General features: G+C 57.9%; 36 protein-coding genes, 1 tRNA gene, 2 rRNA genes and 3 pseudogenes (1 of these 42 running past the window's edge). 8 read left to right on the forward strand and 34 right to left on the reverse strand.

What is annotated here, in order from left to right:
• From CUU80_RS07040 to CUU80_RS07085, 8 genes and pseudogenes are all read right to left on the reverse strand, one after another.
• A 23S ribosomal RNA gene (locus CUU80_RS07040) occupies positions 1–392 on the reverse strand; the annotation flags it as partial.
• Between the two features lie 473 nt (positions 393–865).
• Positions 866–2392 (reverse strand): 16S ribosomal RNA (locus tag CUU80_RS07050).
• Positions 2393–3027: 635 nt separating this feature from the next.
• Complete coding sequence (rplA, locus tag CUU80_RS07060) at positions 3028–3720, reverse strand: 50S ribosomal protein L1 (protein ID WP_100496618.1); 693 nt, start codon at positions 3718–3720, stop codon at positions 3028–3030.
• A 15-nt stretch (positions 3721–3735) separates the two neighbouring features.
• Positions 3736–4167 carry a 50S ribosomal protein L11 gene (gene rplK, locus CUU80_RS07065; protein ID WP_003829785.1) on the reverse strand — a complete coding sequence of 144 codons (432 nt, stop codon included), beginning with the start codon at positions 4165–4167 and terminating at the stop codon, positions 3736–3738.
• A 321-nt stretch (positions 4168–4488) separates the two neighbouring features.
• Positions 4489–6504: an ABC transporter ATP-binding protein gene (locus tag CUU80_RS07070; RefSeq protein ID WP_100496619.1), complete on the reverse strand. Its 2016-nt coding sequence runs from the start codon at positions 6502–6504 to the stop codon at positions 4489–4491.
• The gene (locus tag CUU80_RS07075) at positions 6501–8300 is read right to left on the reverse strand and encodes an ABC transporter ATP-binding protein (protein ID WP_243388696.1); all 1800 of its coding nucleotides are present in this window, start codon (positions 8298–8300) and stop codon (positions 6501–6503) included. The genes CUU80_RS07070 and CUU80_RS07075 overlap by 4 nt, the downstream gene beginning before the upstream one ends.
• A gap of 173 nt (positions 8301–8473) precedes the next feature.
• Positions 8474–8920, reverse strand: a pseudogene (locus CUU80_RS07080) (MarR family winged helix-turn-helix transcriptional regulator); the annotation flags it as partial.
• A 204-nt stretch (positions 8921–9124) separates the two neighbouring features.
• Positions 9125–11377 (reverse strand): exo-alpha-(1->6)-L-arabinopyranosidase, encoded by a 2253-nt coding sequence (locus CUU80_RS07085; protein WP_100496622.1) that lies wholly within the window; start codon positions 11375–11377, stop codon positions 9125–9127.
• 239 nt (positions 11378–11616) lie between these two features.
• Here CUU80_RS07085 and CUU80_RS07090 point away from each other — a divergent pair, with 239 nt between their 5' ends.
• Entirely contained in the window at positions 11617–12219 is a 603-nt protein-coding gene (locus tag CUU80_RS07090) for a TetR/AcrR family transcriptional regulator (protein ID WP_100496623.1), read from the forward strand.
• A 118-nt stretch (positions 12220–12337) separates the two neighbouring features.
• Here the strand turns inward: CUU80_RS07090 and CUU80_RS07095 are convergent, their stop codons facing one another.
• The 9 genes from CUU80_RS07095 to CUU80_RS07135 all read right to left on the reverse strand — a co-directional run bounded on the left by CUU80_RS07095 (position 12338) and on the right by CUU80_RS07135 (position 25429).
• Entirely contained in the window at positions 12338–14692 is a 2355-nt protein-coding gene (locus CUU80_RS07095; RefSeq protein WP_100496754.1) for a glycoside hydrolase family 3 N-terminal domain-containing protein, read from the reverse strand.
• A gap of 215 nt (positions 14693–14907) precedes the next feature.
• Positions 14908–15546 carry a TetR/AcrR family transcriptional regulator gene (locus tag CUU80_RS07100; RefSeq protein WP_100496624.1) on the reverse strand — a complete coding sequence of 213 codons (639 nt, stop codon included), beginning with the start codon at positions 15544–15546 and terminating at the stop codon, positions 14908–14910.
• A gap of 162 nt (positions 15547–15708) precedes the next feature.
• Positions 15709–17055 carry a glycoside hydrolase family 30 protein gene (locus CUU80_RS07105; RefSeq protein ID WP_100496625.1) on the reverse strand — a complete coding sequence of 449 codons (1347 nt, stop codon included), beginning with the start codon at positions 17053–17055 and terminating at the stop codon, positions 15709–15711.
• Positions 17056–17307: 252 nt separating this feature from the next.
• The gene (locus tag CUU80_RS07110) at positions 17308–19443 is read right to left on the reverse strand and encodes a beta-galactosidase (protein ID WP_100496626.1); all 2136 of its coding nucleotides are present in this window, start codon (positions 19441–19443) and stop codon (positions 17308–17310) included.
• Positions 19444–19596: 153 nt separating this feature from the next.
• Positions 19597–20925: an MFS transporter gene (locus tag CUU80_RS07115; protein WP_100496627.1), complete on the reverse strand. Its 1329-nt coding sequence runs from the start codon at positions 20923–20925 to the stop codon at positions 19597–19599.
• Positions 20926–21207: 282 nt separating this feature from the next.
• A complete protein-coding gene (locus CUU80_RS07120; RefSeq protein ID WP_439329976.1) occupies positions 21208–21852 on the reverse strand; it encodes a TetR/AcrR family transcriptional regulator in 645 nt (214 codons plus the stop codon).
• Positions 21853–22074: 222 nt separating this feature from the next.
• Complete coding sequence (locus CUU80_RS07125; protein ID WP_100496628.1) at positions 22075–23112, reverse strand: Gfo/Idh/MocA family protein; 1038 nt, start codon at positions 23110–23112, stop codon at positions 22075–22077.
• A gap of 106 nt (positions 23113–23218) precedes the next feature.
• Entirely contained in the window at positions 23219–24526 is a 1308-nt protein-coding gene (locus CUU80_RS07130) for an L-lactate MFS transporter (RefSeq protein WP_100496629.1), read from the reverse strand.
• A 48-nt stretch (positions 24527–24574) separates the two neighbouring features.
• Positions 24575–25429 (reverse strand): SDR family NAD(P)-dependent oxidoreductase, encoded by an 855-nt coding sequence (locus tag CUU80_RS07135; RefSeq protein WP_100496630.1) that lies wholly within the window; start codon positions 25427–25429, stop codon positions 24575–24577.
• A 167-nt stretch (positions 25430–25596) separates the two neighbouring features.
• Here CUU80_RS07135 and CUU80_RS07140 point away from each other — a divergent pair, with 167 nt between their 5' ends.
• Positions 25597–26463, forward strand: coding sequence for a MerR family transcriptional regulator (locus CUU80_RS07140; protein WP_100496631.1), 867 nt, complete (start codon positions 25597–25599; stop codon positions 26461–26463).
• An 11-nt stretch (positions 26464–26474) separates the two neighbouring features.
• On the opposite strand, the gene CUU80_RS07145 is transcribed toward CUU80_RS07140, so the two are convergent.
• From CUU80_RS07145 to nrdD, 5 genes and pseudogenes are all read right to left on the reverse strand, one after another.
• Positions 26475–27752 (reverse strand): glutamate-cysteine ligase family protein, encoded by a 1278-nt coding sequence (locus tag CUU80_RS07145; protein WP_100496632.1) that lies wholly within the window; start codon positions 27750–27752, stop codon positions 26475–26477.
• Positions 27753–28000: 248 nt separating this feature from the next.
• Positions 28001–29365 (reverse strand): annotated as a pseudogene (locus CUU80_RS11250) (activase); the annotation flags it as partial.
• Positions 29366–29466: 101 nt separating this feature from the next.
• Positions 29467–33145 (reverse strand): annotated as a pseudogene (locus CUU80_RS07150) (acyl-CoA dehydratase activase-related protein); the annotation flags it as partial.
• Positions 33146–33590: 445 nt separating this feature from the next.
• Complete coding sequence (gene nrdG / locus CUU80_RS07155; protein ID WP_100496633.1) at positions 33591–34322, reverse strand: anaerobic ribonucleoside-triphosphate reductase activating protein; 732 nt, start codon at positions 34320–34322, stop codon at positions 33591–33593.
• A gap of 156 nt (positions 34323–34478) precedes the next feature.
• On the reverse strand, positions 34479–36872 hold the full coding sequence (nrdD, locus tag CUU80_RS07160; protein ID WP_165775889.1) for an anaerobic ribonucleoside-triphosphate reductase: 2394 nt from the start codon (positions 36870–36872) through the stop codon (positions 34479–34481).
• Between the two features lie 413 nt (positions 36873–37285).
• Between nrdD and CUU80_RS07165 the strand changes: the two genes are divergently transcribed.
• From CUU80_RS07165 to CUU80_RS07175, 3 genes are all read left to right on the forward strand, one after another.
• A tRNA-Asn gene (locus CUU80_RS07165) sits at positions 37286–37361 on the forward strand.
• Between the two features lie 247 nt (positions 37362–37608).
• Positions 37609–38976: an exodeoxyribonuclease VII large subunit gene (gene xseA, locus CUU80_RS07170; RefSeq protein WP_100496635.1), complete on the forward strand. Its 1368-nt coding sequence runs from the start codon at positions 37609–37611 to the stop codon at positions 38974–38976.
• A gap of 48 nt (positions 38977–39024) precedes the next feature.
• Positions 39025–39333, forward strand: coding sequence for an exodeoxyribonuclease VII small subunit (locus tag CUU80_RS07175; protein WP_100496636.1), 309 nt, complete (start codon positions 39025–39027; stop codon positions 39331–39333).
• A gap of 282 nt (positions 39334–39615) precedes the next feature.
• Here the strand turns inward: CUU80_RS07175 and CUU80_RS07180 are convergent, their stop codons facing one another.
• The 7 genes from CUU80_RS07180 to CUU80_RS07215 form a co-directional block, all read right to left on the reverse strand.
• Positions 39616–41472, reverse strand: a complete 1857-nt coding sequence (locus CUU80_RS07180) for an AMP-dependent synthetase/ligase (RefSeq protein WP_100496637.1) — start codon at positions 41470–41472, stop codon at positions 39616–39618.
• A gap of 238 nt (positions 41473–41710) precedes the next feature.
• The gene (gene yicI / locus CUU80_RS07185) at positions 41711–44122 is read right to left on the reverse strand and encodes an alpha-xylosidase (RefSeq protein WP_100496638.1); all 2412 of its coding nucleotides are present in this window, start codon (positions 44120–44122) and stop codon (positions 41711–41713) included.
• Between the two features lie 111 nt (positions 44123–44233).
• A complete protein-coding gene (locus CUU80_RS07190) occupies positions 44234–45097 on the reverse strand; it encodes a carbohydrate ABC transporter permease (protein WP_417852220.1) in 864 nt (287 codons plus the stop codon).
• Between the two features lie 15 nt (positions 45098–45112).
• On the reverse strand, positions 45113–46066 hold the full coding sequence (locus tag CUU80_RS07195) for a carbohydrate ABC transporter permease (protein ID WP_100496640.1): 954 nt from the start codon (positions 46064–46066) through the stop codon (positions 45113–45115).
• A gap of 129 nt (positions 46067–46195) precedes the next feature.
• Entirely contained in the window at positions 46196–47503 is a 1308-nt protein-coding gene (locus tag CUU80_RS07200) for an ABC transporter substrate-binding protein (protein ID WP_100496641.1), read from the reverse strand.
• 496 nt (positions 47504–47999) lie between these two features.
• A complete protein-coding gene (locus tag CUU80_RS07210) occupies positions 48000–49031 on the reverse strand; it encodes a LacI family DNA-binding transcriptional regulator (RefSeq protein ID WP_100496643.1) in 1032 nt (343 codons plus the stop codon).
• Between the two features lie 237 nt (positions 49032–49268).
• Positions 49269–50162, reverse strand: a complete 894-nt coding sequence (locus CUU80_RS07215) for a PHP domain-containing protein (RefSeq protein ID WP_100496644.1) — start codon at positions 50160–50162, stop codon at positions 49269–49271.
• Positions 50163–50292: 130 nt separating this feature from the next.
• Here CUU80_RS07215 and CUU80_RS07220 point away from each other — a divergent pair, with 130 nt between their 5' ends.
• Positions 50293–51009: a vitamin K epoxide reductase family protein gene (locus tag CUU80_RS07220; RefSeq protein WP_165775878.1), complete on the forward strand. Its 717-nt coding sequence runs from the start codon at positions 50293–50295 to the stop codon at positions 51007–51009.
• A gap of 19 nt (positions 51010–51028) precedes the next feature.
• Here the strand turns inward: CUU80_RS07220 and dapF are convergent, their stop codons facing one another.
• Complete coding sequence (dapF, locus tag CUU80_RS07225; protein WP_100496646.1) at positions 51029–51922, reverse strand: diaminopimelate epimerase; 894 nt, start codon at positions 51920–51922, stop codon at positions 51029–51031.
• 74 nt (positions 51923–51996) lie between these two features.
• Here dapF and murI point away from each other — a divergent pair, with 74 nt between their 5' ends.
• Positions 51997–52791: a glutamate racemase gene (gene murI, locus CUU80_RS07230; protein ID WP_100496647.1), complete on the forward strand. Its 795-nt coding sequence runs from the start codon at positions 51997–51999 to the stop codon at positions 52789–52791.
• 159 nt (positions 52792–52950) lie between these two features.
• Positions 52951–53799: a patatin family protein gene (locus CUU80_RS07235; RefSeq protein ID WP_165775879.1), complete on the forward strand. Its 849-nt coding sequence runs from the start codon at positions 52951–52953 to the stop codon at positions 53797–53799.
• A gap of 232 nt (positions 53800–54031) precedes the next feature.
• Here the strand turns inward: CUU80_RS07235 and CUU80_RS07240 are convergent, their stop codons facing one another.
• The 4 genes from CUU80_RS07240 to CUU80_RS07255 form a co-directional block, all read right to left on the reverse strand.
• Complete coding sequence (locus CUU80_RS07240; protein ID WP_100496758.1) at positions 54032–54919, reverse strand: SPFH domain-containing protein; 888 nt, start codon at positions 54917–54919, stop codon at positions 54032–54034.
• A gap of 159 nt (positions 54920–55078) precedes the next feature.
• Positions 55079–56176, reverse strand: a complete 1098-nt coding sequence (locus CUU80_RS07245; RefSeq protein WP_100496648.1) for a methionine ABC transporter ATP-binding protein — start codon at positions 56174–56176, stop codon at positions 55079–55081.
• A 67-nt stretch (positions 56177–56243) separates the two neighbouring features.
• Positions 56244–57350, reverse strand: coding sequence for an iron-containing alcohol dehydrogenase (locus tag CUU80_RS07250; protein WP_100496649.1), 1107 nt, complete (start codon positions 57348–57350; stop codon positions 56244–56246).
• 37 nt (positions 57351–57387) lie between these two features.
• On the reverse strand, positions 57388–57671 hold the end of the coding sequence (locus tag CUU80_RS07255; RefSeq protein ID WP_100496650.1) for an amino acid ABC transporter permease. 436 nt of this gene lie beyond the right edge of the window; only the last 284 of its 720 coding nucleotides appear in the window; its start codon lies beyond the right edge, outside the window — the gene reads right to left on this strand; the stop codon is at positions 57388–57390.

Here is a 57671-nt window from a genome sequence, read left to right on the forward strand (position 1 = left end):
CCATCACCCTCTACGGCCCGGCATCCAATCCGGTTCCCCTGACACACGGCTTTATAACTGCCGGCCGACGCGTCGGCGCCGGCACGCATGCTCCCACAACACCCCACACGCAACCCCCGACGGGTATCGCACGCATGAGGTTTGGCCATCATCCGCTTTCGCTCGCCACTACTCACGGAATATCCTTTCCTGCAGGTACTGAGATGTTTCACTTCCCTGCGTACCCCCCGCCCGAAGGCGGTGCCAACCCATGACGGCTGGCGGGTTCCCCCATTCGGAAATCCTCGGATCAAAGCCCGCTTGGCGGCTCCCCGAGGCCTATCGCGGCCTGCAACGTCCTTCATCGGTCCTGTCTGCCAAGGCATCCACCACACGCCCTTGCAAGCAACACGGCCACACGGCCATATAACCGGCAAGAATCAATATTCAAATCTAGCGAATTCCCAGACGACACATCACAACACATCAAAAATGATCACACTAAACGATCGAACGAACACAAAAACCACAATGATCTTCGAGTTCGAATCGAAATCGACAGCAAAAGGAAGAAACCACAATGGCTCCTCCAATTGCTCGCGTCCACTATCCAGTTCTCAAGCCACCACGCACCCACCGGAAACGACCACGCCGGAACCAAACCGACGGGCCGAACCCATGGGGCATCGAATCGCACCGAGACCACAAGCCTCGGGGTGGCGATCCGGGAGCCCAAAAGCGCATCCGCACCACTCCACGGCCATCCCACGACGGACAAGCCGAAAGCCCATGAAATCTTCCACACCAGCAACCGGAAACCAACCGGGAACCTCCCGGCCGTCCGGCCCACACCGGCTCGCGAACACGAGCCTGAAAAACTCCGTAGAAAGGAGGTGATCCAGCCGCACCTTCCGGTACGGCTACCTTGTTACGACTTAGTCCCAATCACGAGCCTCACCTTAGACGGCTCCCCCCTCCGAAGAGGTTAGGCCACCGGCTTCGGGTGCTGCCCACTTTCATGACTTGACGGGCGGTGTGTACAAGGCCCGGGAACGCATTCACCGCGACGTTGCTGATTCGCGATTACTAGCGACTCCGCCTTCACGCAGTCGAGTTGCAGACTGCGATCCGAACTGAGACCGGTTTTCAGGGATCCGCTCCAAGTCGCCTTGTCGCATCCCGTTGTACCGGCCATTGTAGCATGCGTGAAGCCCTGGACGTAAGGGGCATGATGATCTGACGTCATCCCCACCTTCCTCCGAGTTAACCCCGGCGGTCCCCCGTGAGTTCCCGGCATAATCCGCTGGCAACACGGGGCGAGGGTTGCGCTCGTTGCGGGACTTAACCCAACATCTCACGACACGAGCTGACGACGACCATGCACCACCTGTGAACCCGCCCCGAAGGGAGGTGACATCTCTGCCACTGTCGGGAACATGTCAAGCCCAGGTAAGGTTCTTCGCGTTGCATCGAATTAATCCGCATGCTCCGCCGCTTGTGCGGGCCCCCGTCAATTTCTTTGAGTTTTAGCCTTGCGGCCGTACTCCCCAGGCGGGATGCTTAACGCGTTGGCTCCGACACGGAACACGTGGAACGTGCCCCACATCCAGCATCCACCGTTTACGGCGTGGACTACCAGGGTATCTAATCCTGTTCGCTCCCCACGCTTTCGCTCCTCAGCGTCAGTAACGGCCCAGAGACCTGCCTTCGCCATTGGTGTTCTTCCCGATATCTACACATTCCACCGTTACACCGGGAATTCCAGTCTCCCCTACCGCACTCAAGCCCGCCCGTACCCGGCGCGGATCCACCGTTAAGCGATGGACTTTCACACCGGACGCGACGAACCGCCTACGAGCCCTTTACGCCCAATAATTCCGGATAACGCTTGCACCCTACGTATTACCGCGGCTGCTGGCACGTAGTTAGCCGGTGCTTATTCAACAGGTACACTCACTTAACGCTTGCTCCCTGCTAAAAGAGGTTTACAACCCGAAGGCCTCCATCCCTCACGCGGCGTCGCTGCATCAGGCTTGCGCCCATTGTGCAATATTCCCCACTGCTGCCTCCCGTAGGAGTCTGGGCCGTATCTCAGTCCCAATGTGGCCGGTCGCCCTCTCAGGCCGGCTACCCGTCGAAGCCACGGTGGGCCGTTACCCCGCCGTCAAGCTGATAGGACGCGACCCCATCCCATGCCGCAAAAGCTTTCCCACACCGCCATGCAGCAGTGTGGAGCATCCGGCATTACCACCCGTTTCCAGGAGCTATTCCGGTGCATGGGGCAGGTCGGTCACGCATTACTCACCCGTTCGCCACTCTCACCACCAAGCAAGCTTGATGGATCCCGTTCGACTTGCATGTGTTAAGCACGCCGCCAGCGTTCATCCTGAGCCAGAATCGAACCCTCCACAAAAAACTTAGCGAAGAGAACCATAGATGACTCTCAAAATTAAGAAAAAGACGAGCAATCCTTTTAAGGAAAAGGACACACTCACAAAAACCTCGTCCCGTTTCAACCAACCAAGGACCCGACCACGAAACAGGCCGGGCACGAGACAAGCTGGCAATCATTGACTATAAAGAAGTAGTACAAACACGCTCTTGAGTTCTCAAACCACCACCACACCAGCAGACAGGACCCCGAACCATCAGGGGCAGAAGCCCGCCGTGCCGAGCGGCAACAGATGAATAACTTACACGCAAAACCACGAACACGCAAACCAAGGCACACGAAAACACGCCAAAACGTTGCAACGCCGGCGTTCCCTCGGCGTGTCGAAATTTGATGAACCCACGCCTTGATCGCTACATTACGCCTGTTTCCCACGCCAACAGGAACCGACACCGAATATCCGACGGCGTGTCATAACAATTCACGCCACGTTCAACTCCATTGTTCTTCCATGAATGCCACAAATGTATTCCGCACCGACTTTCCCGCTCCGGTAAGTAACTCTGGCCATGCAAGCAACTGTGCACAATACAAAAAGGGACCTTCCCAATTGGGAAGATCCCTTAATAGCTTTCAGCTTATTCAGCTAGCCTCGCTCAGGCCAGGATGCTCGGATCAACCGGCACGCCCGGGTTCATCGTGGAGGTGATGGTCGCCTTAGTCAGGTAACGGCCCTTCACGGTGGACGGCTTGAGACGCTTGACTTCGTCAGCCACAGCCTTGAAGTTCTCGTCCAGAGCAGCCTCATCGAAGCTCAGCTTGCCGATCAGGAAGCTCAGGTTGCCGTTCTTGTCGACACGGAACTCGATCTTGCCGCCCTTGATGTCCTTGACAGCCTTGGTGACATCCATGGTCACGGTGCCGGTCTTCGGGTTCGGCATCAGGCCACGCGGACCGAGCACACGACCCAGACGGCCAACCTTGCCCATCATGTCCGGGGTGGCAACCACGGCATCGAAGTCGAGGAAGCCGCCCTGAACCTTGGCGATCAGGTCGTCATCACCGACGATATCGGCACCGGCCTCGGTAGCTTCGGTGGCCTTCGGGCCACGAGCGAACACGAGGACCTTAGCGGTCTTACCAGTGCCGTGAGGCAGGTTGACGGTACCACGCACGAGCTGGTCAGCCTTGCGCGGATCAACGTTCAGACGGAACACAGCTTCGACGGTCTGGTCGAAGTTGTAGGAGGGCATGCTCTTCAGGAGAGCGATGGCCTCGTTGGCGGTGTAGAGGTTGTTGCGATCGACGCGCTCAGCGGCTTCGCGGTACTTCTTGGAACGCTTTACCATCTGTCTATCTCCTTATCAGTCCGTAACCGTGATGCCCATCGAGCGAGCGGTGCCCTCGATGATCTTCATGCCGGCCTCGATGTCGCGAGCAGACAGATCTTCCATCTTGGTCTCAGCGATTTCGCGAACCTGCGCCTTGGTGACCGAGCCGACCTTGTGGGTCAGCGGGTTCTCGGTGCCCTTCTCGATGCCAGCAGCCTTCTTCAGCAGGGCTGCGGCCGGCGGGGTCTTGAGAACGAAGGTGAAGGAACGATCCTCGTAAACGGTGATCTCGACAGGGATGACCTGACCCATCTTGTCCTGTGTCTGGGCATTGTAAGCCTTGCAGAAGTCCATGATGTTCACGCCATGGGAGCCGAGGGCCGGACCCAGCGGCGGGGCCGGGTTGGCCTTGCCTGCCTGAATCTGCAGCTTGATCAGCGCTGAGACTTTCTTCTTGGGAGCCATAATATGGTTCTTCTTTCTATAACGCGGTTCAAATGGTCGCCACCAGCAACCTCTTGCCTACGCATATGCGGTCTTGACTCGTTATTTATCCGCACATATGTAAGGTTCGAAGCCACGAGTGGTCTCCTCCCGCAACTTATATTGCTGTGCTGTGCTAGCGGGTCTTCCCTCCAGACACAAGCTTTCCTATTATGCGGAGATGAGTGGACAATATTGGTCACGCAAAAATGTCAAAAGCTCTCCCCGTCAATCCGGTTGACCGAGGAGAGCCTCAGCATATTCTTACGACAAGATCAGCTTGACCTAGCCAAGCAGTCCGTATTACTCCAGTTCCACCGCACCTGTGTACAGCTGGTAATACTCGCCCTTCTGCGCGATCAGCTCATCATGCGAGCCGCGCTCGATGATGTTGCCGTGGTCGAGCACCATGATCACGTCGGAGTTGCGCACGGTGGACAGACGGTGGGCGATCACGAAAACCGTACGGCCCTTCATCAGCGCATCCATACCAGCTTGCACCACTTCCTCGGTGCGAGTGTCGATCGAGGAGGTTGCCTCATCGAGAATCAGGGCCGGGGAATCGGCCACTGCGGCGCGTGCGATGGAGATCAGCTGGCGCTGGCCTTGGGACAGACCTGAACCATCACCTTCGAGCACGGTCTGATAGCCCTGCGGCAGCATGCGAATGAAGCCGTCCGCGTTCACCAGTTTTGCCGCCTCGATGCATTCCTCATCGGTGGCGTTCAGACGGCCATAACGAATGTTGTCCATCACGGTGCCGGTGAACAGGTTCACGTCCTGCAGCACGATGCCGAGCGAACGGCGCAGATCAGGTTTACGAATGTTCTTCACATCGATGCCGTCGTACAGAATCTGACCTTCCTGAATATCGTAGAAACGATTGATCAGGTTAGTCACCGTGGTCTTGCCGGCACCGGTGGCACCGACGAGCGCCATCTTCTGGCCGGGTTTGGCGAACCAAGTGATGTCGTGCAGTACAGGCTTGTCCGGATTGTAGCCGAACGTCACGTTGGTGAAGCGTACATCGCCCTGCAGCAGCGTCAAGCGGCCGTCCGGTGAGGTAATCGCCTGTTCCTTGGCTTTCAGCGCCACTTCACGGGCGGCCCCGTGCAGCTTTTCGGCGGCCTTCAACGAACGGGTACCGTCGTCACCGGCTTCACGCTTCCACGCCCAATGACCAGTCTCATGATCGACTTCCGTCATCGTACGACCGTCTTCGCCAAGCTCCACGTTGACCAAAGTCACCGTGCCATTATCGGACTCGACGGTCTCATCCATCAGCGCGAAGATGCGGGAGGCACCGGCGAGCGCCATCATCACCATGTTGAGCTGCATGGACACCTGACCGAGCGGGTTGATGAACGAACGGGACAGGGTCAACAGGGAGATCAGCGTACCGAGGGTCAGCTGACCAAAGCCGTTCAATCCCACGTTGCCCACGCCGGCGAGCGCCATGGCACCGCCCACGATGGCGAGCAGGATGTAAAGCATGTAGCCCATGTTGCCCACCACTGGCATCGTGACGTTGCCCCAGGTGTTGGCTTCGGCGGAAGCCGCGAACAGTTCCTCGTTCTTCTCGTCGAAGGTCTTCTGCGTGGCGTCTTCATGGTTGAAGACCTTGATGACCTTCTGCCCGTTCACGGATTCCTCCACGAACGCGTTCACATCACCCAGCCACTGCTGCTGCTTGACGAAGAAGCGACCCGCGCGACCGACAATCGCCTTGACCACGAAGAACAGGCCCACGGTGAACAACAGCACGAACACGGTGATCGGAATGGAGAGCCACAGCATCGAAATCACAGCGGCGATCGCGGAGATGGCGGAGGCGAACATCTGCGGGAAGGACTGGGAGATGGCCTGGCGCAGCGTATCCGTATCGTTGGTGTAGCGGCTCATGATGTCGCCGTGTTCGTTGGTGTCGAAATAACGGATCGGCAGATGCTGCTGGTGGGCGAACATGTCGTCACGAATCTTCTTCAGCGTGCCCTGCTCGACGGTGACGATCAACCATTGCCACAGCCAGCTGGCCACAATGCCGGCCACATACAGGCAGCCCATCAGAGTAATCGCTTGCAGCAGCGGACCCCAGTCCGGATTCTCGGCCCCTACCATCGGCAGAATGTAGGTATCAATCAGTGATTGGAGGAACAGCGCGGAGCCGGCTTGGGCGGCGGCACCGACGAGGATGCACACCACAATGGCCACCACACGCCACTTGTATTGCATGATGTAGCCGAAGATGCGCTTGGTGGTGCCGGGGGCCGGCTTGCCCATGGCGGGCTTGCGGTTCTTGAAACTTTGCTTGTCGCTCATCGTGTCTCTCCTTCCTCTGCTGCGTTCTTGATGTTCTCGGCTTCCTTGGCTGCGGCCTGTTCGAGCTCGGACTGGCCCGCCGCCGTGTTCTTGGTTTGCGATTCGTAGATGGAACGGTATTCGTCGCAGGTCTTGAGCAGTTCGTCATGCGTGCCGCGGGCCATGATGCGGCCTTCGTCCATGACCAGAATCATGTCGGATTCCTGCACCGAGGCCACACGCTGGGCGATGATGATCTTGGTGGTGTCCGGAATCTCATGGTGGAAGGCTTCACGAATCAGCTTGTCGGTTTTGGTGTCGACCGCGGACGTGGAGTCATCCAGAATCAGGATCTTCGGCTTCTTGAGCAGCGCACGCGCGATGCACAGGCGCTGGCGCTGGCCGCCGGAGACGTTGGTGCCGCCCTGCTCGATGTAGGTGTCGTACTTGTCCGGGAATTCCTGGATGAAGCCGTCGGCCTGCGCGAGCTGGCATGCGTGGCGAATCTCCTCATCGGTGGCGTCCGGGTTACCCCAGCGCAGGTTCTCTGCGATGGTGCCGGAGAACAGTACGTTCTTCTGCAGTACCATGGCCACCTGGTCACGCAGAACTTCGAGATCGTACTCGCGCACGTCGCGACCACCGACCTTGAGCGAGCCAACGGAGACATCGTAAAGTCTGGGGACCAGCTGCACCAGCGAGGACTTTGCGGAACCGGTGCCGCCGACGATGCCCACCGTTGCGCCGGAGGGGATGGTCAGGTTGATGTCGTCAAGCACCGGCTTTTCGGAACTGTCGGAATAGCGGAAGGTGACATCGTCGAATTCGATGGAACCATCGGCCACGTTCTTGACCGGGTTCTCCGGATCAACCACCGTGCTCTTTTCCTGCAGCACCTGGCAGATTCGTTCGGCGGAAGCCTGGGAGATGATGAACATGACGAAGATCATCGACAACATCATCATGGCCATCAGAATCTGCATGGCGTAAGTCACCAGTGCGGTCAGATCACCGGTGGTGAGTCCCAGTGCGGCATTGTTGCCGGAGGCTACGATCTGCTGGGCTCCCATCCAGGAGATCAGGATCATCGAGGCGTAGATGCAGAACATCATGATCGGGCTGTTGAAGCTCATGATGCGCTCGGCGAGCGTGAAGTCCTTGAAGATGTGCTTGGAGATGCGATCGAACTTGTGGATTTCGAAGGATTCGCGGTTGTAGGACTTCACCACGCGGATGCCTTGCAGGTTCTCATCCACCACGTTGTTCAACGCGTCGTAGGTGTGGAACACACGCTCGAATACCGGGTGCACCAGCACCGCGAGTCCACACAGGCCGATGGCCAAGATCGGGATGCAGGCGAGGAACACCATCGAAATCGACGGGCTGATGCGGAAAGAGAAGATCCACGCCACGATCACCATGATCGGGGCGCGTACGCCCATACGCACCATCATGCCGTAGGCCATCTGCAGGTTGGTCACGTCAGTGGTTAAACGGGTGATGATGGAGCCGGTGGAGAAGCGGTCGATGTTGGTGAAGCTGAATCGCTGCACCTGTTCGAACTGGTCTCGGCGCAGGTTCTTGGCAAAGCCTGCCGCTGCGATGGCGGCGTACTTTCCGGCCAGGAAGCCGCAAGCTAGAGAGACAAGGGAACAGACCAAGAGAATCAGGCCGAATTTGATGATGGCGGGCATGCTGCCGCCGGTAATGCCCTGATCAATCAGGGTGGCCATCACCGTAGGAATCACGATTTCCAGAATGGCTTCGATGAACACAAACAACGGAGCCAGCAGACTTTCCCTGGTGTATTCGCGCATCGATCCGGCCAGTGTGCGGATGATGTGCTTGGGGCGCTCCGGCTCGACGGCTTTGCGCGAACGTTCGATGGCCGCCTCGGTGGCGGCTGCGCTGTCTTCCGCCGTCACATTGCCGGCTGCGGCATTGCGCTTGGCTGCGGTATCGCTCATTTATTCTCCTCCTTCATATCGCGTTCGTATTCTCGTTGTGCGGCATCGATGTTCGCTCGCATGCGTCTGACGCAATCGCGTAAAGCTGCTTGCTCTTCCGAGGACAGCCCTTCGACCAACAAACGTTCCACACGCTCGCCGTTGGCTTTGAGGTCGGCCACGATGGAATCGGCCTTGCTGGTGAGCACGATGCGTTTGAGTCTGGCATCATGGGCCACCGGCTCGCGCACGATCAGGCCTTTCTTCTCCATCAGCGTCAATACGCGGGACGCTGTAGAGCGGGTGATGCAGAATTTCTGTTCGATGGTGTGCTGATAGACGTCCCGTCCACGGTTGCGTGCCAGGAAGATGATGATATGGGCGTTGCCGCCGGTGGCCATACGGGCTGACTCCGGCATGCTTTCGCCTAGATATCGATCTACGGCTTTGCTCAGTGAACGCATTTCGATACTGAGGGCATGATGATCCACGGCTCTCCCCCATTTCGCTTGCTTACTGCTGTTTCTGCCCGACAGTTGCGTCGCATCTGCAACTGTTGTATATGCAACGAAACAGTGTAATACGTACCACATACAACAGTTGCACATGCAACAATCAGCGTGTCGCGCATCACAGCACATCGCAAAAGGCTCCCCTCTACCGATTCATAGAGGGGAGCCAAATCGTACGTTCTTTTACTTGTTCAGTTCGGCGTAACCATCGAGCAGGAACTTGGTGACGTCCTTGCCGGCTTCGCCCATCAGCGTGGGCAGCGAATTGATCGGCATGGAGTTCAGGAACATACGCATCATGGCGTTATCGGTGAGTTTCGGCAATTCACCCCTCTCGCCGGCCGCAACCAGATCGTCGACTATTTTGGAGCCCACCGGATCAGCGGACCATTCGCCGAACGTGGACCATTCGGTCAGCGGCTGTGTTTTGCCGTCGCCGTCGAGCTCCACGCTCACCGTTGCGGCAATGTCACGAGAGCTCACACCGACTTCAATGTCGTATTCGCCGGCCTCCACATGCCAGTCGTTGAACTTCTCGGACCAGTAGGCGAACGCACGCTCGCCAAGGTCGACGGTCACGGTCTTGGACTCGCCGGCTTTCAGGAACACCTTCTCGAAGCCCTTGAGCTCGTGTACCGGGCGAGCCACGTCCGCCTTGCCCGGAGCCACGTAGATCTGCACGGTTTCGGCGGCGTCCACTGCAGAGGTGTTGGTGACGGTGGCGGTCACGGACGCGGTGTTGGCGCCGGTCTTGGCGGCAGAGACATTGGAGACCTCGAACGTGGCATAGCTTAGACCGTAGCCGAACGGGTAATCGACGGCCTTGTTGTAGGTGTCGTAGTAGCGGTAGCCGACGAACACGCCTTCACCGTAGTCCACATGGCCTTCCTCGCCCGGCCAGTTAAGCATGCTCGGGTCATCGTTGATATCCAGCGGAATGGACTGGGCGAGCTTGCCGGAAGGACTCACCTTGCCGAAGATCACGTCGGCGAGCGCCGGGCCACCAGCCTGCCCAAGCAGCCAGGATTCCAGAATGCCCTTGGCGTACTTGGCCCACGGATGTACGGAGACCACGGAACCGTTGGAAAGCACCACGGCCACGTTCGGATTCACGTCGGCAACCTTACGAAGCAGTTCGATCTGCTTGGCCGGCATGTCGAGGTTTTCGCGATCGAAGCCTTCGGATTCGGCGGCTTCCGGGAGTCCCAGGAACATGAGCACCTTGTCGGCCGTCTTGGCGGCCTCAATGGCCTCGGCTTCCAGAGCTGGGTCGGCAGGCTCAAGATCGAGCGTGAAACCGGGGGCGAAGCTGGCCTCGACGCCGCGCTCGGCGAGGGTGTCGAGGAAGCTGGTCATCTTGGTGGGGGTGATGTGCGAGGAGCCGCCGCCCTGATAACGCGGGGTGCGGGCAAATTCGCCGATGACGGCGATCTTCTCGTGAGCGTTCGGATCAAGAGGCAGGATTGACTCATCGTTCTTGAGCAGCACCATGGATTCCACGGCGGCCTGATGGGCCACCTCATCGTGCGCATCCACGTCGAAACGGTAGCCGTCGATGCTCATGGCGGCACGGGCCTTGTTCGTCAGGTCGATCATGCCCTGGGCCATGCGGTCGAGCTGGGCCGGGGCGATGCGGCCGTCACGGGCGGCGTACACCACCTGATCGTCGGTGTAGCTCGGCGGCATTTCGAGGTTCAAACCGGCGTTCAGGGAAGCCACGCGGTCGTGGTCGGCACCCCAGTCGGACATGACGATGCCTTCAAAGCCCCATTCGTCGCGCAGCACGTCGGTCAGCAGCCAATGGTTCTGGGCGGAGTGGACGCCGTTGATGCGGTTGTAGGAGCACATGATGGTCCATGGCTGGGCGGTTTTGACGATGTGCTCGAAGGCCGGGAAGTAGATTTCACGCAGGGCTCGCTGGCTGATGCGTGCGTCAACGCGCAGACGGTCGGTTTCCTGATTGTTGGCGGCGAAGTGCTTCAGGGAGGTGCCCACGCCCTTGGACTGCACGCCGGCAACGATGCCGACCGCTTCATGACCGGCCAGATACGGGTCTTCGGACCAGTATTCGAAGCAGCGACCGCCGAGCGGGTTGCGCTTGATGTTGACGCCGGGGCCCAAGATCACGGCCACCTTCTCCTGAACGCATTCCTCGGCCATGGCTTCGCCGACCTGGTGGATGAGCTCCGGATTCCACGAGCTGGAGAGTCCTGCTGCCGGCGGGAAGCAGGTGGCCGGCACGGAGTCGTCCAGATCGGTTTCGCCGGTGCTGGAGGCCAGGGATTTACGAAGACCGTGAGGTCCATCGGTGATCATGTAGCCGGGAATGCCTTTGGACTCGACGCCCTGCAGATGCCAAGCGTCACCGCCGGAGGTGAGGGACGCTTTCTCTTCGACGGTCAGGTCTTTGACGGAAGGGTAAGTCTGTTCGCTCATGGGAACCTCTTTCTTCGAGTATGTACGTCAGCGACTGTGTTTGCGGTTCGGCAACGGGAGTTAACGATTTGAGATATCGAACGTTATGGAATGCCGGACTTCTCGCTCGATGAAATTCTTCCGCGAATTCCAAACCGTTTTCCCTTGACTAACCGATCGGTAGGTAGATTATCAAATCTAAAATCACAACACGCCAGAATCATTTGAAAACACTACTAACCGACCGTAAGGTTGCCTTCATGAGCAGCACCTCCCCCAATACGCAAAGCGATGATCGCCGCAATGCCATCATCGAAGCCACCGTCGAATCCTTCGGCAAGCTCGGCTACTACGGCACTTCATTGCAGCGCATCGCCACCGAAGTGGGACTCACCAAAGCTGGCGTACTGCACTATGTAGGCAGTAAGGAAGGCCTGCTCGAACTGGTGCTAAGCGAGGTATACGACCGCGAGACCATCGACGTCATGGCTGCGATGATCGGCGAAGACCGTCCGCTCATCGCCGATATGTGGCGCAGAATCGTACAGATCAACGCCAAACGCCCAGCACTGGTACATATGTTCTCCACGCTGAGCGCCGAGGCCTTGGATCCCGAACATCCCGCACATGCCTACTTTGTCGACCGCGAGCGTCAAACCGTCGCCAATGCGCTGAACATCAACTGGTGCGTACCGGGCGGCGTGAACGTGGAACATGTGCTGCAAGCTGGATTTTCGATGATGGACGGCATTCAGCTGCGCTGGCTGCGCACACCCGGACAAAATCTTATGGACATGTGGGACGATTGTGAAAACGTACTTATGCCATTGCCCACGTGGGACGGATACCGACGCAACCATTAAGACAACGTCCGAACCATTGGACCGCGGGAATAAACCGTCCTGCTTCTGCAATAAAAGAAATGTTCCCGCCTCATATGGAGACGGGAACAAGAGATATCGGACCGGATAACCGCGAGACTTATGCCACAGTGAAGGTGGTGCGCTTCAGGTCTTCGCGGCGAGACGAATGACCGATGAGCAGTTCGAATTCGCCGGGCTCCACGATGCGGTTGGCTTCGGAATCCACGATGGTGCAGTCGGCCACCGGGATATCGAAGGCAACGGTCTTGGTTTCACCGGGGTCGAGCGTCACGCGCTGGAAGGCCTTCAGTTCGCGGTCGGTCCAGCTGTAGGAGGTCACGACGTCGCCGATGTAGGCCTGTACGACCTCGGTGCCAGCACGATCGCCTGTATTGGTCAGGGTGATTTCGGCGTGCACGGTGTCGGATTCGGCGAAAGTGCCGTCGGTGTTTGTCGCACCGCCGGTGATAACCGGTTCACCATACTCGAACGTGGTATAGCTCAGCCCCTCGCCGAAGGCAAATGCCGGATCCTGGGTGAGGTCAGCGTAGCGGTCACCGTGCTGGCCGCGCACCTGGTTGTAGTAGACCGGCAACTGGCCGGCATGACGCGGGAAGGTGACGGGCAGACGACCGGACGGGTTGGTCAGGCCAAAGATGATTTCGGCGACGGCCTGGCCGCCCTTCATGCCCGGGTTGGCGGCCCACAGAATGGAGCCGGTGCCAGTTTCGGGGTCGCTCACGCGCTTGGCGAATACGCCGTTCTCCCCCACGATGGAGGCGGGCAGAATCTGCGGCTTGGAGCTTATCAGCACAGTGACCATCGGCTTGCCGGTTTCCTTGGCCACGGCTGCGAGTGCGTCGAGCAGCGCGTTCTGACCGCCGAGCAATTCGAGGGTGGCGGTGGAGCAGGTTTCACCGGTGAGCTGGACGGTATCGCCCACTACGGCCACGATCAGGTCGGACTGGCGAGCGTTGGACACGGCTTCGTCGAGCATCGCCTGGTCGACGGCGGCAGAAACACCGATCTTCGGACGAGGCTGGCCATCCGGATAGAGTTCGCCGGCCGGATCGGTGACAAGGTCCACGATGTTGGCACCACGCGAATACACAACCTCAGTGCCATCTGCGGCAAAGTGCTTGATGCCGTCGAGCACGGTGGTGATCATCTCACGCGGCTGGCCATCCGGCATCCAGGAAACCTGTCCGGAGTTGCCGGTCCAGTCGCCGAGCTGGTTCTGCGCATCGTCAGCCAGCGGACCGACCACGGCGATGCGCTTGGCCTTGCTCGCCGCGAACGGCAGGCTACCGTCGTTGCGCAGCAGCGCCACGGCTTCGCGGGCAAGCTCCAGGTTGATCTGTTGATGCGCTTCGGAGCCGATGACGGTCTTGATGCGTTCAGCATCCGGCAGACGCGGGTCCTCGAACAGACCGAGACGGAACTTCAGCGCCAGAATGCGTGCGACAGCCTCATCGATCAGGGACTCGTCCAAGAGGCCGGTCTTCACGGCTTCGATGGCACCCTCATAGAACTGCGGGGTGGTCATGACCAAGTCGTTGCCGGCCTTGACTGCATCCGCAGCGGCATGCACATAATCCGGCTTGACCTTCTGCTCCCATACAGAGCGGCCCACATTATCCCAGTCGGTGATCAGCGTGCCGTTGTACTTCCATGCGCCGCGCAGCTTGTCAGTCAGCAGCCACTTGTTGAAGGTGACCGGCACACCGTCGATGGATTCGTAGCCGAGCATGAAGGTACCGCAGCCTTCCTTGGCCACGCGCTCGAACGGCGGCAGGAACCAGGATTCAAGCTTGCGATGAGACAGGTCCGCCTCGGAGGCGTCGCGTCCGCCTTGGGTTTCGGAGTAGCCGGCGAAGTGCTTGGCACAGGCCAGAATGGCGTCCTTCGGCAGCTCCTCACCGGCCTTGGCACCGCCCTGATAGCCCTTGACCATGGCGGAGGCGAGTTCGCCGATCAGCATCGGGTCCTCACCGAAGGTTTCATCCACACGGCCCCAGCGGGTGTCGCGCGCGATGCACAGCACTGGGGAGAAGGTCCAGTGCACGCCGGTGCAGGAGACCTCTTCAGCGGTGGCACGGCCCGCTTGACGCACCTTTTCGGCATCCCAGCTCAATGCCATGCCAAGCTGCGAGGGAAAGATCGTGGCACCAGGCCAGAAAGAGTAGCCGTGGATGCAGTCGTCGCCGATGACCAGCGGAATACCGAGGCGGGTTTTCTCGTTGACGGTCTTCACGGCACGTGGCAGGTCTTCCGGGCTGGTGTGCAGGATGGAGCCGACGTGCTTGTTGACAATCAGGTCATCCAAGTCTCCACCTCGGGCGTCGAGCTGCATCATCTGGCCGACCTTCTCCTCCAGCGTCATACGAGAGAGCAGGTCGGCAATGCGCTCGGAGGCGGACAGGTCAGGGTTCTTGTAGGGCAGGGTTGCTACGGTTGCGGTGGTTTCAGCCATGGCGGTTTCGCTTTCCTCGATGAAATCGAACATCTTTAATTACCAATTGGTAGTTTAACGCGACATACGGCGCAACACGCGGAAAACACAACATAAAGCGTCATGGAATTTCAGCAAACAGTTACTCAGTATGCGCCATAACACAGCACCCGCATACTTAGAGCCGGTTGAGCACCTTCCAACAGTCCGCAAAGCCTTGAGTTCCGACCCTTACCTCAACGGTAGCCGTCCCACAGTGGCGCGGGGAACAACAGCGGCTCGAATTCGGCCCATTCTTCGTTCAAGTCGATGGCGGGTTCGCGCAGCCAACGCAACTGGATGCCATCCATGACCTCCAATGCCTTGCGCACGGTGGGGCGAACCTCATCGAATGAGGAGAATGAAGGCGGGATACGCCAATCAAAGCCGGCATAGTATCGCCAAATCGAATCCTGACGATCGGCGAACACATCATGTAGCGGGTGATCAGGATTGAACGTTTCTACCTGCAGTACGGAAAAAAGCTGAACCAGCATACGACGCTGCGAATTGTATCGCACCAAATACCGGAAGTACGCAGGCAGCCTAAGGTCATCGGCCATGGAGCCTGGCAAACCGGACGCACAGAACTCGGCCACATTGCCGCCTACGTTGTATTTTTCGAGGTACACCATGCCCAGCAGATTATCTTTGCTGCCGATATACCTCAGTACGCCCTGTTTGGTGACACCCACGGCATCCGCGACATCTTGCACAGACGTACCGTTGTACCCTCGCTCGGAGATCAGCCTCACTGCGGCATCGAGGATTTCGCGCTTGCGCTCCAGCGGCGTCTTACGGACTCGTTTGCGATCGGAAGTGGTTTCTGCGGCCATAGACGCCTAGTGTATCCCACTTCATTACCAAGCGGTAACAAACGGTTTCTACTGCGCGTCACAACAAAACCATGGTTTTGTCAGCAGTCCACGAACTAACGAAATTAAGAAAGACTCTCCTCACTGGAGCAATGAGGAGAGTCTTAAGACGACCAACAACAATCAGTCGAGTATGAAGGTGTTGAAGGAGCGCGGGGCGAGCGTGACCTTGAGGCCGCGGGAGGCGTTTGCCGGGTCGGCGAACTCGAACGGCATCTCGTTCTCCAGTGCGTTCTGGGCCACGACGACCACAGTGCCGTCCGGGTTGCGGAAGGCGATGGCCATGGAGTTGAAGTGTCCGACAGTGCCGAGCAGCACCGCGCCGGGGCGTACGTACTTGGAGAAGTGGCGCATCACGTAGTACTCGGGGTTGCGGCGCACCTCATGGGTGTCGGCGGTGATGGTGAACAGAGAGTTCTGCCACCAGCCCCACGTGGAATCCTGATCGTCCAGAATCATATTCCAGTAGGTGTATGCGGTGGCGCCGTTGCGGAAGTAGTGGTTGATCAGATGGAACACGTATTCCGCGTACTCCCAGGTGTTCTGGCCGTCGCCGCATTCGGATTCGGACTGGATGAGCTCGATCTCGGGCCAGGATTCGTGGGTGCGGGCGATGCAGTTCTGGCCGGCCCACTGGTAGGCGATGCCCTTGATGTAGTGGCGGGCGCCATCGTCGAAGAGGATGTTGTCCACGAAACGGTTGTAGTTGTTGAGGGCCATGCCGTAGCCGCCGCCGGTCCACTTCATGTCTTCCGGTCCGTTCAGGGTGCCCAGCCAGATGTCGGTGTCGAGACCGGCTTCGTCGAAGGCGGGGCCGAGGTAGTCGCGGATGAAGACCTTCAGAGCCTCGGCGTCCCACAGGGCGCTCGGGAACTTCTGGTCGGCGAACACCTCGTTCTGCACATGCAGCTGGTTCACGGTGATGCCATGCTCGGCGTAGGCCTGAATGTACTTGACCAGGTACTTGGCGTAGGCCTTGAGGTTTTCCGGGGTCTGGATGAGACGGCCGTAGTTGTAGGCCTTCGGGCGCTTCATCCAGGTCGGCGGGGACCACGGGCTGGAGAACAGGCGCATATCCGGCTGCCATTCCTGAGCACGGTGGATGTACGGGATCAAGGTCTCCTCGTCGCGCTCGACGGAGAAGTGCTCCATATCGTAGTCGCCTTCGACCTCGTCGTAGCTGTACCAGTGGTCGGCGAAATCGTTGGCGGCCACGGGCGCGCGATTGAACGTGAAGTTCATCTCTTCAGGATCGAAGAGCTCCTTGATGATCTGGTCGCGCTCGGCTTCGGCCACGGTCTGCAGCGGCAACCAGCCGAGTTCGTTGAAGCACCCGCCGAAACCGCGCAGCGCCTGGTATTCGTTGCCGTCGAGCTGCAGGTCCGGGGCGGCGGTCGCACCGGTGGCCGCAACTTCGGCCGAACGGTCCACGAGCTTGGCGTCCGGGGTGGTGGCGATCCATGTGGTCATGATGGATTTCCTTTCTTTCGGTGATTGTTGCGCGGGCCCGCGGCTCAGGCGACCCGTGCGGCTCTTCGTTGAGTTATGTCTTTTCGCTGTCAGTTGACTTCTTTATCTAACGGCTACTAGATAAATGATAACGCAAAGTATTCATTAAGATTTACCGGCGTGTCTTACCGCTCTCCACGGATAGTAAAGGAGGTATCTACCTTTCGATAGATACCTCCTTGATCACATAGATGCCGCAGCGTTGGAAGCCACTCAGCCAGCGATGACAGCGAGGTTCCAGCGTGGGATGGTCAACTCGTCGCCGACCGCGACCGGCATGCCGGGACGCACGGAGAGCGAGGCGGACGAGACCTCGTCGATCAGACCGTCGGAGCCCACGATCTGCGGGGCCACGACTACAGATCCAGTCACGGGGCTGGCGAACGAGACCGGCTCGGCCGAGTAGTTGAGCAGATAAGTCACGGTTTCACCGGCCTGGTTCGACCCCTGACGCACGACGACCTTGCCCGCGAGCGCCAGTCCGGCCGGTTCGATGCCGGCGTGGGCTACGGCCTCGCGCATCACGGCCTTCATGGTCTCGGCGTCGAGCAGGGTACCGATCCATTCGGCGCTGCCCTTGCCGAATACATGGCGGGTCACGGCCGCATAGGAGTCCCAGGCGTAGTGGCCGTAGCGGGCAAGCACTTCGGTGCCGGCCGCCGCATCCGCCTTGAGCAGTTCGATAAGCGCTTCGGCCGGAGCCTCAGGCGCACCGGCGAGCGCGGAGTCGTCCGCGAACACCACCGGCACGCGGCCCTTCGGGCGGGTGAACTGATTGTAGGTCAAGCCGAACACGTCCGTGAGTCCATGCGGCGCGCGGTCATGCCAGACGGTCACCTCGTCGTCGGCAACAAACGAACGCATCACAGAAACCAAGTGTCCGCCACCGGCCACGAAGCCGCGCAGCCGGGCGATGGTTTCCTCCGGCGTGCAGTAGAGCGCTGGGGTCACGATCATGGCGTACTGGGCGAGGCGTTCGGTGGGCGCGTCCACAGGCAGGAAGTCGCACTCCACGTTGAGCTGGAAGAGCGCGTCGTACACACGGCGCACGATGTCGTTGTAGTTGACGCCGACACCATCCGGAAAACCGGTCTCCACGCGGAACCATTCAAGCGCGGACAAAGCCTCGTTGGAGACCATGATGGCCACCTTGTTGCACTTCTTCAGATGGATCAGACGCTCGCCCACGGCCGGGTCGGCCACCTCGCGGCCGAACACGCCAGCCTCCTCATAGGTGGGGTTCGACTCCATGTCGTGGCTCAGGAGGCCCTTCCAGTACGTCTCAAAGGAGTTGTGGATGGAGTGCCAATGCCAGTACTCCACCATGTCCGCACCGGAAGCCAAGTGCGAGTAAGCCTGCAAACGCAGCTGACCGGGGAACGGCACCCAGCCGTGCTGGCCCTGCGCCTCGGTTTCGAGCACCAGATAGTTGGCCCCGTTCTTGGTGGAGCGGGTCATGTCGCCGCCGAACGCAATTTCGGTGCCGGTCAGCTCGTCCTCGGTGGGGTGATAGATGTCCACGCCGGTGATGTCCACGGCGGCCGCGGCCTTGAAGTGATCCACAGCCGGTTGCACGCCGTAGGAGTAGCCGCGCCATTCGAAGTCGAAGTTCTGGGTCACGAACTGGTCATCGCGGGCGTACTCGCGCACGATGTCCGCCTGCCATGCGAGGAATTCGGCCACCTGCGCACGGCGGAAGCGGTCGAACTCGCCACGCAGCGACTGGTTGATGGTGTTGGTCACGTCCGGGAAGTCCTCCCACGCATCCACTCGGTTGGACCAGTAGTCGAGGCCGAAGTGGGCGTTGAGCTGGTCGAGGTCGTCGTTGAACTTGGCGCGCAGGTGTTTGACGAACAGCGCCTGCATGTCGGGGCTCACGGAATCGTAGTACTTGGTCTCGTTGTCCACCTGATAGCCGATGACGGACGGGTGGTTCGCCACATGCTTGATGAGTTCGCGGATCACGCGCTCGCCATAGTAACGGTAGGCGGGGTTGACGATGTCCATGATCTGGCGCGGTCCATACTTGCCGGGTCCGTTTGGGGTTACGGCAAGCACGTCCGGGTGCATACGCACAAGCCATGCGGACACGGCGTATGTGGGCGTGCCCACGATCACAGAGATATTGTGGCGCTGTGCGGCATCCAGCGCGCGGTCCACGTGGCTGAAGTCGAAGACGCCTGGCTGCGGTTCGCAGGTGCTCCAGGTCGATTCGGCGATGCGGATCACGTTGATGCCGGCCGCGTCCATCATCTTCATGTCGGTTTCGATGCGGTCCTCGCCGGCAGGCATGTATTCGTCGTAGTAGGCGGCGCCGAACAGAATACGGTCTACGCTGTGCTTGCTCATCGTCAGGTCACTCCCCTGCCTTATGTCTGGGTTTGATTGGTTGTTTTCGGTTGGATGGATTACCGGCTTTGCGTATGCGAACGGCCGGCCCACTGAAGTTATTCGAGCGGACCGGCCGCAGCCGTAGGTTGATTTTGCACCTGAGCGCGAGACTTACTTGACGCCCTTGATCATCATGATGAATACGCAGCCGAGCAACGCGAACACGATGGAAATCGGGAAAGCGGCGGCGTAGCCGAGGGTCATGGTGATCACGGACATGAGCACCGGGCCGAGCATTTGCCCCAGGGTGGTGGCAAGGTTCAGCACACCAAGATCCTTACCAGCTTCTTCCTTGTTGGGCAGTACGTCCACGTTCAGTGCCTGGTCCACGGAGGAATAGACGCCATAGCCGAGACCTGCGATGCCGGCGTAGAGGAACATGCCCAGCGTGGTCGGCATGATCCACGGCATGGCCATACCGATGGCGAACAGCACGGAGGCGGCGATGACGGGCAGCTTGCGACGGCCGATGACGTCGGAGATCGGACCGGCGACCACGGAGCCGCCGAGGGAGACGACCATGGTGATCACGGACATGGTGGCCATGGCGGCACCGGCAGCCTTGTCGTCAAGGCCGATGTACTTCTGGAAAATGAGCAGCTGGTAGACAGTGATCATCTGGTAGCTCAGCAACATGCACAGACGACCGGCGAAAGCTTTGTAGAAGTCGTGAGCGGTGGAGAACTTCGGAGGAATGAAGCTCTTAAGCACATCAGAGGCCTTGCCCTCGTCCTTAGGCAGGAAGTCGGCGGAGGATTCCTTCGGCACGATGAGCACGGCGACGATACCGCCGAGGAACATGAGGATACCGGCGAGGATGAAGCCCGGGAACGGGTTGAGAATAAAGGCGGAGCCGATGAGGGTGCCGATCGGAGCGCCGCAAGTCTGGCCAGCGCCGAAGAAGGCGGACATGGTGCCGCGCACGTTCATCGGGATACGATCGGAGATCATGGCGACCAGCGGGGCGATCATGGCGTTGAGGCCAAACATGCACAGGCAGTAGATGATGGTGATGGCCACGGCGTTGGAGACCATGCCGGTGAGAAACAGGGTCACGCCACCGAGGATGGCGCCAAGCACGATGAACGGGGTACGACGACCCCACTTGGAGCGGGAACGATCGGACAGGGTACCGAACAGGAGGTTGGAGACCAGCGAAGCCACTGCGGTGCATGCGTTGATCACACCGGTCAGTCCTTCGACATCCGGACCGAAGATGGACTGCAGATGCTTGGTGAGCAGCACGGCAGAGACGATGGCCAGGCCGCTCATCCACAGCAGGCCGAAGACCAGGAAGCCCGCGCCAAAGCGGAATAGAGTGACCTTATCCATGGTCTTTCCGGTTTCGGGCGACAGCGACGGATCCTTATCTGCCGCGGCGATGTTCGCATTGAAGGCCGCCAGACGCTCGTCTGCGGGGATTGCGGTTGAAGCACTCATCCTTGACCTCGTGTTTCCTTTTCCTGTGTCTGCTTTGACATGTATCTAACATACATTAGATATGCCATTAGCATAAGTGCGCACGACTCGTTTGTCAAATTTTTATATAACAACTATTAGATACATGAAAACGTTGAAATTCCATCATTTAACAGCGGAAAACGCCCAACACGACACGCGGAAATATTTTTATCTATCAGAAATTATTCAAAAGCATATAGTACTGATGCGCCACCAACGACACTGTCGGCAGCGCATCAATCAATCAGACCAGTCAAGGCATCAGCGATAGTTATCCCAAAGCGGCGCAGGGAAAATGAGAGCCTCAAACTTCAGCCACTCGTCATAGAGATCCACCGGAGGCTGACGCATCCAGCGCAACTGCACGCCGTCCATTGCCTCGATGCACAATCGCACCACAGGCTTCATGGACTCCTCCCACAAGCCCAACTGAGAGGGAATCACCCACGGGTATCGCGAGTAATGATCCCACACCGCCTCCGGACGATGCTCGAAGTACTCGAACAGAGGGTGCTCCGGGCTGAACGCCTCAGCTTCAAGACTCATGTACAGCCGCACCAACTCGCGCCGTTGCGCGTTATAACGAACCAGATAGCGCAAATATGAAGGAAACAGCAGGCGTTCAGGGGCACTGCCCGGCAATCCAGACTTCATAAAGTCGTCCGGAGTGCCAAACGTATCGTAATTATCGGTAATCAGCATCGACAACAATCCCTCCTTGTTGCCGATGTAATGCAGCAGACCCGGCTGACTCATGCCCACCGCATCCGCCACATCTTTCAAGGACGTGCCGTAATATCCCTTCTCCCCCACCAGACGCACCGCCGCCTGCGCGATTTCGGCGCGACGTTCTTCGGGACTTTTACGCACTCGTTTGTTTTTCGTCGCTGCTACCATGCCAGCCATTATATCGAATGTTAATTCGATAAGACGTATTCCCTATCTTTCCAATCGTACTTTTCGCACGAAAACCGTTTTCCGGCTGCACCAGAGCACTTCAAAACATACTTTTCGCGCGAATAGTGCGCGGAAAGCCCCCGCAAGGGCCTCATCGCGCACTATTCGCGCGAAAAGTATGAAACAGCGCACCACAGAGCGCCACGAGTACCGCAGCGCACCGGCGAAAATCTACAGCCGCACGAGTTCTCCGCCGTCCGCCGCACGCTTCACGGCGTTCAACACTTCAAGCGTCTTGATCGCATCTTCGGGGGTTACCAACGGTGCCTCCTCGCCGCGAATCACACGTTCGAAATGTTTCAGCTGCAAACGGTGCGGCAATCCTTCGCGCACACCTTGCACTTCGCAGACGAATGGCTTGGTCCAGTCACTCACACCACCGGCATGAGAGAACAAATGCAGCCGGGGCAGCGAAAGCGAGGCCTTAGTGCCCATGATGTAATAGGCATCCGTGTCGTATGGCGCAAAGAACGGATTCTCACGCGCGGTGGATTCCCAGTTCCACGGGCTCGCCGCCGAATCAGACAACGTGATGGTGCCCAACGTACCGTTGGCGAACCGCACGGTAGCCACGGCAGAATCCTCCACCTCGAATCCGCGTGCGGCATTCGCGGACATGCCCTGAATCTCCACTGGCTCGCCGATGAGATAACGCATGAGGTCCACGTCATGCACCATGTTCACCAGAATCGGACCGGCACCCTTCTGCCTGCGCCAGGGGATGTCATAGTAGGTGTCCGGCTTGTACAGGTTATACAGTATCGCCACGGTCACGATTTTGCCGAGTGCACCGGATTCGATGATTTCCTTGGCACGGCGAACCTTGGGATTATGGCGGCGGTGCTGCCCCACCAGTACCGGCACGCCCGAAACGCGGGCTTCGGCGGCAAACGCGCGAGCATCATCCAAATCATCGCTGATCGGCTTTTCCACCAAAGTGGGGATGCCATGCTTGATGGTTTCGCGAGCCATCGGCACATGCAGGTGATTCGGCGAAGCAATCACCACACCATCCAGCGCAGTGCACTCCAGCATCTCCTGGTAATCGGCGAACCATGGCACGCCTGCGTCTTTGGCCACTTGTTCGGTGGCAGGCATCGGATCGGCGATGGCCACCAGACGAGCGTCGGCATCGTCCTGAATGTAGCGGATATGGTCGCGGCCCATGGCACCAGCGCCAATAACGGCCAATCGAAGTTGTTCTGTCATCATTGCTCCTTTATCTATATATCGAATGGGCGTAGTGCGACTCTGCAGCTATCCCTCAGTCACCTTGGCGACAGCTCCCCTAGCAAGGGGAGCCAGAGGCGAGGGATTACTTCCTCACCGGCATCATCGTGCCGGTTTTCTTGACTTTGGCGGCGAGCAGCAGCACAATCACCAAGCCGAGCACCGTGATGCCAGCCGCTGCATAAAATGCGATGCGGTATCCGTAAGCCTCGGAGTGCAGGCCGGTGGCCAAGCGCGGGCCGATCCAGGCGCCGAGCGCATAGCCGAGGAACATGATGCCGTAGTTCACACCGAGGTGCTTGGTGCCGAAGGTTTCACCGGTCAGTGGCGGGTAAATGACCAGCAATGCGCCAAAGGCGAAGCCGAGCACAATCACGCAGGCCACGAAGAACACGGCGTTGTAGGCGAACGACATGGCGACCATGGCGAGTGCGGTGATCACCAGCATCAACGACAGGCATTTGAATGCGCCGAACTTGTCATAGAGCGCGCCGAACGTCAAACGGCCTAGGAAGTTGGAGATGGTGGAGATGGATACGGCCATGGCACCGAATGCGGCAGCGGTCATCGTGCCCACGGCTCCCACATGTTCCTGCGAGATGGAGGAGACGGCACCTACCAGCATGGTGCCGGAGGTGGCTGCCATCGCGTAGACGGCGAGCAGAATGTAGAAGCGTGGCGAGGTGAGCATGGCCTTGAAGTCGAAGCTTCCATCATCGCCAGTTTGGGCCGATGCGACAGTTGCCGGCCTGTCGGCGACCGGAGGTTCCCAACCTTTGGGTCGATAATCCGCTGGCGCGGGGTGCACGAACAGTGAGCCCACTGTAATGGTCACCCAGAAGGTGACGCCGAGAATCTTCAGCGCATTGGAAACACCGAACGCACTGGACAGGGCGTTGGCTACCGGAGCAAGTGTGGCCGGGCCGATGGCGGCTGCGGCCAAGAGGATGCCGGATGCTTTGCCTCGAATATCCGGGAACCAGCGCTGTGCGGTGGTAAGTGCCGGGTTGTACACCAAGCCATTGCCGACTGCTGCGATGAGACCATGGCAGATATACAGCATCGGCAGACTGTCGGCCATGCCGGTCAGGAACCAGCCGAGACCGAAGACAAAACCACCGACGAGCATCACCGTGCGTGGGCCGAACTTATCCGAAATACGTCCGGAAAAGATGCCGGTGACGGCCATCACGGTTTGGAAAATGGAGTATGAGAGGCTGACTTCGGCCGGCGTCCAACCGTGTTGCTCGGAAAGCGGGTTCAAAAACACGCTGAACAAGGCAATCGAAGCCACGAAGAACATGACGACAAACGCCGCAGAAAGCACGCCATAGCGGCTGGGCTCATGCTTGGCGACTGCGCCGGCACCTGAAGCCGCGGTAAGGGAAGTCATGAATAATCCTTTCTGTATTGCGCTGTTTGTGCTGTGCTGTTTGACTGATTACAGCAGTCCGCGCTGCTTCAGGGAGTTGATGGCAAATTGACGACGACCGCCCGGCTTGGGAGTCAGATCACCCATCATCAAATGGAACCCGCCATCCACGCTGATTTCGTCACCGTTGACGAAGTCGGAACGCTTGGAGGCGAGGAACGCTACCGCGTTGGCGATATCCTGCACCTCTCCAATACGACGGGAAGCAATCAATCGTTCGCGTTCCTCGGTCACCTTCGGGTCGGCGTAGAAGGATGCGCTCATCGGCGTCTTGACGAAGCATGGGCAGACGCAGTTAGAGCGGATGCCAAACGGCCCCCATTCGGCGGCGATCATCTTGGAAAGCATGCCAAGACCGGCTTTGGCGCATGAATAGGCGCCCGAGAAGGTTTCCGGCGAGTGAGAAGCCACAGTGGAGATGTGTACAATGCGGCCCGCCTTGTGTTCCAGCATCACTGTGCCGAACGCTTGCGAAAGGATGAATGCGCCGGTCAGATTCACATTGATGACATCTTTCCAATCGGAAAGCGGCAGATCCTCCAGTGGCGCGAAACGCAGAATGCCAACCGTGTTGACGAGCACATCCACAGTGCCGAAATCCTCAACGACCTTATCTTTAAGAATCTCCACATCGTCGGCATCAGAAACGTCGCAACCATAGCCGCGCGCTTCCACACCATATTCGTCGGCAAGTTGCGCTGCATATGCGGCAGTATGTTCTTCGCTGATATCGACCAATGCCAATCGGGCTCCGGCATGCGCCAGTTCGGCTGCGATAGCGGTGCCCATGCCACCTACCGCTCCGGTGACTACGCATACATCACCGGACAGTCCCAGCCAGCTGTTGTCTTTGCGCTCGTCCATGAGCGAACCTCCTGCGTTCGATCACTGTTGTCAGCGCACGCCACCGTGCGCTTATGTGCCAGGCTCGGCCTCATCCACATTGATGCTGCCGGGCTTGGTAGCTGCGATGCTAAACTTTGCCCCGAGGGTAAGGTCAAATTATCGCGATGAACAAAGGAGTGTCATCAATGCGCGAGGATGATGATCTACTGACCATCGGTGAAGTCGCCAAGATTGATGGCACCAGTGCCAAAGCGTTGCGCTATTACGATGCACATGGCATTCTGACGCCGTTTGCAACCGACCCGCACACGGGTTACCGGTATTACACACCTGATCAGATGCTGGAGATGGATGTGATCCGGCTGTGCTTGGATGCCGGGGTTCCGCTTGATTCGATTGAATCATTCCGCAGGTCCGACGGCTCGCTTGATTGGCGTACATTGATGGAAACCGGGCGCGAGCGTGTGGCGCGGGAGGTCTTGCGCCTGCGCACGTTGGAGACCAGTCTTAATGATTTTCTTGGCGAGGTCACGCGAAAAGCCCGCACGCCCGCCGATGGCATCGTGCGTTCCGATTTGCCGCCCACGTGGATGCTGGGAAAGCTTTGGCCGTATTTTGGCGATTCATTCCCATTGAAGCCGTATTTACGGGCGATGACTTTGTTGCGCGCTGCCGTGCGCGACGCAGGTCTGCCACGACTGCTGCGTCGGGGTATTTTGGTGGATTTGCCGAGACATAAGGCGTACGCGTATCAACAGTTCGAGCCCAAGGCCGCAGGCGATGCATGTGCTGGCGGCGAACCACCGCATATTGATTTCGGCTTCGATGCCGCTTTGACCGTTTTCCACCCGGATGGCGGCCTCGCTGAGGGACAGGTCATCGAGAGGGAGTCATTGACCGCATGCTTCGAGGAGGCCCTTGCCATGACCGCCCAGTTCGATCCGGAACAGTGGCGTCATGTCACCATTTGCGAAATTTGGGGTAGCCATACTGCAGAAGGTTCAATGCGAGTAAGAATGACCCGGCATCATTGCGATGCCGGGCGCATGTAGATTCGCTTCCGCTACTCCTGGAATACGTCCGGATGATTCGGGTCGCCCGGAATATCTGCCAGCAGGCCTTCGAGCCCGAGGAATTCCTTCCAGAATTCAAGCGGCTGTCCGTACGGTGAAGCCTGACGACCATGAGCTTGAATATTGGCCTTGGCCTCGTACACCTCTTCTTCAGTAATACCGTCGAAGTAACTTTCGAGCCGTTCGCGGTTCTCCGGGACATAGAACAAGGAGGCCACGATTTCAGTCAAACGCTCCGCACGTTCGATCGGCAACGAATCCCAATGGCGCAATTCCACGAAGTTCTTCAAACGCACGTCGTTGAAATGCGTGGAGATGATGTGGTTGATCTCGTATGGGTTGAGCTCGCGATCCGGATACACATCGCCGGCGTTCTCTCGGAAGGCAGGGCGATGCAGTTCCTTCGGGCTGGCACCGGAGGCCACTGCCTCAGGCGTGTGCGTCAAATCAGCGAACATCAGCGGCGTGGACAGTACGTCAATCGCATAGTCCTCCCAGCCGAAACGTGGATCGAACAGTCCCGGAATCACATTCGTGCGCTGGAAGTCAAGGTAATCCCACATACGCTGACGCAACAGCGGCCATGGATTCGTCTCACCTTCGAAATACGGGGTGTTGCGGAAGAAGTATGCCAGAATCGGACCGATCACGGTACCCAGACGCATCTTCTCAATGGCGTCATGCTCATCCACGAAGTCGATGCTGACCTGTGTGGATGCGGAGCAACGCATCATGCACGGACCGAACTGGCCTACGCGACCCAAGTAGTCGGTCATCGCATCGTAACGGTCCTTGGGATTTACCGGCACATCCGCGAAGCTCGACTTGGGCTGGTAGCCATAGTTGACCAAACGGAAGTCAAGATCCTTTAAAATCGGATCGGCTTCACGACGGAACTTGGTATACAGGGTAATCAGATCACTCGGCTTTTTCAGGATGCCGATGGAGGTTTCCACCTGACCGCCAGGCTCTAGAGAAACCGAGACCCCTGGGCGTCCCAGACCTACCAGATGACCGTTCTCCCAATATTCCTTTTCTTCGTCATAGTAAGGAGCGAGTCGTTTGAGCAGCGTCTCAATGCCATTCGGCTCGTAATAGCTGACGGCGGTATCGCTGCCGTTATGCACCGGCAAATGCTCGATTTCCACACCGAATCCACCGGTGCCGCGCTCAGCACGGCCGCTTTCAAAGAACTTCAGCAGGCTTTCGACATGCTTGGGGTTCGGCTTGGCGAGCAGATGCGCATAACTAATCCTCGGAGTAACCATAATCGGTATGGTAAGCGAGACGAAAGGCTGCCGCGCCCGAACGCCCGTCAATCGGCTATACGAAAAACCGATAGCGGGTACTCGCGTCGTGCATTATAAAATCGAACTGCAAAATGCGGCTTACTGCTATGGAGTGTTTGGGCGGTAGGTGACATCTTCAGACCGTAAGCTTGGCCGAACGGCCTTGAGTGTGTCGGAAGATGTCACCTACCGCCCAAACACGGTTACGCTACCGTACCAGTTTCACATCAGTCAGCGGACGTGAAGCCCTGCGGTTCCCCGGTTTCCGCGAATTTGGCATTGTGAGCCTTCTTCGCGGCCGCGATCATCAGCTTGATACGGTTGAGCTGGTTAGCTTCGGAGGCACCAGGATCGTAATCGATGGAGACGATGTTGGCTTCCGGATGCAGTCGGCGAATCTTGCCGAACATGCCGCGGCCGGTCACATGATTCGGCAGGCAGGCAAACGGCTGTGCGCAAATCACATTCGGGCAGCCCTGTTCGATGAGCTCCAAGATCTCGGCAGTCAACAGCCACCCCTCACCGGCCTGCACACCGATGGAAGTGACTTCACCGGCCTTTTGGACCAGTTCAGGCATCGGATCGTCCTGCTTGAACTTGCCGTGGGACAATGCGATGGCCTTCTTGATCGGCGCATTGTACCGATCAAGCCCCCAGCGCATGAGCGCGTACAACGTTTTGTTACCACCCATACCGAGGTTCTTTTCGTTCCAGTCGGTGATGTATGGACGTGTGGTCATGAATTCCATAATTCCGGGCACCACGGCCTCACAATCCTGGGATTCGATGACATCCACCACGTGATTGTTGGCATCCGGCTGGTATTTAACCAAGATCTCGCCCACTACGCCGACACGCACCTTGCGCGGAATATCCTTCAGAGGCAGCGCGTCGAAGCTTTTCACGATTTCCTTGGCGAGCGTGCCGTATGGCAGGTAGCCCTTCTTGAGCCACGGGGTTTTGGCCGCGGTCTTGGAGAAGCCATGATGCTCGATAGTCTCACGCACAATGGTGTCCCACTGCTCGTAGAGCTTATTGGCCGCACCCTTTTCCGCTTCATACGGGCGTACGCGGTAGAGGCATTTCATCAACAAGTCACCCAGAATCAGCGCCTTGACCGCGCGATGCAGCAAAGCGGGAGTAGCCTTGAAGCCGGGGTTGTCTTCCAAACCTTGGGTGGAGATGGCGATCACAGGAATCTGCGGATAGCCTGCATCGATCAAAGCCTTTCGGATCAAACCGAAATAGTTGGTCGCACGGCACATGCCACCGGTCTGCGTGATGGCGAGGCATACCTTGTCCGGATCGTATTTGCCTTGCTGAATGGCGTCGATGAGCTGGCCAATCACCATGATGGCCGGATAGCAGGCGTCGTTGTTCACATATTTGAGGCCGGTCTCCACGTCATCACGGGAGGCATGCTTCAAAATGTCGAACTTATAGCCGCCAGAACGGATCACGGATTCCACGAGCGAGAAGTGGATCGGACTCATCTGTGGAGCCACAATGGTGTAATCCTTCTTCATGTTCTTCATGAACTTCTCGCGGTGAGCGTAGCGGCTCATCGTGGCATTGTTGTGGCCAGAGTGCTTCTTGCTGTTCTTGACCGGCGACTGGTCAACAGTGCCGTTGGAACCGGCAAGTACGTTCTTGGCGTCCACTGCGGCCTTGATGTCACGTGCAGCGGCCTTTTTGGACGCTTCGCGCATGGCTTTGGTGAGCTTCGGATTGGCTGACATCGTGGTGTCGAGCAATACCTGGCGACCAGGAGTCGGCGCCTTGGAACCGGTCTTGCGGAAGCCCATCGGCTTGGGACCGGCGGACTGTACATCGACGGATTGTTCGGCTTTGACCTTGGCTTCGGCGGCTTCGACCGCCGCCTGCGCCTCGGCCAATGCTGCCTTAGCAGCAGCCAAATCAGCCTCAGCCTGGGCTTGAGCAGCTGTACGAGCCTTTGTCTCTGCCTCATCCGCAGCTACAGTACCGTCTTCGCGAACCGCCGAGCCCATAGCCCGACTTGCAGCAGCAGCTTCGCGCGCCTTGTTGGCCTCACGTTCCTCGACGGCGGCTTTGAGCGAACGCAATCGAATCTTGGCTGCACCAAGGTTGGACACTTCATCGATTTTGAGCAGCGTATACACGTCGGCCTTGTCGGCGAGGATTTCGGCCACCTGATCAGTGGTGATGGCGTCGAGTCCGCAGCCGAACGAGTTGAGCTGAACGAGTTCAAGTCCCGGATACGAGGCCACGAAATGCGCGGCCGCATACAGGCGGGAGTGATAAGCCCACTGGTTGGTCACACGCAACGGCATCTTGGTCACTGTACGATCACCCACGTGACGGAATCCAGCGGCATTCTTGGCGCGCGGATCAGCTTCGCCTTCCGCAAGGAATGCGGTGAGATTGAGCTTCTCCCCCGGCTGCAGTTCGCAGATGGAATCCTCGGAGAGCACCACCATGCCGAGTGAGCAGATGGTTTCGGGGATGCCGTGGTTGATTTCGGGGTCGATGTGGTATGGGCGGCCGGCGAGCACGATGCCGCGGCAGCCGTGCTCCTTCATGTAGGCGAGTGCGGCAAGACCTTCCTGCTGCACGTCGTGCTTGAACACCTTGTCTTCGGCGTAGGCGGCCTTGACTGCTGTTTCGGCTTCCTCACGGGTCACGTTGGCCCATGCGAACTCTTCAACGATACGATCCACCATAAGCTCATGGTTGGCGAGGTTGAAGTAAGGATGCATATAACGCACATCCGGGTCGCGCAGTTCGGGCATGTTCGCGCCGACCACAAGCGGGTAGTTGGCCACCACCGGGCAGTTGTAGTGGTTGTCGGTGTTGGGAACCAAGTTGTCCTCGTACGAGACACACGGGTAGAAGATGGTCTTCACGCCCTTGTTCAGCAACCACTTGATATGGCCATGCACCAGCTTGGCCGGGTAGCAGATGTTCTCGGAGGCTATGGATTCGATGCCAGTCTCGAACAGTTCGTGAGAGCTACGGCCGGAGATCATCACCTTGAAGCCGAGAGAGGTCAGGAGCGTGAACCAGAACGGGTAGTTCTCGTACATGTTGAGCGCGCGCGGAATGCCGATCTCGCCGCGGGTGGCCTTCTTGTCGGTAAGCCTGCGGTAGGCGAAGCAACGCTTGTACTTGTAGTCGTAAAGGTTCGGACGATCGGAACGCTTTTTCTTGGCGTCGCCGCCGCGTTCGCAACGGTTGCCGGTCACGAAACGGGAGCCGTCGGAGAATGTGGTGATGGTGAGCTTGCAGTGGTTTTGGCACAGCTTGCACACGTCGCGCTCGGTGGTCATCGACATGTTGTCGAGCGCCTCGCCGGTCAGGATGGAGCTGGCAGTGTGGGCCACGCCATCCACGATCACGGTGTGGGTTTCCGGTTCGGCCGCTGCCACGGCACCGCCTGCAGCGGTTTTCTTGAAGCCATTGGCCTTATCAGCACTTGCCTTGTTTTCATCCGTCTTGGCATTGGCTGCAGCTTCGGCCGGCTGCTGTTTCTCTTCGGAGCCATCGGCCTTGACCGCCACGTCCAGGTGGTCGGCTTCGTCCTGATAATGCATGCGTGCGGTCAGGGCCGCGCCGAACGCGCCCATGAGACCGGCGATGTTCGGTCGGGTCACCTTGCGCTCGGTCAGCAGTTCGAAGGCGCGCAGCACGGCATCGTTCAAGAACGTACCGCCCTGAACCACCACAGTGTCGCCGAGTTCGCCGGAGTCACGCAACTTGATGACCTTATACAAAGCGTTGCGCACCACGGAATAGCACAGGCCGGCGGCGATGTCCTCGATGGAGGCGCCTTCCTTCTGCGCCTGCTTGACCGACGAGTTCATGAATACGGTGCAGCGCGAGCCCAGGTCCACCGGGTGCGTGGAGGCGAGCGCCTTCTGGGTGAATTCCTGGATCGTCAGGCCCATGGACATGGCGAAGGTCTGCAGGAACGAGCCGCAACCGGACGAGCAGGCCTCGTTGACGGCGATGGAGTCAATGACGCCGTCCGTGATGGCCAGATACTTCATATCCTGACCGCCGATGTCGATGACGGCGGTGACGCCGGGGCTGACCATTTCGGCACCGCGGTAGTGGGCCATGGTCTCGACCACGCCCTCGTCCAGATGCAGGCCGGTGGTGATGAGACCTTCGCCGTAGCCGGTGGCGCACGATCGTGCGATCCACGCGCCTGACGGCAGTTCGGACTGAATCTTCTTGACGATGTTGATGGCCGCGGTCAGCGGGCTGCCCTCGTTGTTGGCATAGGAGGACCAGACGATCTCACGGTCGTCGTTGACGAGCGTGGCCTTGATGGTGGTCGAGCCGGCGTCGATGCCCAGGAAGTGAGGGCCATGCGCGCCTTCGAGCGTGCCGATATGTATATGTTCTTTGTGATGGCGTTCATTGAAGGCCTCACGGTCAGCTTCCGTGGGGAACAACGGCGGCATGGTGGGCGTATTGGAAGGCAGGTTCTCCAACTCCTCCAAGCGCTTGAGAATATCTGCGCAGGTGCGCGCTTCAAAGTGATGGCCTTCATCGTCCGAATCGATATCCGACTGCAACGCGGCACCGTACGCCACATAGAGATGGGCATTGGTGGGCACGATGAACTCGTCCACCTTGCCTTCGAGTGCACGCTGGAAGGCGGCGCGCAGTTCGGACATGAAGAACAGTGGGCCTCCGAGGAAGATCACGGTGCCGTGGATCGGACGGCCGGAGGCTAGACCGGCGATCGTCTGCGTGGCTACAGCAGTGAAGATGGAGGCCGCGAGGTCCGGCTTGGCGGCACCGTCGTTGATGAGCGGCTGCAAGTCGGTTTTGGCAAACACACCGCAGCGGGATGCGATCGGATACAGGTTCTCGTAGCTCTTGGCCATCTCGTTGAGGCCGGATGCATCCGTGTCGAGCAAGGTGGCCATCTGATCGATGAACGCACCGGTGCCGCCCGCGCACGAGCCGTTCATACGCTGTTCGGGGGTGGGCTTCAGGTACGTGATCTTGGCGTCCTCGCCACCGAGCTCGATGATGACATCCGCCTGCGGATACTCCTTGTCGATGGCCTCGGTTTCGGCGATGACCTCCTGGATGAACGGCACATGCATGTTGTCCGCAAGAGCCAAGCCGCCGGAACCGGTGATGGCCAGACGAATCGGCTCGTCGCCACGACCGAGCTCCTCAAGCTGCTTATGGATGTCCACCAGCAGACCGGCCACGGTGGCACGCACATTGGCATGGTGACGGCGGTAGTCGGAGAAGAGGGTGGATTTGAGGGAATCAGACTGGTCGAGCACCACTGCTTTGACGGTGGTGGAGCCAATATCCAGTCCTACGCGCAACGGCTTGACGTTTCCCGATACAGCTGCTGCGGCCACATTCGCGCTCGGCGCGGCACTCGCATTCACCTGCGTGTCCGTGCGTGCAGTGCGGGCGTCGTCCGTAGTCACGTTCGATGCGGTATCAACCATGTGTTCCTCTTAGCTTCGGCCTCCGGGATGGCGCCTTCCCCTCAGGCACCATGAAACCGTCTCGGACGGCTGGCAGGCACCCTGCGGACGGCTTCGCCCGGCTACTTCTTCGGCTTTAGCTTAGTCTGACCACCTGCCCAACATGGCATTCGCCTTCGTGATTTCGCTCACGGAAAGCATGTTTTTCAACATTTTCAAGATATTGTTGGTTACGTATGCAAAACATCCATAAGTTCGCGCAAACCACCACCTGTGCGCGAACTTACAAACGTTTCCATGGCGATAAATGTTTGTATGTTCGCGCAGTACACATCAGTTGCGCGAACATATGGTGTTTTTTCATACGGTGTTTTTAGGACGCTTGGCTGCCTTCGCCGGCTTCGCGGTCTTTGAGATAAATCTCGGGGATATCGCGTTCCTGATCGTGGAGTTTGGCCCAGATGATGGGCTTGCCGGCCGCAAAGGATTTCGGCACGTCGAGGATGCGCTGGTTCCTTGAACCGCGGAACTGCAGCAGAGAGTCCTTCTGATCTTTGAGATAGCGGCCGTCGACCAGAATGTCGATGAGTTTCAGGAGTTCAATCTTGTCTTCGGTCTCCCCTGGACGCATGAGCTCTTCCCACGTGTACCCAGTCCACGACCAAATGTCTTTGGTATGGCCGAATTCGGCACGAATACGCTGCGCAAGCGGCAAAAGCACAGGCGTATTCAGGAACGGCTCGCCGCCAAGAAATGTGATGCCCTGCACCCATGGGGCTTTGAGGTCTTCAATGATTTTGTCCTCAAGTTTCTGAGTGTATTCATGCCCTGCTTGGAAATCCCAGATGGACAAGTTAAAACAATCGACGCAGTGAAAAGGGCATCCGGAGACATAAAGGGAATTGCGCACACCTTCACCGTCGGTCACGATAAAGGTTTTGTAGTCGGCGATCATACGCTTCGACATGCGCCGGCCATCCCATTGGCCGGCTTTGGGATCGTTAGCGAGTCCGTTGGAAGGAACAGAAGGTCCGCGCCCAGTCTCCCCCGCCGCAAAATCATGGCGTTTGGGCTCTCGCTTTTCAGCGAGCTGAAACTCTTCCATCAACAACTCTTCCTTTCCGCTCCCGCTCAACCGTAATGTTGGGCCGGAAGCCAGGTGAGGGTCTCCCTGATATGTTGTACGACCGTAAGCTCGGCCGAACGGCCTTGAGTGTGTCGAACAACATATCAGGGAGACCCTCACGCCCCGCGCTAACGATTACTTGGCCTCTTCGAACCATTCGCGGGTGGTGCCGTCGTTCAAGGTCACGTGACCGGTCTCACCGCTCATGTGCTTGACGCGATGGGCGATCTCCTCGTGACGACCGTGCACCATCGGGCGCTGGACCGGGCTACCGAGGTAACCGCAGGTGCGCTTGGTCACGTTGCACTTGTCCGGGTCGGAGTTGCCGCACTCCGGGCACTTGAAGCCCTCCTCGGTGGGCTCGAAGTCGCCCTGGAAGCCACACACGAAGCAGTGGTCGATCGGGGTGTTGGTTCCCAAATAACCGATGCCGATGTTGTAGGCGTAGTCCCACACAGCTTCCAGCGCCTTCGGGTTGTCCTGCAGGCACGGGTACTCGCAGTAGTTGATGAAACCGCCGGAGGCGTAGTACGGGAAGTCCTTCTCGTAGTTGAGCTTCTCCATCGGGGTAGGCTGCAGCCACACCGGGTAGTGGAAGGAGTTGGTGTAGAAGTCGTGGTCAGTCACGCCTTCGATGCGGCCGAACTTCTCGCGATCCATGCGGTTGAAGCGGTCGGTCAGGGACTCAGCCGGCGTGGAGTACACGGAGTAGTGGTACCCCTCGGCTTTGCTCCACTGCTTGCACATCTCGTTCATGCGCTTGACAATGGACAGCGCGAACTCCTTGCCTTCCGGATCCCAGCCATGATCGCGAATCCAGTTCTTGCCGTAGAAGACGGCAGTGGCTTCGGCCAGACCGATGTAGCCCAGGGAGACAGTGGCGCGTTCATTCTTGAACAGCTGGTCCACATTGTCGTTGGCGCCGAGACGGCCGAAGGCACCGAAGCGGAACAGCGTCGGAGCGTTGACCGGGGTGGCCTCCTTGCAGCGCATGATGCGGAACTGCAGAGCCTGGTGGGCCACTTCCATACGCTCGTTGAACAGCTTCCAGAAGCGGGCCTTGTCGCCGTGGGACTCGATGGCGATGCGCGGCACGTTCACGGTTACCACGCCAAGGTTCATACGGCCATCTTCTTCGTCCTTGCCGGTCTCCGGGTTGATCCAGCCCTGCAGGAAGGAGCGGCAGCCCATCGGGGCCTTGAAGGAGCCGGTGATCTTGACGATGTTCTCGTAGAACACCACGTCCGGGTACATGCGCTTGGTAGCGGATTCCAGGGCGAGCTGCTTGAGATCGTAGTTCGGGTCGCCCGGGTCGGCGTTCACGCCGTGCTTGACGGTGAACACGAGCTTCGGGAAGATGGCAGTGTGATGCTCCTTGCCGAGGCCGCGGATGCGGTTCAGCAGGATGGCGCGCTGGATCTCACGGGAGAACCAGTCAGTGCCGAGGCCAAAGCCGACGGTCACGAACGGGGTCTGGCCGTTGGAGACGCGGTTGGAGTTGATCTGGTACTCCATGGTCTGCATGGCGTCGTAGATGGCCTTGCGGGTGCGGATCTTAGCCAAGATTTCGCGCTCCTGCTCCAGCTCATCGACGTCGGTGTGGAACGGAGTATCCATCGGCAGCGGTTCGCGAGAGCCGAAGTGCAGTTTGGAAGGTTCGTTCTGCTTGGCGTTCTCGACCTGACGACGGGCGAACTCCACCGGCATACCGTCCGGGATGGTCTCACGGGCTTCCTCAAGGAACTTCTCGTAATCCTTGCGGGCGTACTGGGCCAAATGTTCGTCGGCACGATTGGCGGTCTGGCCACCGTACTGGCTGGAGGCCACGTCCTTCATGATCTGGGTGATTTGCGTTGCCGCGATGGCGATGGACTTCGGAGAGGCCATCGGGGCGTTGCCGAGGGTGAAGCCGTTGGCCAGCATGTCCCAGAAGTTCGGCAGGGAACAATTGGACTGTGCGGTGAACGGAGAATAGTCGGCGTCGTGGAAGTGAATATCACCCTTCATGTGGGCGTTGGAAACGGCCGGCGGCAGCATGTTGAACGCGGCGGCCTTGCTTACGGCACCGGCCAGCAGATCGCGCTGGGTGGCGTAGACGTTGGAGTCTTTGTTGGCGTTTTCGTGGATAAGCGTCGGGTCGTGGTTGATGAAGCGCGCAACGGCCTCGTTCACGTCAGTGGCCTTGGCACGCTGAATATCACGATCAAGACGATAGTTGGTGTATGCGCGAGCCACATCGTACAGATGAGCGTCAATCAGTGCATGCTCAACAAGGTTCTGAATATCCTCAATCTTGGCGGGACCGTTGTAGCGTTCCTTGATCTCGCCTTCGACCTGGTTGGCGAAACCACGAATCATCGCTTCCTCTTCCGGGCCGACCTCCTTGTTGAGATCGCCGAAGGCGGACTTGACGGCAGAGATGATGTTGATCGGATCGAAATCGACCACTCGACCGTCACGCTTCTCGACGAGTACCACACGTCCCTTTGCGACTCCTCTGGTTTCGTCAGCGACGGCATCAGCCATCATCTGTGCGTCCATCAGACACCTCTTTCCGCTCATTCTTGACATTCTCTTCTCGCAACCGGCATCTCGATTCCACCTTCATTTGGCCGCACTTAAGACAGGCCCGATGGATATCTCTAAGGTGCCGATTGCAGAACTTCTAGAAGAATACGGCAACCCCACCCCTATATTTAGTGGACAACAGTGGCGTGTTGAACTATTTATAGTGATTATCGGCCATTTTCCGCCAATATTTCCACTTGTGTGATTAACGTAACTCTTCAGCCGCCGCGTGTCGGCTCGCTCCGACGGCACCGCATTCCACCCATGCAGGCAACCCGCATTGTACGACACGCCGAACGGAAGACAGGTTGCCTTTTTGCAACATCGATATATTATTTACTTCCTGTGCACGAGAGAAATCTCGAACACAACATTCCTGCGTAGCTCAGTTGGCAGAGCATCCGACTGTTAATCGGACGGTCACTGGTTCAAGCCCAGTCGCAGGAGCCATACAAACCTCGGATTGAAATCCGAGGTTTTTTCGTCTCAACCGGTACGCCGAGTTTTATCCCGCGTATAGCATGTCGACGCACTGCGCCCCGCAAGCCTGATTCGCAACTTCCTCAAACCGAGACCAACAAAACACTTGCCATACGGCTCCGCCTCATAGATACGAGAGCTATGCCTCAGAATCATGAGGCACATGGCCTCGGTAAAATTTTACCGGGGTTCGACCAACGCATTTATAGTGGAGTTCATGACTACTGCAACAGGTTATTCATCAGCTTCAGGAGCGCCGACCGCGGCGTCGCTGGCTTCAGTCGGATCAGGCAACGGTCAGCGGGCCACCGGCTGGGAACAGACGGGCACGCAATCGGTCTCTCCGCGCCCTGCCGCCCAGCTGCCGCAGCGTGCCGCGGAAACCACCGCACAGAACCCTTGGCCTGTCAGCGTATTGAGTGAGAAGTTCTATGGAGCCGTTGAACGGTGGCCAGCCGCTTGGGTCACTGGCCAGATCACGCAGATCAATACACGCCGCGCAGGCTCGGCATATATCACGCTTCGCGATGATTTTGAAGACATCGCCATGGAAGTCAACGGATTCGGTCGGTTCGCCGCTGCCGCCAGTCAATTTGTTCAAGGCGACCGAGTGGTCATTCACGGTAAAGCCAACCTGTGGATGAAACGGACGTCACTGTCGCTGCGCGGAGACACCATTCTCAAAGTCGGCTCCGGCGGTAGCCTCAAAGCCATGATTGATGAGCTGCGCAAGCGACTCAAAGGCGAAGGGTTGTTCGATCAGGAGCACAAGCTTTCCTTACCAGAATTTCCCAAAACCATCGGACTGATATGCGCTCCACAGGCTCGCGCTGAAGGCGACGTCATCACCAATGTGAATCTGCGTTGGCCCACCGTAACGTTTAAGGTGGCGCATGTACATGTTCAGGGGGAGCAATGCCCCGGCGAAGTAGTTCAAGCTATCAAGCAACTGGACGCCGATACGGATGTTGATGTGATTATCGTGGCGCGTGGCGGTGGTTCGTTCGAAGATCTTATCGGCTTTTCGGACGAGCAGGTGGTGCGCGCCGCCTATGCCTGTGCCACTCCCCTAGTCTCCGCCATCGGGCACGAAGACGATTGGACGCTTCTGGATTTGGTGGCTGATTTGCGTGCCTCGACGCCCACGGACGCAGCCAAACGAGTGGTTCCCGACGTCAATGAGCAGTCGCAATTGATCGAGGGGGCGATCGATCGCATGCGGCTGCGCGTAAGGTCGCGTGTGGAGAATGAGATTCGTTTGGTTGAGGGTTATGCGAATCGTCCGAGTCTGACTCAGCCACACACCATGATCGAACCGCATCAGCGAGTGATCGATGATGCCCTGCAACGGCTCGATATCGGCTTGCGCCGCATCGTGGACGATGCACAGCTCACTATAGAAAAAGCTCATGCTTCGCTGACCGCGCTCAGCCCTCAGTCCACACTCGACCGAGGCTATGCGGTGGTTCAGTCATCTGACGGCCATGTATTAGACGACGCTTCACAGGTCAACGCCGGAGACAACATCACCGTCACGCTGAAGAAGGGCGTCATCACCGCAACCACCACATCCGCGACAGTGTAAGCGCCATACATTATTCAACTATCGATACCGTTTATAAAGGAGAATCTCATGACCAATACCAACACCGAAACGAACGCAGCAGCCACCGCACCCGCATCTTCCCTAACCGACAAAGAGCGGGAACTTATCGCACAGATGCCATACGAAGAAGCTCGCGACAAGCTTATTCAGGCGGTGCAGGCTCTGGAAACCGGCGGATTGAATCTGGACCAGTCGATGCGCCAATGGGAGATCGGCGAGGCTTTGGCCAAGCGAGCTCAGGGACTGCTCAACGAGGTACGAGCCAAGCTTGATCAGGCGCAGGCCGACCAAGCAGCCAATCAAGCTACGGCGGGAACTCAGTCCAATCTGGACTGAGTTCCCCTTCGCGGCACAGCCGCTCACCTCGCCTACAGGCAGTCCACCGGACTGCCCGCTTCACGGCTCAGCCCAGTCCAATCTGGACTGAGTTCCCCTTCGCGGCACAGCCGCTCACCTCGCCTACGGGCAGTCCACCGGACTGCCCGCTTCACGGCTCAGCCCAGTCCAATCTGGACTGAGTTCCCCTTCGCGGCACAGGCAGTTTCTTGTCTAATACGCCAGTGGGTCCTACACGCCAACTGCGGCGGTAGAACCCACTGACTGTATTGGCATGCTTGGCTACTTTTTCAGTGGCACGTAGATCACAGTATCGATCAATTCTTGATAATGCTTGACGATCTGTGCACGGCGGGTTTTCAGACTCGGTGTCAGCATGCCATTGGCTTCGGTGAATTCATCCGTCAAAATCTCGAACTTACGAATGGATTCAGCACGAGACACACCTTCATTGGCGGCATTCACCGCACGCTCCACCTCGGCATGCACAATGGCGTTCTGAGACAGCGCAGCCAGATCAGGCTCCGGCTTGACTCCTTGTGATTCCAGCCATGCGTTGGCATCTGCCAAATCCAGAGTGATCAAAGCAGCAACAAACGGCTTCTTATCACCGATTACCAGACACTGATTGACTACAGGAGAAGTCATCACGGAGGCCTCCAGCAGCCCGGGCGAAACATTCTTACCACCTGCTGTGATAATCAGATCCTTCTTACGGCCGGTGATGGAAATGAAGCCGTCCTCGTTGATGTCGCCAAGATCGCCGGTATGCAACCAGCCATCGGTGATCTGCTGAGCGGTGACCTCAGGATTATTGTGGTAGCCCTTGCACACCAGAGGGCCCTTAACCACCAGTTCGCCATCCTCGGCGATGCCGGCTGTGATGCCGCACATCGGCATGCCGATCGTACCGATGCGGTTGTCTTCCGGCAGGCTTACGCACACCGGGCCACAGGTTTCGGTCATACCATAACCTTCCAGCACTGGCATGCCGATACCGTTGAAGAAATGCGACAGTTCGGAATCCATTGGAGCGCCACCGGTGATGGCGAAGTCGGCGTTCGGTCCGAAAATCGTACGAATCTTCTTATACACCACCTGCTCATAGAAGGCATGGGCGATGCGACCGCCCAAGGGAAGCTTCTCTCCACGCTGTTCGGCACGGGACCATGCACGCGCATTTTCAGCCGCGCGTGAGAACAACTTGCCGGCAAAACCGCTTCCGGCTCGCTGCGAGGCGGCGTTATAGACCTTCTCATACACGCGCGGCACGGCAAGCAGCAACGTAGGCCCGAAAGTTTCGAAATCCTTGACCATGGTCTTCATATTCGAGCTCAACGCCAAGGTGATTGTACCGGCGAAGCTGAAGAATTCCATGAACCGTGCAAACACGTGACTCAACGGCAGGAACAGCAGCAGACGACGATCCGGCCAAGCGCCGGCACGCGGCATATACTGCAACGCCGAAAGCACGAGGAACGCAAAGTTGCGATGGGTGAGCTCCACGCCCTTAGGTGTTCCGGTGGAGCCTGACGTATAGACGATGGTGGCCAGATCATCACCGTGGGAGGCGTTTTTGTATTCCCAGAATTCGGCGTCGGTCACGCTTGTACCGTAAGCGGTGATGGCGTCGAGCCCACCGGCCTCGATAACGAACACATTGCGCAGCGTGGGCACTTCATCGCGCACGGATTCGATTTTGTCACGCTGGCCATCGTCTTCGGCAATGGCGATGGTGACTTGAGCATCATTGAAGATCCAGCTGACCTGGCTGGCTGAATTCGTTTCGTAGACCGGTACGGTGAGCGCGCCGATGGACATGATGGCCATATCCAGCGCGGTCCACTCCCAACGGGTATGGGAGACGATGGATACCGCATCGCCTTTTTTCACGCCGAGTCCGATCAGCCCTTTCGCCAAGCCGATCACAATATCACGGAACACTTGAGCACTGTATGGCCGCCAAGCGCCGTCCTCGCCCTTGACTTCAATCATCGAGCCATCAGGATCGCGTTCGGCGCGTCGATCAAGCAAATCAAACAGATTGATGTCACTGTCAATCGGCTCTTTGACGGGATTGGTGAACTGTTTGACGATGGTGGTGTCATTGTGTGCCACGTCAGCGATGTTTTCGGTCATACTCCTATGTAACTCCAATGACATTACAAATTCCGCATTCCCAAATGCATACTGAGACAACGGGTCAGCACCAACTGATGCAAAAAGACTGGGATGACTCAAAGGAATGCAATTCCTTCAAGTCACCCCAGCCGGTTTCACCGATGGCCCCGCGAGCGGGGACGGAATGGACGAGCAATCATTCGCGCCAAGTTCAACGAACCTGAACGAACGCGCTCATAGCACTGATATCATGCGTTCACAGCACCACGGTGCCGTTTTCAGCCTTGACGACTTCGCCGTTGGCCCCCAGACGAGCGGAGAACGGACGACCATCCGAGCTCGTCACTTCGACACCGGCATCGGTGCGGCGAGCGGTGAAGGTCACGGACGAACCATCAATCTCGCTGACGACCGCTTCGCCGGACTCGACGTCTGCCAAGAACACGGAGACCAGTGCATCAGTACCGTAGACACGATCTGGCTTGGTTTCGCCCGGGTTGGTGACGATAACGGAACCGTCGCGCACCCACAGCGGGATGGAATCGTAGCCGTGGGTTTCGTTGCGCCACACGCCGCCCTTGGCCTGTTCGCCGGTGAGCCAGTTGGTCCACACACCTTCGGGCAGGTAGTAGGACACTTCGCCGGAGTAGGTGAACACCGGAGCCACCAGGAACGACGGACCAAACATGTACTGGCGGTCCAAGGTACGGCAAGCCTGATCATCCGGGAATTCCACGAACATCGAGCGCATGACCGGAGTACCGTTGAGGTGCGGCTGCAGGCCGAGCTGGTAGACATACGGCATGAGTTCGAGCTTGAGCTTGGTGAACTGACGCACCACGTCCACTGCGGTCTGGCCGGGAACAAGCTTCACGCCGTTCTTCTCGTCTTCCTGATCGAACAGCCACGGCACTCGGTACACGGTGGAACCGTGCAGACGGGAGTGGGAGCCGAGCATGCCGAATGCCACCCAGCGCTTGTACACGGCCGGGTCCGGGAAGGCGCCTTCGAAGCCGCCGATGTCATGGCTCCAGAATCCGAAGCCGGAGGAGGTCAGGGACAGGCCGGCGCGCAGGGACTGTGCCATGCCGTTGAAGGTGGACTCGCAGTCACCACCCCAGTGCACGGGCTGCTGTTGACCGCCGACGGTGGCCGAACGGGCGTAGAGGCAAGCATTGCCCTTGCCATAGGTTTCCTCAATGGCTTCAAACACTGCCTGGTTGTACAGCTGCGTATACCAGTTGTGCATGGAGAGCTTCGGGGAGCCGTCGTACCAGACCACATCGCGCGGGATACGTTCGCCGAAATCGGTCTTGATGGCGTCCACACCCTGGCTCAGCAGGTGCTTGACCTTGTCCTTGAACCACTCGCGGGCCTCAGGGTTGGTGAAGTCCACCAAGCCCATGCCGGCCTGCCAGAAGTCGGTCTGCCAGACTTCGCCGTTGGCCTTCTTGACCAGATAGCCCTTCTCCTTGCCTTCCTTGAACATCTCGCCACGCTGGCCGATGTACGGGTTGATCCAGGCGCAGATATGCAGACCCTTGTCTTCGTGCAGACGCTTCAGCGTGGATTCGATGTCGCCGAAGAAACGCTTGTCCCACTCGAAATCGCACCAATGGAACTCACGCATCCAATAGCAGTCGTAGTGGAAGGCAGCCAGAGGAATATCTCGCTCGGCCATGCCGTCGATGAAGGAGTTGATGGTCTTCTCATCGTACTTGGTGGTGAACGAGGTGGTCAGCCACAGACCGTAGCTCCAAGCCGGAACGTTGGCCGGACGGCCGACGAGCTTGGTGTAGCGGTCGAGGATCTGCTTCGGCGTCGGGCCGTAGATCACGCAGAAGTCCACTGCTTCGCCCGGTACGGAGAACTGCACGGCTTCGGTGTTTTCGGAACCGATCTCGAAGGAGACATGGCCACGGTTGTTCACCAGCACGCCATAGCCGTTGGAGGTCATGTAGAACGGGATGTCCTTGTATCCCTGCTCGGATGCAGTACCACCATCCTCGTTCCAGATGTCCACGGTCTGGCCGTTCTTGACATAGGCGCTGAAACGCTCACCCAAACCGTACACATTCTCGCCAACACCCAGATGCAGCTGGATGGAAGTGAAGACATCAGACTCATCATAAGCGGAGCCGTCCATGGTCACGCCGAACTCGCCGACCGGCTGTGCCGTGACGTTGGAGCCGGCAGACAGCTTGAAGCGTCCCAGAGACTTTCCGGCGGACTCAGTGAGCACTTTGCCGTCTTCGCCGATAAAGGTGAGGTTCCAAGGAGAGCCCTTGACGACCTTGGCGGTAAGGCCACCGGTGGTCAACGTGACGTCGGCGCCGTTTTCGCCGACTTCGCCATCGCCGTTGCCGTGCGCGGCTACAGTCACATAGTCGCGACCGCCAACCTTATCGGCGTTCAGCGGGAATCCCGGGTACTCGGTGGCACCTTGCCAATGCTCGGCGCGTACACGAATCACACCCTCCGCCGGAGAGGTGATGTCTACATTGAACGTGGGAAGGTTCAGGGTATCGTAACGGCCACGGACCACTGAAGTGGGAGCGAGCACGTTAAGGGATTCAGTCGAGGAGTCTGCGGCCAACTCATAGGCTTCGCGCGCGTAGAGGGCGTCGATGCCGTCGCGAATCATCCAGTAACCGTTGGTGAACTTCATTGTTGTATTGCTCCTTGGTGGGAGATATGGTTTCGGCCGTCCATCCCTCGGGCGGCCGAAACCGAATCGTGCATTATTTGTTTGTCCGGGTACCGTCGGCACCCGTTTTCCTTACTTCACTGCACCAGTGGTGATGCCGTTGGACAGCGTCCTCTGGAAGAGCAGGAAGAAGATCAGGGTCGGGACGATACTGATCAGCGATGCGGAGGCTGTAGTGGTCACATCCATCAGACGATCGCCGGAAAGCGAAGCGATGGCGATAGGCACAGTCTGCGACGAGTTGTCGATCAGGAAGGCCATCGGAATCATGTAGTCGTTCCAGGTCCAGATGAAGAAGAAGACCAGCATGACAGCCAGCGTGGGCTTGGAGATCGGGAAGACGATATCCTTGAGGATCTTCCAACGGCTGGCACCGTCGATGGTGGCTGCCTCAAGAATTGCCTTCGGGAACGTGCCGTACACAGAGGAGAGCAGATAGGTACCGAATGCGGACTGAATCACCGTAAAGATGATCACGATGGACCACGGGTTGTTGTACAGACCAATGCCCTTGAACATGATGTACAGCGGGTAGAGCAGGGCTTCCTGCGGCAGCATGTTAGCAAGCATGATCAGCAGGATGATCCAGCGACGGCCCTTGACTCGGCCAATACCCAGAGCGAAGGAGTTGAACACGGACAGGGCGACAGCGCAGATGGCGACTACGCCGGAAGTCCAGATGGAGTTCCACACCTTTTCGGGGAAGTTGACACGGGTCCAGAACTTGATAAAGCCGTCCAATGTGAATGAGGTAGGCCAGGACAGCGGGCCGTTGGCGTTGTAATCGGCCGCGGTCTTGAAGGCGTTCAGGCACAGGACGATGAACGGGAACAGCATCACCACGCCGCCGATGGCCAGCAGTACGATGATCAGCCAGTCGCCCGCGGTACGGTTCTTCTTGACTTTAGCGATTTTCTTCAGTTCAGCTGCGCTCATAGTGCTCATTTTGAATCACTCTCCGTCCTCGGCTTCGACCTTCTGCTGAAGGTTGGTGAACGCGATGGCCACGATGATGATGACAATCGTCAATGCAGTTGCGATTGCAGCACCGTAGCCAACCTGCTGCACCTGGAAGAACTGGGTGTAGGAGTAGTACGACGGCACGATGGTCTTGGTGCCGGGGCCACCCTTGGTCAGCATGTACACCGGGGCGAACACCTTCAGTGCCGCGATGGTGCAGGTGAGGGCCACCACGAAGATTTCCGGCTTGATGGACGGAAGCGTAATGGCGAGGAAGCGCTGCCACCAGTTGGCACCATCGAGACCGGCGGCCTCGTAGAGCTCAGGATCGACACGCTGCAGACCGGACATGAAGATGACCAGCGGATAGCCGACCTGAATCCACACCATGATGAGCATGAGGAAGATCAGCGCGGTATCCGGCTTGCCCAGCCAGTCATGTTGCAGTGATCCCAAGCCTATGGCCTTGAGCACGGAGTTCAGAGCGCCGTTCTCCGCACGGAAGATCCAGCCCATGACCAAGGATGCGATGGCGATAGGCAGCAGCTGCGGGAAGTAGTAGATGGCGCGCATCGTGGATGCGGCCTTGGGACCGAACTTCTTCTGCACAACATCGAAGATCAGCGAGGAAAGGATGAGGCCGAGCAGAATCGGGATCACCACCATGGCCACGATCATCCAGATCGAGTTGCGGAAGGAGATCCAGAAGGTGTCATCCTTCATCAGTCGGGCCCAGTTCTTGAGGCCGGCCCAGACCGGGGGCTTGATACCGCGGTAGTTGGTGAAGCTCAGGTAGATGTTCCAGATGCCGGGGACGATGATGATCCAGGTGAGCATCGCCACGCCGGGGACAAGATAGAGCCAGAAACGATTCGAGGGGCTGCCCGGAATGCGCGACATTGCGGATTCGTCGGGGCGCTTGGTTTTCTTGGTCTTTGCGTTCATCAGACACTTCCAAACGTAATATCGGTGAAACTGTTTGGGGATGAAAAAAGGCGCGCAGAGCGGGAATGAGGAAGGAGGAAAGCGTCCGCGCGCCTTTATTCAATATGGGGAGGAGGGAAAGGTCAGCTGTTACTCGACGGTGATGCCGGAAGCCTCAAGACCCTTGTTGTAGTTGTCTTCCATCTGGCCGAGCACGGTCTTGACATCAGCGGTGCCGTTGACCAGCTCCTGCAGGGAGGCGTTGAGCTCGTCGTAGAAGGTGGAAGTCGGCCAATCCGGGTAGAAGCCGAGCTGATCTTCCTTGACGGCCTCGTCGAACTGGGCCACGAACTTCTTGGTGTCCTCATCCGGGATGGAATCGGTGTCGGCGTTGATGGCCAGACCACCCTGCTCAGCCATGTAGTTCTGAACTTCCTTGCCCAAGGTGATGTTGATGAACTTGGCGGCCAGATCCTTCTTCTTGGAGTTCTCAGGAATGACCCACACGTTGCCGGAGGAGCCGACGATCTTCTTGGTGTCGGGGAACTTCGCGTAGGTGGAGTTCAGGCCCTTGGCCTCTTCCTTGAAGCGTGCGTGCCACCAAGTACCGGAGAAGAAGATCGGGTTGACGCCGGTCATGAAGTTCTGTCCGGCATCCTCAGCCTTGAGGTTGGTGGAATCCTTGGAGATGTAGCCCTTGTCGACCCATTCCTTGATCTTCTCGGTGGCGTAAGTCACCGGCTCGGAGTTCCAATCGACCTTGCCGTCGTACATCTCATAGGCCTTGAGGAACTTGTCGTCGGCTTTGGAGAGCACGAGCTGCCACCACAGGTGCTGGGTCGGGTACTCAGCGGAGCCGACGGACAGAGCAGTGACGCCGTTCTCCTTGAACTTGGCCATCGCGTCTTCCAGCTCGTCGAAGGTGGTCGGGATGGCGATGCCGTACTTGTCAAACATATCCTGGTTGAAGTACAGCAGGCAGTCCTCGCCATAGTTGGTGATGCCGTACCAGTCGCCGGAGCCCATGACGCCCTGCTCGTTGTACTTGCCGGTGTCAGCCAAGGAACCGGTGATGATCTTGTCCCATCCGTACTGAGAGACGTAATCGTTCAGGTTGGTCAGCAGACCCTGGCTGGCAAGCAGGCCGGCGGTAGCGTTGCCCTTGTTGTACTCCATGACATCCGGGGCGTCATCGGAGTTGAGGATCTGGGACGCGTTCTGACGAATCTGCTCGAAGGCCTTCTTCTCGAACTCGACCTTGACGCCGGTTTCCTTCTCGAAGATTTCAATGGCCTTGTCCCACGCCTTGCCCTGGGCGGTGGTGGCTTCCTCGTAGTGCCAGATCTTGATGGAGGTGGGGTTCTCCTCCTGTGCGGTTTCTCCGTTGCCACAGCCGGCGACACCAATCATGGTAGCGACTGCCAGACCTGCAGCAATAAATTTGCGAGTCGACTTCATCGTTTTCTCCTTTTCAGCCTCTTTACTGACGGGAGATCATCCGATAGTGAAACCGTGTACCGGATGACTTCCACTAGTAATATAACGAATTCATAACGATGCTTTCAAATCATTTCGACAAATTTCGACAATTTTTTCAACGAATTTTCGACGTTAGCGTTCACATCATTAATTACGTTAATGCGAGAGCCGAGCACCCTACCGACCATAGGGCAGGAACCATTATTCCCTTGCTATACAAAGCATGGCATTACATTGAACAAGACAGCAAGACAAGGCCCAAGACCGACTACCGCCACCAACGTTGCGGCGCAACGATGCCGTCAGTCGAAATATAGTCGAAAGACATAATCGAAATAACAACTTCAATGCACGGATCGGCCGCGCCGATAATTCAACGCCATACCGATCAGATATGAGGCCATCCGCACAGCAATCGCACCGTCACACAGCGCTGTCGCACAGCACGGTCACGCAGCACCTTCACACAGCACGGTCAGCCGCGCGCACATTTTGCCATACTGCCCCTAGCAACATACTTGGGTGCCAGCAACTCAATATGGCCGACGTCATGCCGGTCGCCATTGAGCACCTCCATCATGAGATCAACGGCACGGGAGCATGTCTCATTGGGCATCATCGGCATCTCGTCAACCGCCTTGGGCAAGGTTCCCAGACCATAGGTGCACGCAGCCATCACCGAGATGTCGTCGGGAACCGACAGACCACGGTCACTCAGTCCATTGAGCACGTTGGTCACATGGGTCGCATTCGTCTGGCATACGATCATCGAAATGTCGGGATCCTCCAGGAACGCCTCGTCGAGCATCAGATTCACATCGTCACGCCCATTGCCGGTAGATGATTTGAACAGCACCGAGACGCCTAGATCCTCACCCTTTTTCTTCATTGCGTCAAGGAACCGGACCAGATAGTTGGAACCGTCTTCATAGGCGCTCCGACTCGCCCCCGCCACCAGCACATGCCGGTGGCCAAGCGCATGAATCTTCTCGGCGGCCTCGCGCCCCATGCGTTCGAAATCCACGTCCACGCAGTAGACGGCATCCGTATTGCTCGGGTATCCCACTGACACCACCGGTACGTCCAGCGTATGCGCCACATCGGCACGCGCATCGCACATCAGCACATCCAACAATAGGATGCCGTCCACCATACCTTCGGAAACCACACGGGTAAGCTCCTGATCACCGTATTCATGCATCAGCAACAGCAGATCGTAACCGTAACGTTTGGCACGCATGGCCAACGCGAAGAAAAACATCGCATAATTCGAGTAGTCGGTGTATTCGTGGATGGGCGAGCTCAACGCCAGCACCTTGGTCGGCCCACTCCTGCGCACCATCGAAGCGTCATCCTTGAAATGCGATGGCGCGTACCCAAGATCCTTCGCGGCACGAAGTACACGACGCTTGGTCTCCTCCTTCAAGGAGCGCTTGCCGCTCATGACATAGGAGACCGTACTGATCGAGACTCCTGCCTTCGCCGCCACATCTTTGATACCGGCCATCACAGCACCTCCTAACCCGCCACCACACTGTTGCAAATCTTTGCTCTATATCATACGGCCATCAATACGCCAGAACGGTCTATGACAGGCAAATCACCCGCAAATCGTACTTCCGGATCATATCCCCACGCGCTTTCGCCTCCGGAAGCCCCAACTTGGAACAACAACACGTCATATGCGTTTACGCACCATCCATAGGACGCATCGACAGCATCAGCACCGTCACGTAAACCGCGATCATCGATACAGCGGCAACGCCCCTCTGCTCACGATCGCCTCCACTGTAGCCTCATCGGTCAGGTTCTCCCCCAACGCGTTTGGCTTGCCCTTGCCATGCCAGTCCGAGCCACCGGTGACCAGAAGGCCATAACGACGCGCCAGATCCAGCAATCGGACGCGCTGTTCGGCAGAATTGCCGCGATGCCATACTTCCAGACCATCCAATCCTTCACGTACCAACGCAATGATTTGTTCGTCAGAAAGCAACCGACGGTTACGGCTCAGATCGCCGGCATGAGCGATCACAATGACGCCACCAGCTTCCTTCATCGCGGCGACCACCTCATGTGCGGTAGGAGAAGGAGTGGGAATGTAGTATTTGGAGGACGAATTCACCGCATCGGCAAATGCCTGCGAACGATTCTCATAGACACCTGCGGCCACCAAAGCGTCAGCGATATGCGGTCTGCCGATGGTAGTGTTGTCTCCCTCATGAATTTGAGCGACTACGGACTGCCAGGAAATCGGATAATCACGGGAAAGCAGTTCCACCATGCGCCGCGTACGATGCAACCGGGCTTGGCGGGTGTCCGCGAAAAGCTTCTTGATATGTGCATTATCGGGATCGTACTGATATCCGAGCATATGCACGGAGACGCCGTCATCCGCCGCCGTGATTTCCGTACCTCGCAACAACGGCAAGCCTACAGCCCTTGCGGCATGCTGAGCCTCGGACCATCCGGCCGTGGTGTCATGATCGGAAATGGATACGCCTCGAAGACCACATGCCTTCGAACACTCGGCAAGCGTAGCGGGAGTCTCTGTGCCATCAGAGAAGACGGTATGGCAATGGATGTCCCATCCCACGGTGGGAGGCTCCAGAGGCATCACGTATCCAGTCATACCTTCCATCGTAACTCCGTTTTCATTTCCTTCATCCCTCGTCAACCTCACCAATCAAGAAGATAAGGAAGCTGTCCCATGACAACCGCAAACGCTACGCTAGTGTGCAGCAACTCGTGAAGGGACAATGAGGAGCAGTATGACCAACAGCAATGCATCCGTAACTCAACCATCAGCGCACATGTCGACGATTTCCACGCTGAAAGGCTGGCGGCACTCATCGACATGGACCTATCTTGTGATGCTGATCGCCTCCGCAGTGGCGTTGGGCGTCTCGTTCATCCTGTCAGCGGAAACCTTGCAACTGGCCCGGCACCCGGAGCAGTCCCTAGGCTGTGACGTGAACGCCGTGGTGTCATGTTCCACCGTGGCGCAATCCTGGCAGGCGGAAATCATCAAATTCGGCGGCCTGTCCTATCCGAATGCTTTCTTCGGCATCGCCGCGGAATCAGTATTCGTCACCATCGCCGTAATCGGATTGGCCAATATTCGCGTGCCACGATGGTTCGCCACCTGCACTTGGTTCGGCGGCTTGGCAGCACTTGCCTATGCCTACTGGCTCAGCACGCAATCATTGTTCGTGATTCACGCATTATGCCCTTGGTGTCTGGCCCTGATGTTCTCCACCACCGTTCAGTTCATGGCGCTATCCCATGCCACCGTGGCTGTCCAGGGATTGCCGTCGCGTCGTAGCCGGAACGGCAACAGCGGCAATGCCGATGAAGCACCATCCGAAGTACCGTCCGGCTTGGCGAAATATTACCGTCTCAACATCGATCTGATGATCGATGTGTTGTGGATCGTGGCGATTGTGGTGCTGATCATTACGACCGAAGGTGCCGCACTGTTCGCCTGAGGCGACTTAACTACAGCAACTATAGCAACGTAATATCGGCCACGATGCTGGCGGAACCGGTAAGACGTACGTCGTTATCGGTCACATCCACACGAAGCGTGCCGCCGCGCACGGTGATGTCCCAATGATCGATGCCGGTTTTGGACCTGAGCACAATGCCGGTGGCACATAATCCCGTGCCGCACGAGAGCGTCTCCCCACATCCGCGCTCATTGACGCGCATCGTGGCCTCACCCAGTCCTGCGCGCTCGTCGATGTCATCGATGCGCGCGAACTCTACATTCTGGTCCGACTCGATAACCGGACTCACCACCGGCTTCGTGACAAGGTCAAGATCTTCGACCACCGGCAACGTGGAAAATGCGTCCTCGATGACTGCAACCACATGCGGATTGCCCATATCCACGAATGTGCCTCGCGCCGAACCTGCGGTTCCGGGGATGGTGACCTCGTAGGCATCGGCTTCACCGATCGTCCATGCCCCCATCTGAACTTGGAACACATCAGCCCCATATGGCTTCATGTTGCCTCGCGGGGTAAGGATCTTCACCCCGGCGCGAGTCCCCAACCGGAACGGTTCGGTTTCGTCGGCAACGCCCATGCGCTGCGCGAACAGGGTGATGGCACGTGTGCCGTTGCCGCACATCTCCGCCAACGAACCATCGGCGTTGCGGTAATCCATAAACCATTTCGCGCCACCGGCAAGCATATCGGCAAGCTGATCGTCGCTTAAGTCAGAGACGAAATCAGGGCGAGTCAGGCGAATCAGGCCATCGCCGCCAATACCGAAATGACGATCGCATAGGAAACGTATTTCGTCAGGAGTGGGCTCGAACTTGCCGGATCGGTCAAGATAAACGACGAAATCATTGCCGGTGGCGTGAACTTTAGTCACTTGTTTCGGAAGACTCATAATTGGTAAGAGTACTCTGGTAACGGCAATACACTGGCAGTAATTCCGTAAGGTTTTCGGAAAGGACTTCAGGCATGAGCTCTTCGGCACCGATAGGCGTGTTCGATTCCGGTCTCGGCGGCATTTCCGTAGTGCGGCAGATCGTAAAGGATATGCCAAATGAGCAGGTGTTGTATTTCGGAGACTCTGCACATGCGCCGTATGGCACCAAATCGCCCGAGCAGGTGCGCGCGTTGAGCTTTGCTATTGTGGAGCGCTTTGTACGCCAAGGCGTCAAGGCCGTGGTTATCGCCTGCAATACCGCCACTTCCGCAGCGGTCAACGAGCTGCGCGAGCATTACGATATTCCGATTATCGGCATGGAGCCCGCGCTGAAAGTCGCTTGCGACCGTGGCGATGTGCCGTCAGACCCGCACCACATCCCGCAACGCGTCATCGTGGCCGCCACTCCCCTGACGTTGCGCGAACGCAAGTTTGCCAAACTCATGGAACGCTTCGATTCAGATAACGAGATCTATAAGGAGCCGTGCCCCGATCTGGTGGAGATCGTGGAGTCCGGCCGACTTGGCGATCGCGATCTGGTGATGCGTACGTTGCATGGGTACTTCGATCAGTATGACCTGAATCGCATTGACTCGGTAGTACTCGGATGCACGCATTTCGTGTTTTACCGCGAGTATTTCCGTGCGCTGCTGCCAGAACGCGCCGCGATCATCGACGGCAACGAAGGCACGGTCCGGCATCTCGGCGTCGTGCTGGAGTCACTGGGCAGGTTGGCTCCGGAGGGAGCGCACGGCAGTGTGGCGCTTGCCAATTCCGATCCATCGGAACGCATTGCCGCACTTTCACGCGATCTGCTCAATCGATAACGCTTCTGCGGCATGTATGCCTCATCGCAAAGGAAGATACCGCACGATCGGACGAATACTGTCTATTTCGTTGTCCAGTCAGCGCGCGTAAGCTCGAATCCATAAGTAAGCGCAGGGGTGTTACGCACAGTTGTATTCATGTATGCACAGGGGGCAAGTATGGCAGTCAAATCCGCGATGATCGATGTGGGCGGAGGCTTCCGAGCGATTTTCGGATGCGGCGTGATGGATCGCATGTTGGAGGACGGTATTGATGTAGACATGTGTTACGGCGTGTCTGCAGGTGCGGCCAATATGACCTCGTTCATCGCCCGGCAGCACGGCCGCAACCACACGTTCTACACCAAATATGCGTTCCGCAAAGAGTATGCGAGCGCGGAAAGCTACTTCAAGAACCACAATTTCGCCAATCTTGATTACATCTATGGCACATTGAGCAATCATGATGGTGAATATCCGGTGGATTTCGAGGCGTTCGAGGCCAATCCCACCGGTTTTACCGTCGTGGCGTGCAACGCCGAGGACGGCTCGACCAAATACTTCGACAAATCCCGTATCCATTTCGATGACTTCGATGTAGTCAAGGCGTCCTCCGCAGTGCCGGTGGCCTGCGAACCGTATGTGGTAGACGGCGTGCCGTATTTCGACGGCGGCATCGCCGATCCGGTACCAGTGCAGAAGGCGCTGGATGACGGCTACGAGAAGGTGATTCTGGTGTTGTCGCGTCTGCGCGATGAAGTACGTCAGCAACGCAAAGATCTGCCGCCCGCCCGTATTCTGGAGCGCACGTATCCGGCGGCAGCCGAGCGGCTGCGGCAGCGTTACAAGACCTACAATGACGAGATCGAGCTAGCCAAGAAATATGAGGCCGAGGGACGTGTGCTCATTCTGGCCCCTGAAGATCTGTACGGCCTCAATACCTTGAAGAAGAATTTCGAGGGGCTGGAAATGATGTATCGCAAGGGATACGCCGCAGCCGAAGCCATCCCCGAGTTTTTGGCACGGTAGCTGCGCCACAACGCTGGCGTACGCGTACGCCACCGCAACGGTGCGTCAGCGTACGTTTTTCCAGAGTTATTCCACACTTTTCTGGAAGAACGTACGCTCAGTGAATATCAGCGTACGTTCTTCCAGAAAACAATCAAAGTAGTCTGGAGAAACGTACGCTGACTCGTTCACCAGTCAAGCGTCCAGCTGTAGACGAACAACCAAGAGACCGGCAACCCGCACAAAAGAACAATTACTTCTGCTCAGCGGCAGTCAGCATGGCTTTGGTCACCTGCTCGTAAAGATCCTGATACCCGCCCGGCGTGGAGGCCGGCAGCACCACGGTCTTGGCATTGTCGGATTCGGACAGCGACCGCATCACATCGAGATACTGGTTGAACAACACCACGTTGTTCACATCGTTGATGCTCATACCCACGGCCTGCAGGGACTTGATCTGATCGACGATACCGTTGGCGATCTCACGACGATAGTTAGCTTGGCCCTCACCTTGCAGACGGGTCTTCTCCGCCTCGGCCGCGGCCTGCGTCTCGATCTGAATGCGCTGGGCCTCGGCGCGCTGACGGGTGGCTTCCTTTTCACGCTGGGCGGCGTTGATGGAATCCATCGCGTTCTTGACTTGCGGCGAAGGATCGATGGCGGTGATCAACGTCTTGACCACGGTGAAGCCGAACCGGCTCATCTCGTTGCCCACGGTTTTCTGCACGTCGGAAGCCACATCATCCTTACGGGCGAAGGCGTCATCCAAAGTGAGAGCAGGAATCGCGGAACGAAGCGCATCTTCCATATACGAACGCAACTGGCCGGCCGGATCACGCAACTCATAGTAGGCAGTGGCCACATTTTCCGGATTCACACGAAACTGGGTGGAAGCCACAACGGTAACGAACACATTGTCAAGCGTTTTGGTCTCCAATTGCACGTTGAGCTGATTGACGCGCATATTGGTTTTCATGGCGATTCGGTCCACAAACGGAATACGGATATGGATTCCGGCGAACTGCACTTTATTGAATTTACCGAATCGCTCGATGATGTACGCCTGTTGCTGCGGCACGATGAAAATGGCCGAAAACAGCAACACGATGAGCAATACCAGAACGACGATACCGATGATCATGGAACCTCCCAACATTGCCAGACTATTCGACATGACAGTCTCCCCCTTCCGGGCAAGGTTTGCGGCGCGGTCTTCTTCGTACCACGCCTGACATGTCCCATGCTAGCAGCGTATGGCAGGTGGACCTGGCTGAGTACACAAATGTGTACTCAGCCGTAATCATCTGTTTTCCGGTGCCGGCAACAACACTTCAACGCTGATGTTGCGTTCCCTCAGATACGCGATCGCCGCATCGATCTGGTCGCTCGCACCGTCGAAGATGACGACGAGGCCACCGATCGGCGCGTTCGCCACCACATCGATGTCCCCGAAGACAATGTTGACCCGGACGCCGAATCGTGTGGAGATATCGGAGACCAGCGCATCGGACACTTCCTTGGACACGTATTTCATGCGAATAAGCCGTTGTCCCGGCTTCGGCTCCACCAGCGGAGAATGCGCTTCGATCAATCGACGCACCTTGCCGAGATTGGAAGTCGTATCCACGAAGGATTTGGTCAGCTCGGCCTGTGGGTTGGCAAACAGGTCAAACACATCGCCATGCTCCACGATGGTGCCGTGGTCGATGACCGCGACCCTGTTGCAAACCTCGCGAATCACCGACATCTCATGGGTGATGATGATGATCGTCAGGCCGAACTTATCCCGCAGCCGACGCAGCAAAGCCAGAATGGCACGGGTGGTGTTCGGGTCCAATGCGCTGGTGGCTTCGTCGCTGAGCAGAATATCGGGATTGTTGGCAAGCGCTCGGGCGATGGCCACACGCTGTTTCTGGCCACCGGACAGTTCACCGGGATAGCTGTCCACCCGATCTTCTAAATCAACCAAAGACAGCAACTCGCGAACGCGTTTGCTGCGTGCGTTCTTATCCAGGCCTGAATCCAGCAGCGGCAATTCCACATTGGCACCCACCGTTTTGGATTCGATCAGGTTGAACGACTGAAAGATCATGCCAATCTTACGTCGCAGCCCACGCAGCTGTTCACCGGTCAGATCCTTCACCTCACGCCCGTTGACGGTCAGGCTTCCGCCGTCGTAACGCTCCAGACCGTTGATGCACCGGACCAACGTGCTCTTACCGGCACCGGACAGACCGATAATGCCGTAGATATCACCCTTGCTAATGGACAGATCGACGTCATGCAACGCGGTTTTCTCACCCTGCTTGGTCCGATACGTCTTACTCAGCTTTTCGATGCGTACGAAGGGCTCAGAGGCTGCGTCTTGCGACGTGTTCTCTTTGATGGTCTCACTCATGATGTGCTCCTGACGATTTCGGATGGGGATATGACCGGCGAGGTGTGACGCGATACGAGTTCTCCGATTACTGTGGGTCGGCAGAGATGACGGATCTGCCGATACGATCCGCCTCGCGTAGAGCGAGTTCATAACCGGCTACGGTAAGCTGCCGGTACGGGCCGCTGTACCCGGGAATGCCCTCGACAACATACGTTGCCAATGTATGAACCTGTTCGTCCCGTTCGATGCCGGTCTGCGCCAATGTGACCGGCAGTCCGATGCGATGAATGCGCTGCAGGTACTGCGTCAGCGTTGCCTCATCGGCACCCTGCTGGGCCAACTGAACGGCCACGCCGAAAGACACCAGTTCGCCGTGCAAAGGACGTATGGCCGTAGGAACCCACGTCCATGAATTGTAGAAGGCATGCGCCAGCTCCAACCGCGGTACGGCCTTGTGAGGCGCATGTGGACGGAATCCTACCGGCAATCCGGCAAGCAGCATAATCGAATCCACTGCCTCCGACTTGAGCTCATAGACAACATCCTGTGGTGCCGCAGGATCATAGCGGTCCAGGAACTCGTGCTCCAAGGTGTCCCGAGTCAGGGATCCGATCCGGGTGCGCAGACGGTACAGCAGATCGATGGTGGAATCGTCCTCGGCATGGCACTCTTCGTACCATTTCGCCAAGGCATCCCCTACTCCGGAGAACAAGTATCGTTCAGGTGCGGCAAGTATTACCGACTTGTCAACCAGCACCAGTTCCGGCACGCCGTCGATCCATTCATGACGGTCCACCTTGTGGTCCTCGGTATACAGCAGATACACGCTGGTCCAGGCCGCGCAAGTGGCGGCGATGGTGGGAACAGTGACCAGACGTGCACCCGTGCGACGCGACACCGCCTTGGCCAAATCCATGACTTTGCCACCGCCCAAAGCGATAACCAGATCACGGCCGGCTGCCGCAGCGGCAAAGGCATCCGCTCTGCTCACTGTAGGCTCGCCCTCCAGATAATGCACGACATAGTCGATACCTTGTCCGTCCAAGGCCTTCGACAACGCCTGACCGGCTGCGGCAAACGCACGCCGGCCAGCAATGACGAAGGCACTTCGGCCCAGATTGGACAGCAGCGGACCGGCGTCTTCAATCGACACGCTATTCTCATAAGCGTGAGGCATACGAATATCACTCATAACGATGCATCCCTATCCCTATTGTTTTTTGACCATCTCACTCAGCGGCTTCACGACGATACCGGTTGAGCCAACGTTCCACAGCATTGATCACCCACGACAGCAGCGTGCAGGACACCCAGTAGATAACAGCCAGAGCGATGTACACCTCGAAATACCGGTATCCCTGAGAGCCGATGATCTTGCCCTGAGCCATGATGTCCATCACCGACACAGTGAATGCCAGCGAGGTGTTCTTCAGCAATTTGAGCAGACTGTTGCCGAGATTCGGGATTGCGATACGCAACGCATCCGGCAGAATCACGCGTCTCATGACCTGCC

The sequence above is a fragment of the Bifidobacterium scaligerum genome (assembly GCF_002802865.1).
Lineage (GTDB): Bacteria > Actinomycetota > Actinomycetes > Actinomycetales > Bifidobacteriaceae > Bifidobacterium > Bifidobacterium scaligerum.

What these genes read in the sequence shown, in the direction of transcription:
- murI (WP_100496647.1), top strand. Translation starts at nt 51,997, where the DNA reads ATGAGCTCTTCGGCACCGATAGGCGTGTTCGATTCCGGTCTCGGCGGC.
- CUU80_RS07145 (WP_100496632.1), bottom strand. Translation starts at nt 27,752, where the DNA reads ATGGTTACTCCGAGGATTAGTTATGCGCATCTGCTCGCCAAGCCGAAC.
- CUU80_RS07105 (WP_100496625.1), bottom strand. Translation starts at nt 17,055, where the DNA reads ATGACCACATGGATCGCCACCACCCCGGACGCCAAGCTCGTGGACCGT.
- CUU80_RS07090 (WP_100496623.1), top strand. Translation starts at nt 11,617, where the DNA reads ATGAGCAGCACCTCCCCCAATACGCAAAGCGATGATCGCCGCAATGCC.
- CUU80_RS07110 (WP_100496626.1), bottom strand. Translation starts at nt 19,443, where the DNA reads ATGAGCAAGCACAGCGTAGACCGTATTCTGTTCGGCGCCGCCTACTAC.
- CUU80_RS07215 (WP_100496644.1), bottom strand. Translation starts at nt 50,162, where the DNA reads ATGGAAGGTATGACTGGATACGTGATGCCTCTGGAGCCTCCCACCGTG.
- CUU80_RS07085 (WP_100496622.1), bottom strand. Translation starts at nt 11,377, where the DNA reads ATGAGCGAACAGACTTACCCTTCCGTCAAAGACCTGACCGTCGAAGAG.
- CUU80_RS07220 (WP_165775878.1), top strand. Translation starts at nt 50,293, where the DNA reads ATGACCAACAGCAATGCATCCGTAACTCAACCATCAGCGCACATGTCG.
- rplK (WP_003829785.1), bottom strand. Translation starts at nt 4,167, where the DNA reads ATGGCTCCCAAGAAGAAAGTCTCAGCGCTGATCAAGCTGCAGATTCAG.
- CUU80_RS07235 (WP_165775879.1), top strand. Translation starts at nt 52,951, where the DNA reads ATGGCAGTCAAATCCGCGATGATCGATGTGGGCGGAGGCTTCCGAGCG.
- CUU80_RS07125 (WP_100496628.1), bottom strand. Translation starts at nt 23,112, where the DNA reads ATGACAGAACAACTTCGATTGGCCGTTATTGGCGCTGGTGCCATGGGC.
- CUU80_RS07175 (WP_100496636.1), top strand. Translation starts at nt 39,025, where the DNA reads ATGACCAATACCAACACCGAAACGAACGCAGCAGCCACCGCACCCGCA.
- CUU80_RS07140 (WP_100496631.1), top strand. Translation starts at nt 25,597, where the DNA reads ATGCGCGAGGATGATGATCTACTGACCATCGGTGAAGTCGCCAAGATT.
- CUU80_RS07100 (WP_100496624.1), bottom strand. Translation starts at nt 15,546, where the DNA reads ATGGCCGCAGAAACCACTTCCGATCGCAAACGAGTCCGTAAGACGCCG.
- dapF (WP_100496646.1), bottom strand. Translation starts at nt 51,922, where the DNA reads ATGAGTCTTCCGAAACAAGTGACTAAAGTTCACGCCACCGGCAATGAT.
- xseA (WP_100496635.1), top strand. Translation starts at nt 37,609, where the DNA reads ATGACTACTGCAACAGGTTATTCATCAGCTTCAGGAGCGCCGACCGCG.
- CUU80_RS07070 (WP_100496619.1), bottom strand. Translation starts at nt 6,504, where the DNA reads ATGAGCGACAAGCAAAGTTTCAAGAACCGCAAGCCCGCCATGGGCAAG.
- CUU80_RS07180 (WP_100496637.1), bottom strand. Translation starts at nt 41,472, where the DNA reads ATGACCGAAAACATCGCTGACGTGGCACACAATGACACCACCATCGTC.
- CUU80_RS07190 (WP_417852220.1), bottom strand. Translation starts at nt 45,097, where the DNA reads ATGAGCGCAGCTGAACTGAAGAAAATCGCTAAAGTCAAGAAGAACCGT.
- CUU80_RS07120 (WP_439329976.1), bottom strand. Translation starts at nt 21,852, where the DNA reads ATGGCTGGCATGGTAGCAGCGACGAAAAACAAACGAGTGCGTAAAAGT.
- CUU80_RS07135 (WP_100496630.1), bottom strand. Translation starts at nt 25,429, where the DNA reads ATGGACGAGCGCAAAGACAACAGCTGGCTGGGACTGTCCGGTGATGTA.
- CUU80_RS07130 (WP_100496629.1), bottom strand. Translation starts at nt 24,526, where the DNA reads ATGACTTCCCTTACCGCGGCTTCAGGTGCCGGCGCAGTCGCCAAGCAT.
- CUU80_RS07115 (WP_100496627.1), bottom strand. Translation starts at nt 20,925, where the DNA reads ATGAGTGCTTCAACCGCAATCCCCGCAGACGAGCGTCTGGCGGCCTTC.
- CUU80_RS07200 (WP_100496641.1), bottom strand. Translation starts at nt 47,503, where the DNA reads ATGAAGTCGACTCGCAAATTTATTGCTGCAGGTCTGGCAGTCGCTACC.
- rplA (WP_100496618.1), bottom strand. Translation starts at nt 3,720, where the DNA reads ATGGTAAAGCGTTCCAAGAAGTACCGCGAAGCCGCTGAGCGCGTCGAT.
- CUU80_RS07210 (WP_100496643.1), bottom strand. Translation starts at nt 49,031, where the DNA reads ATGGCCGGTATCAAAGATGTGGCGGCGAAGGCAGGAGTCTCGATCAGT.
- CUU80_RS07250 (WP_100496649.1), bottom strand. Translation starts at nt 57,350, where the DNA reads ATGAGTGATATTCGTATGCCTCACGCTTATGAGAATAGCGTGTCGATT.
- yicI (WP_100496638.1), bottom strand. Translation starts at nt 44,122, where the DNA reads ATGAAGTTCACCAACGGTTACTGGATGATTCGCGACGGCATCGACGCC.
- nrdG (WP_100496633.1), bottom strand. Translation starts at nt 34,322, where the DNA reads ATGGAAGAGTTTCAGCTCGCTGAAAAGCGAGAGCCCAAACGCCATGAT.
- CUU80_RS07245 (WP_100496648.1), bottom strand. Translation starts at nt 56,176, where the DNA reads ATGAGTGAGACCATCAAAGAGAACACGTCGCAAGACGCAGCCTCTGAG.
- CUU80_RS07195 (WP_100496640.1), bottom strand. Translation starts at nt 46,066, where the DNA reads ATGAACGCAAAGACCAAGAAAACCAAGCGCCCCGACGAATCCGCAATG.
- CUU80_RS07075 (WP_243388696.1), bottom strand. Translation starts at nt 8,300, where the DNA reads ATGCGCGAATACACCAGGGAAAGTCTGCTGGCTCCGTTGTTTGTGTTC.
- CUU80_RS07240 (WP_100496758.1), bottom strand. Translation starts at nt 54,919, where the DNA reads ATGATCATCGGTATCGTCGTTCTGGTATTGCTCATCGTGTTGCTGTTT.
- CUU80_RS07095 (WP_100496754.1), bottom strand. Translation starts at nt 14,692, where the DNA reads ATGGCTGAAACCACCGCAACCGTAGCAACCCTGCCCTACAAGAACCCT.
- nrdD (WP_165775889.1), bottom strand. Translation starts at nt 36,872, where the DNA reads ATGATGGCTGATGCCGTCGCTGACGAAACCAGAGGAGTCGCAAAGGGA.